Here is a 41,981-nt window from a genome sequence, read left to right as displayed (position 1 = left end):
ACTCCGCCTACTGAGCGGCGAACTCCGCACCCACCGCGCGAGCCGGGACCGGCACGGCAGCACCGACGCTGCCCGTGCCGGTCCTTCGGCATGCCCCGCAGACGACCGGACGCCCGGAGGCACGGGCCGTGTGGTCGAACCGGCCCGTCCACGTGGGGCATCCGGGACTTCGCGGGGCGGATGCGTTCAGGTGCGGGTCCGGTGTCCTGCCGCGGAGGGCCGTGCGCGATCACCACCCGGACGGGGTGCGGTGCGTCGGCCGTCGTCTCGGGGGACTATGGAAGCACCAGGGAGGCACGGGGAACCGTCCCGGCGCCGCAGCCGCAGCCTCGGGCCCGGCGCCGGTGGTGCGTCGCGCCGCCAGGTGGAAGGAGCGCCCGGGATGAGCGGAGCGGGAACCTTCGATGCCGGCAACGATGCGTCCGGCCCTCGGCTGGAGCGGCCCAGCGGTGTTCTGGACGCCCTCGGCGTCGCCGTGGTGGTGCTGGACGACGCCGGGCGGATCGTGTTGTGGGGCCCGCAGTCCGAGGAACTGTTCGGCTACGCCGCGCAAGAAGTGCTGGGCCGGAGGGCGGCGCCGCTGCTGGTCCATGAACGGTACAGGGACCTGGTGGTCGGCAAGTGCGAGCGGATGCTGGAGACCGGTCGCGGCTGGGCCGCCGTCTTCCCCGCACGGCACAAGGACGGCGGCACGCGGTTGGTGGAACTCCACGGCGCCCGGCTGGCGACCGAGCAGGGAGATCTTCACGCCCTGGGCGTCGCCACGGACGCCGCGAAGCTGCGTGAGGTGGAGCGGGACGTCGCTCTGTCCACGCAACTGATCGCCCAGTCACCGATCGGCCTGGAGGTTCTCGACACCGATCTGCGCTATGTGGCTGTCAATCCCGCGATGGAGCGGATGCACGGTATGTCCGCCGAGGACCACATCGGCCGGGGATTCCGCGAGGTCCTGCCCTCGGTCAGCGTCGACGCGTCCGAGGCGGCGGTCAGGGAAGTTCTGGAGACCGGACATCCACAGGTCGACAGATACACCATCGGCCGCACTCCGGCCGATCCCGACAACGACCGAGCCTGGTCCGTCTCCGTCTACCGGCTGGAGGGACCCGACGGTCAGGTACTGGGTGTCGCCACCTCAGTGGTGGAAGTCACCGATCGATACGGTGCGATCAAGGAGGCGGCCCAGGCCCGGCAGCGTCTGGCCCTGATCGCCGAGGGCTCGGCCCGCATCGGTACCACCTTGGACATGCGGCAGACAGCCCGCGAGCTGGCCGATGTCGTGGTGCCCGAGCTCGCCGATGTCGTGGTCGTGGACGTACTGGACTCCGCGCTGGACGATCGCCGGCCCCCGAATCCCGTCGGCGGCCCGGTGCTCCTGCGTACCCTCGCGGTGAAGGCCGCCGGCCTCAGCGAGGCGGCCCGCGCCGTCGGTACGGCCGACCAGCCGGTCAGCTACGGCGCCGACCGTCTGCCCACCCAATGCGTACGGACCGGGCACCCCGTCCTCGTGAGTCACGTGGAGGAGTGGGACCTGGCACGCATCGCCCGTGACGCCGGTGCCGCCGCCGCCCTGGCCAGTGTCGGTATCCACTCGTATCTCGCGATACCGCTGGCTGCCCAGGAGGGGGCGTTCGGTGTGCTCGGCCTGATGCGCGGTCGCAATCCGCTGCCCTTCGACGCGGAAGACGTCACCCTGGCCGGTGAACTGGCCGGCCGGACCGCGGTGTCCCTGGACAACGCGCGCCTCTACCAGAGCGTCCGCAACACGGCGGTGACGCTCCAACGCAGTCTGCTCCCGCGGCCGGTGCCGCCGCCGGGCCTGGAGATCGCCACCCGTTACCAACCTGCCGGGACATCCACCGAGGTCGGCGGTGACTGGTTCGACGTCATCCCCCTTGCCGAGGACAGGACGGCGTTCGTGGTGGGCGACGTGATGGGCAGCGGCATCGACGCGGCTGCCGCGATGGGCCGTCTGCGTACCGCCACCGCCACTCTCGCCGATCTGGGCCTCCCGCCCGATCGGGTGCTGCAACACCTCGACAGGATCACGGCGGGCCTGGAGCCTTCCATCGCCACCTGCATCTACGCCGAGTACGACCCGCACAGCGACTCGTGCCGCATCGCCGCGGCGGGGCACCTGCCCCCTGCCCTGACACCCGCCGGCGACCACTCCGAACTGCTCGACCTGCCCTCCGGCGCGCCTCTCGGGGTCGGCGGCGTCCCCTTCGAAGCGGCCACCGTGCCGCTGCGTCCCGGGGATCAACTGGTCCTCTACACCGACGGCCTGGTCGAAACGCGCCGCGACGCCATCGACGCGCGGCTCGACCTCCTGCTGCGCGTGCTCGACGGCGCCGACGGCTCCCTGGAGGAGACCTGCGACCGGCTCCTGGACGCCTTGCGTGATCCGGACGACCACGACGACGTGGCGGTACTCATCGCCCGGCCCGGCCCGTGTCCGCGACCCGCGGGGGAGGAATGACCCCCGCGCGGTTCCCCGCCACATCGGGCCGGACGGCCGCCCCTCGGCGCGACGGCCGAACGCTCGGCCCGCCGTACGCGGCGGCCGCGCGGCCCGCAGGCCGGGAGCGGGGAAGCGGATCCCGTCGTGGCTGCGGGGGATCGTGCCCGTGGCGCCGGCACTCCGTCGGCGCGACGGGCACGATTGATGGACGACTGCCTGTCGGATCGCTCCTGTGCGGGTGCACGGAGCGCGGGTGACGGTCGAGCCCGCCGGGCGGGACCGGGCCGGCCGCCCCGACCTCAGTGGAGCAGTGCCAGCAGCCGACGCTGCACGCCGGACAACAGTGCCGCCGCTCGACGCGGGGAGGGCGCGAGATCCGGCCGCGCCGGAGCGGGGTTCGGAGCGGGGCGACCGGGTCGACGTTCCGGCGTCGTGAAGGGATGTGAGCCGTCCGTCGACAACGGAGTCGGGGAAGCGGGGGCGGGACGGCGGGCCGCTTCGGCGCGTACCAGTGCGGCCACGGCCGCGAAGGCGTCTGCGGGCATGTCGGATCTCCTGAGGGGTCGCATGACGTGGGTGCTGACGACGGCAGGCCGCACCTCGCGTACCGGTCGCGGCGGAGCGCGGCAGGTACGCGAGGGGTGCGGCCGGATCCGGTCAGCAGCGCAGTACGAGACCTGTCGGAGAGCCGGTCGGGCCCGCCCGGTCGGCGGGCTCCGGCACGCATCCATGACGCCCGGGCACCGGGGGCACTTCGCCGAAACCGGAATCGGGTGCCACCGCGGTGGCCGCGGAAGCGGTGTGACGCGGTTTGCAGGGCGAAGCCATGCCCGACCGCCACCTGTGGCCCTCGCTGTGACCACCGGAGGCCGCTGTGAGGGGCAGTTTCGCCGAGGCTGATTCGACCGCCGCGGCAGCGGTGCCGACCGTCGGTGCCGCGTGGAGGACGGGAACGCCGTGAACGTGACCGGTCCGGGCGTCGGACGCCGGGACGGAGGTGAACGCTCCGTGCATCAGCATCACCAACACGATCAGCGCGGCCGTACACACGGCGCGACGTAGCGCCCGCTGTTGTGCACGGCCGCTGATGGGCGTCATGTGGAGCCTCCTGTGATGCCTGGTACAGGGGAACATCCAGGAGGAGGCTGTGGCAGTCCTGTCGCTCCGCACGAGTGACAGGTTCACCCGTGTCACCCAGTTGTCGAACGTCTGCTCGTTCCCCTGTGGCATGCGTACCGGCCCCGCGCATCATCCGGAGTCAGGGCCGCGTGTGCACCGCGGGTGCACCGCGCGGGCACCCGGGCCGCCTTCCGGTCGGCGTCGGCGCCGACGTTTTCGCCTGCGCGACGACCGCCCCTCGGCCCCGGGGCGGATGTGAGGCCCGGTCGCCGCATTCCGCTCGGACGGCACCGTTTGAATGATCAAAGTGCCAGGGGGTTACCATATGAGCGCCGCCTAGCTCGAAAGATAAATCTGTGACTGTCAACGAGGACTCGTTCACCAGCTGGAAGAACCGCGAGGAGATCGCGGAGTCGATGATCCCCATCATTGGGAAACTGCACCGGGAGCGGGATGTCACGGTCCTGCTCCACAGCCGCTCCTTGGTGAACAAGTCGGTGGTCAGCATCCTCAAGACCCACCGATTCGCCCGCCAGATCGCCGGTGAGGAGCTCTCGGTCACCGAGACGCTGCCCTTCCTGCAGGCCCTCACCACGCTGGATCTCGGTCCTTCCCAGATCGACATCGGCATGCTCGCCGCGACGTTCAAGACCGATGACCGCGGTCTCTCGGTCGAGGAGTTCACCGCCGAGGCCGTCGCCGGTGCCACGGGTGCCAACAAGATCGAGCGCCGCGAGGGACGCGATGTCGTCCTGTACGGCTTCGGCCGCATCGGCCGCCTCGTCGCCCGGCTGCTCATCGAGAAGTCCGGCTCCGGAAACGGTCTGCGGCTGCGTGCCATCGTCGTCCGCGGGGGCGGCGGCCGGGCCGTCGAGGATCTCGTCAAGCGCGCCTCGCTGCTGCGCCGCGACTCCATCCACGGCCAGTTCCAGGGCACGATCACCGTCGACGAGGCGAACAGCACGATCGTCGCGAACGGCAACGAGATCAAGGTGATCTACGCCAACGACCCCTCGGAGGTCGACTACACGGCGTACGGCATCAAGGACGCCATCCTCATCGACAACACCGGCAAGTGGCGCGACCGCGAGGGCCTGTCGAACCACCTGCGCCCCGGGATCGAGAAGGTCGTCCTGACCGCGCCGGGCAAGGGCGACGTCCCCAACATCGTGCACGGCGTCAACCACGAGACGATCAAGCCGGACGAGCAGATCCTGTCCTGTGCCTCCTGCACCACCAACGCCATCGTCCCTCCGCTGAAGGCGATGGCGGACGAGTACGGCGTGCTGCGCGGCCACGTGGAAACCGTCCACTCGTTCACCAACGACCAGAACCTGCTGGACAATTACCACAAGGCCGACCGGCGTGGCCGCTCCGCGCCGCTCAACATGGTCATCACCGAGACCGGTGCCGCCTCGGCCGTCGCCAAGGCTCTGCCCGACCTCAAGGCGCCGATCACCGGCAGCTCGATCCGCGTCCCGGTGCCGGACGTCTCGATCGCGATTCTCAGCCTGCGGCTCGGCCGTGAGGCCGATCGCGAGGAGGTCCTCGACTACCTCCGCAATGTGTCGCTGACATCGCCGCTCAAGCGGCAGATCGACTTCACCACCGCCCCGGACGCGGTGTCGAGCGACTTCATCGGCTCGCGCCACGCGTCGATCGTCGACGCGGGCGCCACCAAGGTCGAGGGCGACAACGCGATCCTCTACCTGTGGTACGACAACGAGTTCGGCTACTCCTGCCAGGTCATCCGCGTCGTCCAGCACGTCTCCGGGGTGGAGTACCCGACCTACCCGGCCCCGGCGGTCTGATCCCGGCTCCGGAGATCTGTGCGTCGGTGCGCGGCGGCGGCCGAGGACGCGCAGTGCATGCGCGACTCAGCGGCTCGGCGCGCACCGCCCACGTTCCGTCGCCGTCGGCCGCATGCCGTGCGGTCCTCGGGGAAAGGGTGCTGTCCGTACTCCGTGGCGTCCGGTGTGTGACGGTACGGAGTACGGACAGCGTCCCGACGTCCACGCACGCCGATGGCGTCGATCCGGTACCGCCTTCGCCCAGCGGCACCTTCGGAGTACCGGGCCGTCGCCCCGTGGGTTGCGGTGGAACCGAGCACCCGTCAGCGTGAACCCGAGGATCCACCGGGGTGTGCCGGGCCGATGCATCCGCGGGTGCCGGTGCAGGACGAGGATCCCGAGCGATCCGCAGGACTCCGGCGATGATGTCGGCCCGCACGTCCTCCCGTCATGACGACCGCCCGCCGAACTGCCAGTCGTGCACCTCGATGTCGGCGTACCGCTCCGGGGTCAGGACGGCGCGAGCGGTGTCCGGGTTCGGTGCCCGGGCCAACGCCGCCGTGCCCAGCCGGTCGGAACCGTTGTCGGACAGCAGCGGCCCGTAGGCGATCAGCTCGTCGCGGTCGGGCGGCGCCGCGAGGTCCGCCGCATGCCCCGTGCCGAAGCCGAGCACCAGGTACCGGTCACCACCGGTCCGGCCGCCGGGGAAGTCCCACATGGTGCGCCCCAGTGTGTTGTGCCATCGTCGCAGCAGCACGTCCCGGTACACACCGGCCTGGTAGTTCGGCTCGGCGAAGGCGAACGCGCGGGCGGCGGCGGGATCGGGCAGGTCGACGATGTGCACGCTGCCGGTGGGCGTGTCGCCGGCGAAGGTCGGGCCGCGCGCGATCATTTCCTTCGCGTACCGGTCCATAGAGGACCAGTGATCTTCCAGCAGCTCGTCGCGCAGAGGCACGGAGCCGGGACGGTCGCGGTGGTAGCAGAAGAACTCCATGCGCATAGGGTCCCTTCGAGAGGATCTTCGAGTCGAGCAGGTTTCACCGCGGTCACTGCTCGACAGCCTCACCCGACAGCACGTGTGCTCCCCGAAGGAGCGGTCACACGTCGCGGTGCCGCACGGCGAACCCAGTGCCGGGCCGCGTCCCGGGGGCGGCTTCCGGGTGGCGGCGCGGCCGTCACCGGTACCGACGCGGTTCCACTGGTCAGGGACGTCGGTCCGATGTCGACGGCCTCACCGAGCGGGAACGGGAAGCGCCGGCACCGGTCGGACGCAGCCGGTCGAACACCGAGATCGCAGAGGATCTCTTCATCACGGTGGCCACCGCCACGTCGCACGTGTCACGGCTGTTCACCACACCGGGCGCCCGGGACCGGGTCCGGCTCGTGATCACGGCCTACGAAATGGGGCTGGCCACGCTGCCTCGCTGAGCGCGTCCCCGCAGCACGCGAGTCGAGCACGATCCGAACGGCGCAGCCCTCAGGGTCCCAGGGCACGCTCGACACGGAGGCGGGCCTCGTCCAGGCAGGCGTCCAGGCTGGTTCGGGGCGTCGGTGGTTCCGGGACGTGTGAGCACATGCGCAGCGGTGCGTTGAGCCAGGCCCATTTCTCGGCAGCGGGGTCCGCGGGGTCGTTCGCCTGTTCCGCGACCGTGTCATGGAGGTGGTCCGGGTCCGCGAGCAACCGGCCGAGGCTGTCCAGCGTCACTCGGTCGGCGGGGACGGCATCACGGATCGCCAGGACATAGAGACCGACGGCCAGAATCGCGTGGATGCGCATCGCGTCCCAGGCGGTCATCACGCGTCGGTTCGTGAGCCTGGTCGCGCGGTCCGACGCGGCCGTCCACTCCGTTGCGCGCTGGTCGGCAGTCATCGCTCCGTCTCCCCCTGGCATCCGCAGGACCATTGGTCGGAGCCCGTGCCCCGGTGGCCGGGAACCCGACGCCTCAGCGTAGTCCGTCGCCGTCCACCGGGAGGCGCGCGGGCGGACACGTGCGAGCCCCGCACACTCGGGCGTCCCGGGAACACGTCGTCGGCCGTCCGTTCCACCGGGCCCTCGACACGTCTCGACGCGCGCCCGGGAAAGGAACAAGTGAGTACCTTACGGTAGTTGCCCCATGGTCATCGTGAAGGAGTGCGTACATGACGGTCTCACTCGGTCTTGGTCTCCCGCAGATGAAGCAGTACGACATCGGTCGCGATGTGGCCACCGTCGCGCGCGCGGCGGAGGAGGCCGGGTACGCGAGTCTGTGGGTCTTCGAGCGCGTCCTCTTTCCCGAGCCCGCGACCCAGGGGCTGTACGGCGTGCCGGGACTGCCGTGGCCCGACCAATATCGCAGTGTCGCCGATCCGCTGATCACCCTTGCGCTGGCCGCCGCGGCGACCGACCGGGCGCGGCTCGGGACCAGCGTCCTGGTCGCGCCGTTGCACGTGCCGTTCCAACTGGCCCGTTCCCTCGCCTCACTGGACGCGGCGAGCGGTGGGCGCGTGGTCGCGGGCCTGGGCACGGGATGGTCTTTGGACGAGTACGCGGCCGCCTCCGTCGCGCCCTTCGAGAGGCGCGGCGCGGTCCTCGACGAACTGCTGGACGTGTGCGCGGCCGTCTGGGGACCGGACCCCGTCTCCTACCAGGGCGAGCTGACCACCATCGCCCCGTCCGAGGTCGGCCCCAAGCCGGTGCGCCCCATTCCGGTCTACCTGCCCGCGAACAGCCCGCGTGCGGACCGTCGTCTGGTGGACTGGGCGGACGGCTGGATGCCCGTGGCAGCGGGAGCCGCTCAGCTGGCCGAACAGTGGCAGCGGATCCAGGACCTGGCCGCCGAGCGCGGACGGGAGCGCCCGCTCGACGTCTGCGCCCGGGCCAATGCACGGTACAGCGCCGAGCCGATCGAGGGCACGGGCCGCCAGCCCTTCCACGGGAGCGTGGCACAGATCGTCGAGGACCTGGTGGCGCATGCGGAAACGGGCGTACCGGAGTTCTTGCTGGACCTCCAGGGCACGACGCGCGACGCCGCGGAACTGATCGATGTGGCGACCGAGGTCTACGAGGCGGCGCGCGCCGCGGGCGTCTGACCGACGCGTGAGGGTGTCAGGACCCGCTGCCCGGCGGGGACGGGGCGGGCACCCTCACGCGGCCTCACACCACCGGCCCCGTCGACGAGCCCGAGCCGTGCGTCGGTACCGATCGCGAGGCGCGATCGAAGGGGGCCGGTGCGACGGGTTCGTGCCGGCACGCCCTCGGACCGTCCGCACGCGCTGAGCGGAGCCCGTTCCGTCGGGCACCCCTCGCCGGCGCTCGGAGGCTGTCCCCCTCACCACCGCTCGGCGGCTGTTCCTCCGGATGCCGCCACCGCCTTTCCGTGAGGCCGTGCGGCCGCGACGGCCGGTCTCCTTCCCGCGTACAGCGGAATCTCCCTCCTCGGGCCGCAGGACCGGAGCGTCGACGGGGCCTTCGCGGCCGAAGCGGAAGTCGCGCCACGGCGCACCCGGAGGAGGGACGGAGGCCGGTCGGGCCATGCGCGGTCCTCACCGCTGCCCGGCGCCGGGCGAGATCCGTCCGGTACGCACGTCGGAGCGGCTCTTCCAGCCGGCCTTCGTCGGTGAGATGCCCCGCTGTCCGCGGTCGCACACAGCTGTCGCCGTGCGTGACGGACCGCCGGACGCTTCGGTTGTATACCGAGAAGCAATGAAGGGGTTGCATGTAGGTGATCTATCAGGCATTTCTATCGAGTTCTGGTGCGAGATCTTGTCTCGTAACATGTCTTGGTATACAAACTGGCCCGGCCGTACATCTCATGTCGAGGAGCCCGCCATGTGTGTCGATTCCGCACCGCCCCCGCCCAGTCGTGTCACCCGGCGCGGCGTACTCGCCGGGGCCGCCGCTCTGGCGGGCACCGCCGCGGCCCTGTCCGCTGCGCCGTCCGCGGCGGCGGCACCCGGACACGCCCCGGAGAGCACGGGCGCGGCCGCACGCGTGGGTGACCTGGTCATCGAGGGCGGCACGTTGCTCGACCCGGCGACCGGTGCGGTCACCGAGGACGCCGTCGTCGTGATCCGTGCGGGCGTCGTGCGCGAGGCCGGGGCGCGGGCGCGGGTCGAGGTCCCGGACGATGCGCCCCGCCTGGACGCGCACGGCCGCTGGGTGCTGCCCGGACTCGTGGACGCGCACATCCACCTGAACACCGCCGCCGAGGCGCGAGAGGCGGTCCGTCAGGGCGCCACCAGCGCACGCAGCGGCTCCACGAACTTCTACCAGGACATCGCCGTGAGGGAGTTGGCGCGGCAGGCCCCTGATGTGGCGCCCCGGCTGCGGGCCGCAGGTGTCTTCGTCACGCCCGACCTGGGCGACACCGTCCTGGCCGACCCGGACCTCACACCGCTGGCCCGCCTGAAGGGCGGCGTTCGTTCGGCCGAGGCGTTGCGGCGCGTCGTCGAAGTCAACCTCGCCCGAGGTGCCGACGTGATCAAGACGCGGGTCAACGAGCGTGCCGGCCTGCCGGAGCAGGACCCGCTGGCGCAGGTCTACTCCTACGAGCAGCTCTCCGGGATCGTGGCGGCGGCACGGCGCGGCGGCAAGGGCGTGCTGTGCCACAGCTACAGCGCACGTGGTTGCGACGACGCGGTCCGTGCGGGCATCCGGTCCTTGGAGCACGGGGTGTTCGTGAGCGAGCGAACGCTGTACGACATGCGGCGCAGAGGCACGTACTTCACACCGACGCTCACCGCGATCGCCGGACTGGCCGACTCACCGAACCCGGTGCTCGCCGAGCGCGGACGCAGGTATCTGCCGGTCCTGAAGGAGGCGGTGAGAACAGCGCATCTGATGGGGGTGGCGCTGGTGGCGGGCACGGACTCCTCCGGCGGCAGGATCGAACCGATCGGTCGTGAAGTCGAGTTGATGCACGCTTCGGGCCTCTCGGCGCTCGACGCGATCCGGGCAGCCACGACCAGGTCCGCCCAACTCCTCGATCTTCAGCGGACGGTGGGCCGTCTCGCCCGTGGCTTCGCCGGTGACGCGATCGTGGTGGACGGCGATCCGCTCGCCGACGTGTCCGTGCTGAGGACGCCACTGCGCGTGGTGCGAGCGGGTTTGACCCTCTGGTGATCCCTGGTGGGCGCACGACGACGGCTACCGCACCTCGCCGCGTCGTCGGAACGTCCGCATGCATCCGTCATACGGGCGTCCCTCCGCCGTGCGATGCACCGCATCTGACGCCGCGTGTCGATCCACCAGGGATCGCGCGGGACAGCCCTCAGGGCCTCCCGTTTCCGCTTCCGAGACCTCGTGTCTCTGCCGTCGGGCCGTCGCCGACGACCCGACGCGGCCTCTGCCGCTGCCTGTCTCCGAACCGAAGGAATCCTCATGACGCCTCCTCCCTCCCCGATGTCCCGGCGCGGTGTCCTGGCCGGCGCCGCCTCTCTCGCGGGCACCGGTGTCGCGCTGTCCGCGGCCGCACCGTCCGCCCAGGCCGGCCCCCGCAACCGTCCCGGCAACGCGGTGATCTTCCGTGACGTACGGCCGATGGGCGCGGTGAAACCCGTGGATCTCACCGTCGTCGACGGCCGGATCACCGGCGAACCGGCCCCCCGGGGCGCCAGGGTGGTCGAGGGCGGTGGCCGCATCGCCCTGCCGTCCCTGGTGGACGCGCACATCCATCCCGACAAGACGACGTGGGGCGGCTCGTGGGTGTCGCGCGAACCAGCCGACAGCATCGCCGACTTCGCCGCCCAGGACGTGGAACTGTTCCGGAGCCAGCGCCGGACGGTGGGAGAGCGGGCCCACGGACTCATGGCACACGCCGTGACCCGCGGGACACGGGCGATGCGGGCACACGCCGACATCGCTCCGGCCTACGGACTGACCTGCGTGGAGGGACTCGCGCAGGCACGCGAGCGGCTCGACCACGCGCTCGACGTGCAGATCGTGGCCTTTCCGCAGCACGGCGTGGTCCGCGCTCCCGGCACGGCGGCACTGCTCGAACAGGCGGCTCGGAGCGGGCTCGTGGACATGATCGGCGGGATCGATCCGATCAGCTTCGACCAGGCGATGGACGAGCAGCTGGACCTCGTCTTCGGCCTCGCGGACCGGTACGGCGTCGGCGTGGACATCCACCTGCACGACCGGGGCGAGAAGGGCTTGACGGTGCTGCGCGGCATCATCGAACGGACCCGGGCCCTGTCCTTGCAGGGCAGGGTGACCGTCAGCCATGTCTTCTGCCTGCCCGGTCTCTCCGACACCGAACTGGCCGCGATGGCGGAGGACCTCGGCGACCTGGACATCTCCCTGACCACCGTGGCGCCCAGCGAGTCGCTCGTCCTGCCGGTCGCGAAGCTGCGGCAGCACGGCGTGCGGGTCGGGCTCGGGTCGGACGGGGTACGAGACTCCTGGAGCCCCTTCGGCAACGCGGACATGCTCCATCGGGCACACCTGCTCGGTTGGGTCACGGATGTGCGCCTCGACGAGGAACTGGCGGCCTGCTACGAGGTCGGCGCGCACGGTGGTGCCGATGTCATGCGGCTGCCCCGCGCCGACTTCTCCCCGGGCTCCCCGGCCGACTTCGTCCTGATGCGGGCCGAGTGCCTGCCGCAGGTGCTGGTGGACATGCCCGCACGGGACCTGGTGGTGCACGGCGGCCGTGTGGTGGCGCGTGACGGCGAACTGACGTGACCGCTCCGTCCCGCCGTCCCGTCGACCCGCAGCGGGCGGCGCCCCGTCGTCGGGCCACCCGCATAGGGTGACGTGGTGTCCGGTGTCCGCGAGGGCTCAGCGACTCGTGGGCACCGGGGCGGACGAGAGGGCACAGAAAGGACGCCGTACGTGACGGCAAGCACCGACCGGCAGGACGACGGAGGAGAGCCGTCGGCCAGTACCCCGCGCACGCCACTGAGCGAACTGGCGCGCCGGGCCATCAGGGAACGCATCATCGACGGCAGCTACGCGCAGGGCGCCCGTGTGGTGGAACGCGAGATCGCCGAGGACCTTCGGATGTCGCGGGTGCCGGTTCGCGAGGCGCTGCGGGCGCTGGTGGAGGAAGGTCTGCTGGACCTGTTGCCGCACAGCGGTGTGCGAGTGCGCCGGCTGGAGCGCTCCGATGTGGAGCATCTGTACGACGTGTGGGAACCGCTGGCCATCCAGGCCTCGCGTCTCGCGGCTCGCCGGGTGGCCCTCCCCTCGGCCGGGCAGGCCGCCGACCTGGCGGTCCTGCGGGCCGCACTGGAACAGGCCGAGGCCGCCGCGGCAGCGGGGGAACGGACCCGGGAGAACGACGCGGGCACCGCCTTCCACGACCGGATCGTGGCGCTGGCGGACAACCCGCTGCTGGCCCAGCTCATGCAGCGGCTGAACGGACAGCTGCGCCTGCTGTTCGGGCTGAACACGGAACCCGCGCCCATGCGCGCACAGCACAGCGAAATGTACGAACGCATCGCCGCCGGAGACGTCGAGGCCGCCGGGGCGATCACTCTGCTCCACGTCCGCAAGAGCCGAGAGCTCGCCCTGCGGTCCGTCACCTCCGCATCCGGCCCCTGAGGAATCCGGCACCGCTCATCGGGGAGTGCGGTCCTTCATGAGCTCGGATGCGAACGCTCCTACCCGCGCAGCATCCGTGCGATCTCGGTGTAGCCCTTCTGCCGGGCGTGCTGGAGCGGGCTCACACCGTTCCTGTCGGAGAGGGACCGGTCGGCCCCCGCGTCGAGGAGCAGTTCGACCGCTCTCTGGTGATCCCGGCCGCCGTCGCCGAGGATGACGGCCTCCAGGAGGGCTGTCCAGCCGAGGTTGTTGACGTGGTCGACATCGATGTCGATCTCCGGGTTGGTGGTGACCTCCCTGATGTAGTCGACGTGGCCGCGCTCGGACGCGGGGATGAGGGAGGTGCCGCCGTACCGGTTGACGACGGTGTAGTCGGGGTGGGCGGCGGCCAGGGTCCGCGCCATGGCAGCGCTGCCTGTCACGCCGGTCACCAACCAGGGTGTGTCGTGCTGTTGGTCCAGTGCGTCGGGGTCCGCTCCGGCCTCGACGAGGATGCCGGCCGCTGCCACGTGGTCGCCGGTGACGGCCAGCAGGAGAGGGGTGCGGCGGCGCTCGTCGCGGGTCTCCGGATCGGCACCGCGCTCGATGGCATCGCGTACGGCGTCCGCGGCACCGGAGCGCGCCGCCCTGAGCAGGTCTCGGTCGGCCGCCGGATCCGCGGGGGAGCGGGTCGGCGACTTCGAGGGTGAGGGGGTGGTGGGCCCGGCCGGAGCGGTTCGCTGCCGGGCGGTGGTGTCGCCGCCGGACCGGGCGGTGCAGGCGGCGGTGAGCGCGAGCACGCCTGCCAGCGCCGCGAGCAGACGGACGGAGTGTCGTACGGGTGTCATGGTTCCTCTCTCGGCTCGGATGCCGGCCGGTACCCGAGGCCTTCGACCGTGGGAGGCGCGGCAGATGACGGACCGGGCGGACGGGGCGGCGCCGCCGCAACCAGTCTCATGCCGCGAGCGGCCTCCCGTGGTCGGTGAGGTGAATCGGGTTATGGAGCGGTCCGGGTGACTGCTGTGTCGGCCGAACGGTTGATGCGCTGTGCCCGGCCGGTCCTGCCCGAGGGCCGGGCGCGACCGGCCGCCGCGTCGCGGATGTGGCCGGTCGCGCCGTGTCGGCGTTCGGTGCGTCGCGGAAGCGGCACCGGCCCGTGCGAGCCCGGCCTGATCCGGACGAGAGGCCCCGAGGGCTGTCACGCGATCCCTGGTGGATCGACGCGCGGCGTCGGATCCGCTGCGTCGCAAGGCGGAGGGACGTCCGCACACTGGCTGTATGCGGACGTTCCGACGACGCGGCGAGGTGCCGAAGCCGTCGTCGTGCGCCCGCCGGGGGCCATGGGACAGCTTTCAGCCGGCGGTCGGTGCGCCGGGGACGCGGCGCTCACCGCCGTTCCGCTCCTGCCACAACCGGTAGACGTCGACGGCGGCGTCCTGGGGATCGTGGCGCATCGGCAGGCGGCGCTCGGTGTAGTCCTTGGCGAACTCGTCGTAGAAGGTGGCGAGTTCGAAGTACTTGCGATCGTCCACGTAGTGCGGCTCGTAGGCGTCGCGCGTGGTGAGGAAGACGACCTCGTCGGGGGAGCAGTAGTACAACGACCCCAGACACATCGGGCAGGGATGGGCGAGCACGTAGATGGTGGCGCCGATCAGGTGCTCGGTGCCGAGCTTCCTGCAGGCCTCGCGGATGGCGAGGATCTCCGCGTGGGCGGTCGGGTCGGAGGTCTGCGCGACCTTGTTGGGGCTTTCGGCGAGGATCTCGCCGTCCTTGACGATGACGGTGGCGAAGGGGCGCCCGCCCTCTTCGACGTTCTGGCGGGCGATGTCGATGGTGCGCTGGGCGAAGTCCATGCGGGTCCTCCGGCGGAATGGGACGCCTGGCGGGCAGGCGGGATCACGAGGGAATGGAGAAGGCGGGCCGGAGACGGCCGTGGCGTGTGCGCCGGCCCGCCGTGGTGGTGTCCGTCAGAAGGGCTTGGTCGGAAGGTACTTGCCGTCGAGCGTGATGACGGCTCGCTCGCCGCCCTCGGGGTCTGCGACCTTCTTCACGTCCAGCTTGAAGTTGATCGCGCTGATGATGCCGTCCCCGAACTGCTCGTGGACGAGAGCCTTGAGAGTGGTGCCGTAGACCTGGAGCATCTCGTAGAAGCGGTAGATGGTCGGGTCGGTCGGAATGCCGCCGGGGATCGAACCGCGGGTCGGGATGGTCTGCAGCAGCATCACCGCGTCGGCATCCAGGTCCAGCAGCTTCGCGACGGCCTTGGCGGCCTTCTCCGGAAGGGCGTGCTGGCCGAGGACGGCGGCGGTGACGAACGCGACCGACAGCTCCGCGGCGTCGGCGATCTGCTGCCAGGTCAGGTCCTTGCGAGTCTTGGCCTCGACCGCTGCGGCGGCGAGGAGCTGGCGGGCGGTGGGGTCGAACTGTGCGTGTGTCATGAGAGGGATTCCTTTCTGCGGCACCGGCCCCGAAGTGCGGCCGGCGGGTTCGGGGGAGGGCGGGTCAGGCCGGGGCCATGGCGGCGTCGACCGTCTCGATGGCGCCGCTCGCGATGTCGAACACCCAGCCGCGCAAGGTGAGCTTCCGGGCGGCCAGAGCATGGGCCACCGAGGGATGGGTGGCCAGGTTCTGCAGCTGTGCGGCCACATTGGCCCGCACCAGGGCGTCCACCGTGGACGTGCCCGGTGCGGCGGGGCCGGCAGCGGCACGGGCGCGTGCGGCGTCCGCGTGTCGCAGCCAGCCCGCGACCACCGGTGCGGCGCTGAGATCGTGGTCCTCGGCCAGCGCGGTCATGGCTCCGCACGCGGAGTGGCCGCACACGACGATGTCGCTCACGCCCAGCACGGCGACCGCGTACTCGATGCTCGCCGCGACGCCGTCCGGGACGGCGGAGTGGGCCGGGACCAGGTTGCCCGCGGTACGGATGACGAACAACTCGCCCGGCTCGCTCTGCGTGATCAGTTCGGGGATCACACGGGCGTCGGAACAGCCGATGAACAGCGTCCTCGGCCGGTGGGTCGTGGCCAGGCGGGCGAACAGCCCCGCCTTGGCGGGAAAGACATCGCGGCGGAAACGGACTGGGCCGTCCGTGAGGTCGTGCATGGTCACTCCCTTCGGTGGTTGCCGGCCCGACGGGCTGACGTAATTCACCATGCATGAGCTGTACCTATAGTGTCCAAGACTCGTTATCCATTACATCTATTGATCGCATCTATGGCTCATCGTGTGCGGGGGTCCGTCGAGGCTCGGGTGCTGATCGCCCTCGGAATGCGCCGCGGTGTGCCGGGTGTCCCGTGCCGGGCGCCGCGTTCGGAGGAGCCGGTGGCCGGATGCGGACGGCCTGTACGGTGGGGCGCGCCACGCTCGGGCGAGGATGTGGACGGGGCTTTCCCCTGCGCGGTGGGGCGCGCGGTCAGGGCTGCGTCGAACCGTCCTGGTTCCCGGCGGCGCCCGAGGACAGGTAGCGCATCGCGGAGGCGCGCGTGCCCGCCACGTGTGCGCGGGCCAGTTCTTCGGCCCGCGGTGCGTCGTGGTCGCGTATGGCTTCGTAGAGCCGCTCGTGCTCGCCGCACATCGGGTCGCCGTCGTCGAGGGCGGAAGTGAGGCGGAACAGGCGCCGCAGGCGTGCGTCGAGGGGGCTCATCAGGTCCTGCAGCAGAGGGTTGCCGGACGCCTCGACGATCCGCCGGTGGAAGTCGGCGTTGTGGGTGACCGCCTCGCGCAGCCGACCGGCTTCGGAGGCCCTGCGGCTGCGGGTCAGCAGGTGCTCCATGTCGCGCAGCTGGGCGTCGGTGGCCCGGCGGGCGGCCAGGCCCGCGGCCAGCCCCTCCAGCTTTTCGCGTACGTCGAACAGATGCTCGGCGTCGTCCATCCCGAAATCGGCGACCACCGAGCCGCGCCGGGGCTGAACGGTGAGGAATCCCTCCGACTCCAGTCGCTGCATCGCCTCCCGCAGCGGGATCCGGGAGACGCCGAGCTCCTCGGCGAGTTCCCGCTCCACCAGCCGGTGCCCGGCCGGGTAGTCGCCCTCGATGATCCGCTCGCGCAGCTCGGTGTAGACCCGGTCCCGCAGGGACTGGTGGGTGTCGCCGATCGAGGCGCGGCGGTCGGGGCGACGGGTGGTCATGGGTACGGCTCCATGCGCGGCTGGGCGGACCGGGGGCGGGCCCGGATGTCTCTGATCATCGCAGACCGGGAAAACAGATCCCCGACAACCATTGCTTGGTATTCGGTATACCAGCTAGCTTGTCGATACCCGCCGCCCACCAGCATCTTCCCGGCCGCAGCCGGTGGTGAGGCATGGCGTGAGACGTACGAACAGTTGGAGGAACCGTGTCGCAGCATGCCGACACCCCGTCGTCGACCCCGTTCGCGCCGACCGTCCTCGTGGACGCCACCCTGGCCGATGGCCGCCGGGTCGACGTCTTCCTGGGCGACGGCCGCATCACGGCCGTCGAGGACCACCGGGCGGAACCGTCCAGGGACTCCCGCACGGGACGTGACGGCGGGACCGTCCGCCTCGACGGAGCGCTGTTGCTGCCCGCCCTGGTCGACGGGCACGCCCACCTGGACAAGACGCTGTTGGGCGCCCCCTGGCAGCCGCACCGGGCCACCGCCACCCTGCGCGAGCAGATCGCCAACGAGCGGGCGCTGCGCAAGGAGATCGGCGTCCCGGTCGCCGAACGCGCCACGGCGCTGGCCGAGCGCATGGTGGCGCTCGGCACCGGCCATGTCCGCTCGCACGTCGACATCGACCCGGACGTGCGACTGGAGGGCCTGCACGAACTCCTGGGCGTACGCGAGCGGTTCCGCGACCGGCTCGGCATCCAGCTGGTGGCCTTCCCGCAGAGCGGAGTGGTGACGGAGCCGGGTGTCGCGGACCTGCTCGATGCCGCGCTCGCCGACGGCGCCGACCTGATCGGCGGACTCGACCCGGCGGGATTCGACGGCGATGTGAACGGCCAGCTGGACATCGTCTTCCGGCTGGCGGAGCGCCACGGTGCGGGCATCGACATCCACCTGCACGACGGCGGCGAGACCGGTACCTTCCAACTGCGCGCCATCGCCGAGCGAACGGCCGCGCTCGGGCTGGGAGGCACCGTCGCGGTGAGCCACGCCTACGCGCTCGGCGATGTCGACGACGCCGAACTCGACCGCACCGCCGACGCGTTGGCCGCGGCCGGGGTCTCGATCATGACCAACGGGCCGCGCCACTCCATGCCTCCCGTGCTGCGCCTGCGCGACCGCGGCGTGCGGGTCTTCGCAGGCTCCGACAACATCCGCGACTCCTGGTGGCCCTACGGCACCGCCGACATGCTCGAACGCGCCACCGTCATCGGCCTGCAGGGCGGCCTGATGAGCGATGACGAACTGCGCTACGCGGCCTCGCTGGTCACCGACGCCGCCGCCGCCGCGCTGGGCCTGAGCGACTACGGCCTGGCGCCGGGCTGTCGCGCCGACCTGGTCGCGATCGCGGCGGGCGGGGTGCCCGAGGCGGTCGCGGCCCACCCGCAGCGCCTGCTGGTACTCCACGACGGCAGGATCGTCGGCCCCGCACCGCGCGCCGTCGCCCTGTCCGGTGGTGCCTCCGACCAGCGAGGAGAGCGATGAGAGCCCAACCGCCCCCGATGGTCGCCGTGAGCACGCCCGACACGGACGGGCCCGGCCCCGCCGGTCCGGGCGGGGCCACCGGCACGCGCCTCGCCGCCGGCCGGATCGGCACCTTCGACCTGGTCTTCTTCGTGGTCGCGGCGGCCGCCCCGCTGACCGTGCTGGCGGGAGTGGCTCCCTTCGCCATCGGGATCGGCGGCCCGGGGGCCCCGCTCGCCTATCTGATCTCCGGAGCGCTGCTGGTGCTCTTCGCGGCCGGATTCACCGCGATGAGCCTGTACGTACGCAACGCCGGCGCCTTCTACGCGTACGTGGCCCGGGGTCTGGGCCGCACGCTCGGTGTCGGCATCGCCTACGTGGCCGTCGTCTCCTACAACCTCATCACCCCCGGAGTCGCCGCCGCCTTCGGCTACTTCGCCGCCGGGGCGATCCGCGACGCCACGGGAACCGACGTCCCCTGGTGGACGCTCTCCGTCGCCTGCGTCCTCGCCGTCGGAGTACTGGGCTGGCTCAGGGTCACACTCGGCGCCAAGGTCCTCGGAATCGCCCTGGTGCTCGAGGTGCTCTCCCTGCTCGTCATGGACGGCGGCATTCTGGGCGAGCGCGGAACCGCCGCCCTCGACCTGGGCTCCTTCGACCCCACCACACTCGCCGGCGGCGGAATCGCGGGCATGTTCGTGCTGGTCATCGGGGCCTTCACCGGATTCGAAGCGACCGCGATCTACGCCGAGGAGGCCCGCGACCCACGACGCACCGTACCGCGGGCCACCTTCATCGCCATCGGCTTCCTCGCGCTCTTCTACGCGGCGGGTGTCTGGCTGATCATGGGCGCCTTCGGCACGGACGAGGCCGTGACGATGGCCCGTGCCGCGGCCGGACCCGATCTCACCTTCCAGGCAGGGCAGTTGTACGTGGGCGCGTGGCTGTCCGACACCATGCACGCGCTCATCGTCGTCAGCGCCTTCGCCGCCACGCTCGCCTTCCACAACGCCGCCGCCCGCTACCTCTACGCGCTCGGCCGTGAAGGACTCCTGCCCCGGTACCTCGGCCGGGTCTCCGCGCGACAGGGATCCCCGAGCGGGGCGGTGATCGCCCAGACCGTCTTCAATCTGCTGGTCGTCCTGGCAGGCGCCGCACTGGCCGCAGACCCCTACAGCGTGGTCTTCCTGTGGACCAACAGCACCGCGGTCCTGGGCATCATGCTCATGCAGGCCATGGCCGCACTCGCGGTCTGGGCCTTCTTCCGCCGGGACCGGCGTGGCATGTCCGCGGCCCGGGTGGTCTGGGCGCCGCTCGTGTCCTTCGCCGGACTCGCCCTGCTGACGGTCCTGGCCGTCTGCCACTTCGATCTGCTGACCGGTGAGACGGGAATGACGAATGTCGCGCTCCTGGCGCCGCTGCCCCTGGTCCTGGTGGCCGGTTTCTGCGTCGCGCTCCGGGTCCGTCGGAACGATCCCCACCGGTACGCGTCGCTGACCACCACCGACGTGGAGACGGACTGACACGTGGGACGTGGCGGCCGGGGCGGCGTGCTCGCGCTGCCCCGGCGCCCCGGCGACAGGGTGATCGCCCCAGGATCGCGGGACGCGCCGGGCCGTCTCTCGCGCCGCCTTCCGCCGGTGCCTCCCGATCGGTCGTGCAGGCAGCAGGCGTAGGCAGCGGCGGAGGGCGATAGCAGAGGGCAGCCGGATCGCGCCGGTGGCGGCGGATTCCATAGGTCGCACAGTGCGATTTCGGGATTGTCGATCGACCCGAACTATAATCCCGGCATGGGTCCGGAACTACGTCACCTCCGCTACCTGATCGCGGTGGCCGAGCACGGCAACTTCACCCGTGCCGCGGAAGAGCTGCGCATCTCGCAGCCGACGCTGTCGCAGCAGATCAAGCAGCTGGAGCGTGTCGTCGGCGTCCAGTTGCTCGACCGCAGCGGCCGCAGCGTCCGCCTGACCGACGCGGGCGAGGTCTACGTGCGCCACGCACGGCGCGCACTGCGGGAGCTGGCCGCGGCCGACCGTGCGGTGCTCGACGTCGCCGACCTCTCCCGCGGCCATCTGCGCCTCGCGATGACGCCGACGTTCACCGCCTATCTCATCGGCCCGCTCGCGCAGGAGATGCACACCCGCTACCCCGATATCACGCTGGAAGTAAGGGAGATGACGCAGGACCGCATCGAGGCGAGCCTGCTGGCGGACGAACTGGACCTCGGCATCGCCTTCGCGGGAACCCATCTGCCCGGCATCGTCGCGAGCGCGCTCTTCGCCGAGACGCTCAGCCTGGTCGTCGGCGCACAACGCATCGGATCGCGCGACGAGCGGCCACTGCCGGTGCGCGAACTCGCCGACCAGCAACTCGCTCTGCTCAGCAGCGACTTCGCCACCCGTGGTCATATCGACAGCTACTTCGCCGATCACCAGGTCAGCCCGCCGATCGCCGTGGAGGCCAACAGCATCCAGGCCCTCACGGAGATCGTGCGGCGTACCGGGCTGCTGGCCACCGTTCTTCCCGACGCCATCACCGACGACCACCTCCACCTCACCCCCATTCCGGTCGACCCCCCTCTGCCCACCCGCGTCGCCACCCTGCTGCGAAGGGAGAGCGGCTACGAGAGCGCCGCTGCCCGCGCCTTCACCCGGCTCGCGCACGACCTGGTGCGGGAGCGTGGCTACACGCCGGCCTGAGGGCTCGCGCCGCGTCGGCGCCTCATGGCGAAGCGCCCGGAAATACCGGTGGAGTCCGCCGATCCTGCTGGTTAGTGTCGTGGGATGAGTACTCGTACCTTCCGTGTCACCGTCCGCGGTGTCTTCGACGGCCTCAGCGCCGATCAGCGCGCCGAACTCCTGGCCCGCGCCGCAGAGCACGATGTTCTGCGCGCGGCCTTCACGCCCGAGGGGCACCTCAGTTACGACCTGACGGCGCGATCCGCCTTCACCTTCCGTTTTCTGGATTCCGGGGAGGAAGAGGAGGACATCCTGGAGGCGTCCGAACGCGCCGAGGAGGCGGCGAAGGCGTGGCTGACCGAGCGCGCCTACGGCTACAAGAACCTCAGGTCCCAGGCCGAGGACCTCTCCCAGGCGCCACTGGGTAAACGACAGCGCCGCGTCGCAGCCCAGAAGAACCTCTGAATCCTCCAGCTGCACGGTCTTCACCCGGCCGTCGAGCGTTCCTCGCCACGCAATCCTGGCCAGGCAGCGCACATCCCGGTGAGCGTCGCAGCGGGAAGACCGCGCCCAGGCCCACACCTCGGTCGCGTGCCCCCGGTATCCCGAGCTCCTGTCCGAGAACGCCATCCGGCCATCAACCAAACAAATCCTTGACTGCTCAAGCTTCTGATATGCTTGAGCAGTCAAGGAGGTGGCAATGAGTGATGCACTGGACGCGTCGCTGCGTCTCGTGAGGGCCCAGACGGCCCTGGTGAAGCGGTTCGACGCGAGTCTGGGAGGACTGCACGGGGTGAGCCTGGCCGACTTCACGATGCTGCTGCGTCTGGGGCAGGCGCCCGGCGGTCGGATGCGCCGGGTGGACCTCGCCGAGGCGCTGGGTCTGACTGCCTCCGGGGTGACCCGGGGGCTGGCGCCGCTGGAGCGGATCGGGCTGGTGACGCGTGAGACGGATGCCCGTGACGGCCGGGTGGCCTACGCGGCACTGACCGACACCGGCCGCGCAGGTCTGACGGACATGCTGGCCACGGCCGAGCAGATCGCCGCCGAGATCTTCGCCGAGCCCCCGTGGAGCAAGGAGGACATCGTTCGGATCTCCGCGCTGCTGACGCGCCTGGGCGGCACCGGTCTTCCCGGCCACACCCCCGCCCCATGACTCCCGACACACCTCCCGACGGATGCCTCGTCCGCACCTTGGAGCAACCACATGAATCCAACCCCGGCCCCCGCGCCGCCCCCTGCCCCGGCCGCCACCACTGCCCACGCCCCGGCGGCCATCCGCACGGAGGGTCTGCGCAAGGTCTATCCGCGTGCGCAGGGCGGCCTCGTCGCCGTCGACGGCCTGGACCTGACGATCCGTCAAGGCGAGTTCTTCGGCCTGCTCGGCACCAACGGTGCCGGTAAATCCACCACCATCGGCATGCTCACCACCCTGGTCGCGCCCAGCGCCGGAAGGGCGTGGGTCGCCGGGTGCGAGGTGAGTGCCGACCCGGTCGGCGTGAAGTCCCGCATCGGTGTGGTCTCCCAGGCCAACACCCTGGACCGCGCGCTCACCGTCGCGGACAACCTCGCCTTCCGCGGCCGCTACTTCGGCATGCCCGCCCCAGCCGCCCGCCGCCGTGCGCTCGAACTCCTTGAGCAGTTCGGACTCGCCGACAAGGCCGGCGCCAAAGCGCACCAACTCTCCGGCGGCCAGGCCCGTCGGGTCATGATCGGCCGGGCCCTGATGCACCTGCCGGAGGTGCTCTTCCTCGACGAACCCACCGCAGGCGTCGACCCGCAGGCGCGCGAGGACCTCTGGCGGATCATCGCAAGCCTGCACGAGACCGGCCAGACGGTGGTGCTGACCACCCACTACCTCGACGAGGCCGAGGCCCTGTGCGAGCGCCTGGCCGTCATCGACCACGGGCACCTGCTCGCCTGCGACACCCCCGGGGCGATCAAGGCGTCCAGCGGAGCGCAGACGGTCATCACCGTCCACTACGACGGCGATGCCGCCCCGGCCACCGAGGCTCTCCGCAGCATCCCCGGCGGCCCCCATGACGTGGCCGTCGACGGCCCGACCGTACGGGTTCGCACCACGCATCCCGACGGCGTCCTGGGCCACCTGCTGCGCGCCGGCGGCTCGGCCGGTCTCACCGTCCGCGACGCCGCCACCACACCCCCCAGCCTGCAGACCGCCTTCCTCACCCTGACCGGACGTGACTACGCGCCATGACCACCGCGAACCCCCTCGCCACCACCCCCCGCCCGCTGTCGTCCCGCCGGGCCGCCTGGCACGCCTACCGCGCGCTGACCAGTCGCGACCTTCACGTTCTGGGCCGCAACCTGCCCGCACTGCTCGTCCAGGTCGGCCTCCAGCCGCTGCTGTTCACCTTCGCCTTCGCCTACGTCATGCCGAGCATCGGCAGCGGATTGGGCGGCGCGACCTCGTTCTCCACGATCCTGCTGCCCGGCCTGATCGCCAGCACCCTCACCTTGCAGAGCATCATGTCCGTCACCGGGCCGCTGGCCGCCGAACTCGGTCCCGGCCGCGAGATCACCGACCGCGCCCTGGCGCCCCTGCCCGTCTGGGCCCTGGGCCTGCAGAAGATCACCTCCTCCGCGATCTTCGGCCTCGTCTCGACCCTCGTCGTCGTCCCGATCGTCCGGCTCGTCCACGCCCCCGGCAACGCGCCCCGAGTCCACGTCGACAACTGGCCCCTGCTGGTGACCACACTGGTGCTCAGCGCGCTGCTCGCCTCCACCCTCGGGCTGCTGCTCGGGACCGCCGTCGACGCCTCGGCCTTCGGGCCGCTGCTCGGGCTGCTCCTGGCCGCCGCCACCATGCTGGGCTGCGTCTACTACCCGTGGACCGCTCTGCACCCGATCCGCTGGGTCCAGGTCCTGACCCTGGCCAACCCGCTCGTCTACATGAGCGAGGGCCTCCGCGCCAACCTCACGCCCTCCACCGGCCACATGCCCACCTGGGCCTACCTCACCGCCCTCACCCTCGGCACCGCCGCTCTGGGCTGCCTCGCCCTGCGCCGCTTCGCCCGGCGAGTGCGGACCTGACTGCGCTCCTGCCGCGGTGAACACCGGATCCAGCGCGGCAGGACCGGAAGGGCAGTGCGGGCGTGACGCGGAAGACCTGTACCCGCAGGACGGGCGCGGGGAGATCACCGTCGAGGGCTGGGTATCGGCTGCCGTGGGGTCGGCACATCCGCCGAGGCGGCCGCCCTCGCCCTCGGCCGTCAGGCCGGCTTCGTCACGGGAGCGGATTTCCTGACGGACGGTGGCGTCGCCACGGCCCGGCGCGCCGGCGAGCCGACCACTCCCTGAGCGGCCGACCGCCCCGCACGTGCTCCACTCGCACTCACTCCCGCTCCACCAGCCGCGCGGTCACGGACATCGCCATGCGCAGCGCGCTGTCGTGGTCCGCCCCGCCCTGGCCGAGGACCACGCGGGTGCTCAACCCGTCGAGCAGGGCCAGGAGTTCGGACGCGCGGGTCGTCGCGTCCAGGTCCGCGGCGAAGCGGCCCTGCCGTACCCCCTTGGCGAGGAGCGATTCGAGGTCGTCCTGCCAGCCTCGGTCGATCTCGGCCTGGGCCCGGCGCAGCGGCTCGTTCGACGCCGTACGCGCCCACAGCTCGATCCACAGCGTCCAGCGCGGGTCGCGCGGTCCACGGGGAAGGTACAGCTCCAGGAAGAGTTCGAGCTTGCGCTCGACGCCGACCCGCCTGGCCAACAACGCCCGGCGTTCATCGGTGAGCGCGTTCTCGCTCCACCGCAGCGCCTCCAGGAGCAGCAGGTCCTTGCTGCCGAAGTAGTAGAGGATGTGGCCGCCGCTGGTGCCGAGGCGCCTGGCGAGCGCCGACATGGTGAGCCCGGCCAGGCCGTCCTCGGCGATGGCGGCCATCGCCTCCTCCAGCATCCGCTCCCGGGCCAGGTGTCCGTCGCGCCGTCGCGCCGTCGTTGTCACGCCGCGCCTCCTCCTCCGTGTGCTCGGTGACGACCTTAGGGCTTCTCGGTCGGATCACGCCGGGCTCGCGCGCCCCGGTCGCCGATCAGGCCCGATCCGAACGAAGGGCCTTCGCGGCCGATCTTCGCAGAGGTCTTGACGAGGTGCCGGGGGCGCATCTTGAATGCCGTTCTAACTTCTAGAACGGTATTCAAAGTGAGGTGCCCGGCTGCCGGGCCACGAGCGGACGAGGGGGCGGGCCGCATGACGCGACAGGACACGACCACGAGGGCGCCGGGAGGGACGGCGGGCGCTGCCGACCAGGTCTTCCAGGTCGAGACCCACGGCATCGACCCGATTCCCGACGAGGAGCGTCACGGCGGCGCGAAGGACCTGTTCTGGCTCTGGTTCGGGTCCAATCTCACCTTCACCTACGTCATCAACGGTGCTCTGGCCGTCTCCTTCGGACTGTCCTTCTGGCAGGCGGCCGGTGTCGTGGTTCTTGGCGGCCTGTCGTTCTTCGCCATCAGCGCGGCCGGGCTCAGCGGCGTCCGCACCGGCACCGCCACCCTGGTCGTCTCCCGAGCCCCCTTCGGCGTTCGCGGCAACTGGCCTGCCGGGATGCTCAATTGGGTGGTCAGCATCGGCTACACGATCCTCAACACCGTCGTCGGCACGCTCGCCCTCGAAGCATTCTTCGCGGACACGGGAGTGGGGTCCGGCCGCACCGCGCGGGCCTTCGCGCTGCTGATCACACTCGCGTTGACCTTCGTCGTCGCGCTGTGGGGCCATGCCACCGTCCAGTTCGCCGAGCGCTGGATCGCGTACGTCCTCGCCGTCGGCTTCGCCGCGCTCCTGGTGTTCCTGCTGCCGGGCGCCGATACGGCCGGGGCGGCCGTCTCTCCCGGGGCGTCCGGGTGGAGCCTGGCCTTCGTCGTGATGCTGGCCGGGCCGTTCAGCTACGTTCCGATGCCGGCCGACTACACGCGCTACCTCCCGAGGACGACCTCGATGCGGTCGCTCACCTGGTACGGCGCCCTCGGCGGCTTCGTGTCGTCGGTCGCCCTGGGCATCGCCGGGGTGGCCGCCGCCACGCAGACGGACATGACCGACGCCGTGGCCGGCACGGAACGACTGCTGCCGGGATGGTTCCAGACGCTCTTCCTCGCCCTCGTCCTCGGCGGCTCGGTGACCAACTCGATCGTCACCCTCTACTCGTCGAGCCTGAACCTTCAGGTGCTCGGCGTCCCCTGGAGCCGCTCCAAGGCCATCGTCATCAGTGCGGGCGTCACCGCCGCGGGCTCTCTCTGCGCGCTCTTCCTCACCGACTTCACCAGTTCGCTGCTGTCCTTCCTCTCGCTGCTGATCATTGTGTTCGCGCCCTGGGGCGGGGTGTTCCTCACGGACATGCTGATGCGCCGCTGCCACTACGACGGGCCGGCCCTGCACGCCGGACCGGACGGTGCCTACTGGTACCGGTCCGGCTTCCACCCCGCCGGGGTGGCCGCGCTCCTGGCCGGCATGGTCTTCGCCGCGCTCACCTGCGACTCCGAGCTGTGGACCGGCCCGCTGGTGGCGCCGCTGGGCGGCGCCGACCTGACCCTGCTCGGCTCGCTCGTCTCCGGGGTCGTCTACCGGGTTCTCGCCCGACGCACCGTGGCCCCGCACGCCGACCCCTCCTGAACGGCCGCCGTGCGACGCCCGCATCGGGCTCGCGCGGCACGGCCCCGTCGAAACACCCGTACCACTAGGAGTCACCTCATATGGCCATGACCGCCCACCTCGTCCTGCGCAACGCCCGTATCCACACCGTCGACCCGGCGCTTCCCGAGGCGCAGGCGATGGCGGTGATCGACGGCCGCATCGCCTGGCTCGGTCCCGACGCGGACGCGCCGGGATGGACGGGGCCGGACACCCGGGTGATCGACGCAGGCGGGAAACTGGTCCTGCCCGGGTTCATCGACGCCCACAACCACGTCCGGCTCGGCTCGGACGACGCCTGCGTCCAGCTCTCCGGCGCCCGTACGCTCGACGAGGTCCACGCCCGCATCCGGGCCTGGCGTACGGCCCACCCCGACGCCGAGTGGATCGAGGCGGAGGCCTTCGACTACTCGGCCGTCCCGGACGGCCGGATGCCGACGGCCGCCGATCTCGACCCGGCCACGGGTGACGTCCCCGCCTTCGTGCTGAGCTACGACGTGCACACCGCCTGGGTCAACACCGCGGCCCTGCGCCGTCTCGGCATCGACCGCGACCACACCGATCTGCCCTTCGGCGAGGCCGCCACCGACCCGGCCACGGGGGAGCCCACCGGCTTCATCACGGACTTCGCCGTCAAGGGCCTCTCCCGCGACGGCCACCGTGCCCTTCGGGCACTCGGCCTGCCGTGGGCCTCGGCCGACCGGCAGTACGGGCGCCTCACCAAGTCCCTGGACGACGCCATCGGCTTCGGCATCACCACCGTGGTCGAACCCCAGAACTCGCTGGACGACCTGGCCCTCTTCACACGCGCACGGGCCGAGGGCCGGCTCAGGTCCCGGATCGTCGCGGCCCTCTTCCACCCGCGCGGTACCTCGGACTCCGATCTCGACGACTTCGCCGCCGCCGCCCGCCGGTACGCCGACGACCGGATACGGGTCGGACCGCTCAAGCTCTACATCGACGACGTCGTCGAGCCGCGTACCGCGGCCCTCCTCGAACCGTACGCGGGCTGCCGTCATCACAGCGGCGACACCTTCTACCCGCCCGAGGAGTTCGCGAGCCTGCTGGCGAAGCTCGACGCCCGTGGGTTCCAGTGCTTCGTCCACGCGACCGGCGACAGGGGGATCCGTACCGTTCTCGACGCCGTCGAGCACGCTCGCGCGGTCAACGGACCGAGGGACGCCCGCCACCAGATCGTCCACGTCGAGTGCCTCGACCCCGACGACACACCGCGCTTCGCCGCGCTCGGCGTGGTCGCGTGCATGCAGCCCCGCCACAGCGCCCCGGAGGTCGCGGGACCCGGCAAGGACTGGGCGGAGAACATCGGTGCCGGACGCTGGCACAAGGCATGGCCCCTGCGGAGCCTGCACACGGCGGGGGCCGTGCTCGCGCTCTCCAGCGACTGGAACGTGGCCGAGATGGACCCGATGATCGGGATCCACACGGCCGTCACGCGGCGGCCTCTCGGCGGTGGGGAGCCCTGGATGCCGCAGGAGACGATCAGCGTGGAGACCGCGGTCCACGGCTACACCATGGGCTCGGCATACGCCAACTTCCTCGAGAACGAACGTGGTTCGCTGACGGTCGGCAAGGCCGCCGACTTCGTGGTGCTCTCCCGCGACATCCTGCGCGCGGCGCCAAAGGACATCCCCGGCACCGTGGCGGAGACCGTCGTCGTCGCGGGCCTCGTGGAGCACGGCGGCTGAGCGCCGACCACGCCGGAACAGGGCCCGACGTGATCCGCGGTGCGGGGAGCGGCGGCGTGCACCGCCGGGATCGGACGCGGGACCGGACCGGTGCCGCGACATCGACGGCCCTCCACGGAGCCGGTCCTCATACGGCTCGCATCGCGTGGACCCGTCATGCCCCGGACGGCTCTCCGCTCGGAAGGTCTGAGCTCAGCGGCTCGCCGTCGCAGCGGCAGCCGCCAGGTCGCGATGGACGAGACGGGCCGCCCCCTCGACCGTGGCGACGCCGTAGTCCATGGTGCGGTTGCCGGTCGAGAGGACGACCATGCCGTAGTCGTGACCACTGCCGGTGAAGGCGCCCACGCTGTTCACCCGCCATCCGTCGGTGGCGCGCGGAAGCCAGCCGTTCTTGACGTGCACGGTCGCCGTGGCGGGCGATCCGGCGGGCACGCCCCACCTCTGGTTCGGGACGACCTGGTTCATCAGCCCGAGCGCGTAGCTGCGCGAGGAGGGCGCGAGCACCGTGTTCTCCGTCGTCGTCAGGAGCCGCATCAGCCGGAGCTGATCGCCCGCGGTGATCTGGGTGAGGCCCCAGCTTCGCCCGGTACCGGGAACGGTCCGGTCCATGTGGGCCAGCGCGAGGAACTTCTTGAAGCCGGCGGAACCGACCTGGTGCCAGAGGGCAGAGGTCGCGTCGTTGTCCGACTTGGTGATCATGGCGGTGGTCAGTTCCACCTCATGCGCGGTCAGCTTCCGCTGCGCCTCCTCGGCCTGCCGCAGCAGTGCGCCGAGCACCGAGACCTTGACCACGCTGGCGGAGTCGAAGTGCGTGTCGGCCTTGAACCCACAGGTGGTTCCACTGGCCCGGTCGTACAGGGCCAGCGACGACGTGCCCTCCCGCCCGTCCAGCGCACCGGCTATGTCGCGGGCCAACTGGGCGGCCAGGCCGGGCTTCTTCGAGGTGCAGACGACCTGCGCACCACCCGCCGGGGCGCTGACGGTGTGGGCCGAGGCCGGGGTCGCCACGGCGCACACGGTGAGCAGCGAGGTTGCGGCGAGGACAGTCGCCAGAGCGGGCCGCGAGCGGGTCATTGTGCGTGATCCATACATGAGGGCTGTGTCCTGTCTCGCGTGTGCCATGGGTCATGTCGCCGGACCCCGCGGTCGGCTGCGAGCCGGGCCACTGACGTGTCCGGTCACCACCGCTCGGCGACGTGGGCCGCGGCGGTCGCCCGCCGGTGCCTGTTCGGGCCGCGGAGAGTCACCGATGAACGGGAGACGGGGGGCGGTCAAACCGGATCGAATCCCAATTCATAGGACACGGTGACCATACGGGGCCGGGAGGTGAGAGCCCTCGATTTTTAGGGAGAAATGCCCGATGTGTCGGGTTTGTCGAAGTGTGATGTTCGCCAAATCCGTTCTGTCGCGGACTCCGTGATCCATTGCTGTGGGTGAGAGGGGGCGGCGGGCTCGGTCGGGGCGCCGCGGCGGACCGCACTCCGGGGCGGGCCGGGAGAGGGCGAGTGCGGCGCAACCGCCGGAGCGGCCGGAGGCGCCGGGCGTCCCGTCGGCGGTCACCCGGTCGTGTCGCGGCAGCGCACGCGTGGGCCGGGGCGTGCGGAGGAACTCCGACAGCCGTCCGGCCGCCGGAGTTCCTTCGCACGCCGACCCGGCTGCGCGCCGGACCGCGGCTCCTGCTATTGCTTTTCGGTCTCCGCGAGTTGGTACAGCGAGGGCACGGAGACCTTGATCGGCTCCTGCGTGGTCCGTGCGATCACGACGACCACGGGCTCGTTCGGGTCGGGGTTCTCCTCGCGATGCGGGACGAACGGGGGGACAAGCAGGAAGTCGCCGGGATCCGCGGTGATCCGTACCTCTTCCGTGCCGTCGTGGAAGACGAACACGGGGTGACCGCTGACCACGTAGATCCCCGCTTCCGACTCGCCGTGGTGGTGGTTGTCCGTCGCGCTCAGCGGCGGGTTCTCCACCCGGCCCATCCAGAGCTTCTTCGACCCGACCGTGCCGCCGCTGATCGCGGCGTAGCCGTCCAGCTCGCCGGATCGAACGTGGTGGACGCGGTTGCTCGGCGGTGCGTCGTCGCCGCGCCGTGCCGCCCCGGCGCCTTCGTGGGTGGTCATCGTCCCGCCTCCTGATGGTCTCGATGGTCTTCGGTCCGGCACCAGACTCTGACCGGAGCACATCGAGTGACAACAATCGTTGCCGTCATGGCAACGCGCGTTTCCGTGGCGAAGGCGTACCGCACGGGCAGTCGCCGGGGGCGGCGGACAGCGGGCCCGACTGCGCCTGCGGGCCCGGGAGTTCATCGACCGGGCGGTCGCAATGCCGTCAGCGTGACGCAGACGCGTACACGTCTCTCACGTTGTCCCTGGGCTTCGGCCTGCTCCGGCCGCACGGGCCCGCGGCGAACGCGTGCAGCAGATTCTCCGTGGCGCGGGTGACGAAGGCCCCCGTGCGGGCATCCATGCCGTGGTTGCGCCCGTTCTCCCGGGTGCCCGCCATCAGGGCCTCGACCCACCTCATCGTCCCCGAGGCGAAGACGCCCGCTCCGCTCGGGACGGTGTAGTAGGCGGAGTCGGCGTGGCTGTGTGTGCCCTTGCAGACGAGAGGGGAATGGGCGATCACTTCGAGCGGCGCCGGGGTGGGCCTTCCCGGAACGACCCGGTCGTACTCCACCCCGACCAGGTGATCGAAGGAGTCTCCTCGCTTCACGCCCGTTCTCTCGAAGATCCAGTGATCGCTCCCGTGGACGACGTACGGGGCGTCCACGGGATAGCCCTCGTAGAGGACACCGGTCAGAGAGGACTCCGGGGAGGCGCCGGGAGGCAGGCGGAAGTCGTTGGTCGGCATGTCCGCGTGGTCGGCGAGGTACGGATCGTCGCGGTAGTCGGTCTTGTAGCAGACGACGGTGCGGTCGGCTCCGGTGGCGTCCGGCTCCAGCCTGATCCGGCGGAAGCAGGCGTTGGCGCCGAGGAAGGCCACGTTGGTGCCCGCGTCTCGGGCGCGGGTGACATGGGCCCGCTGCTGGGGCGTCCAGTACTCGTCGTGCCCCAGCGAGAGAGCAGCGGCGGCGCCCTGCAGAATCCCGGGGTCACGGTGGACGTCCGTTCCCGTGGTGTAGGCGAGCGGGATGCCCAGCCTCTCCGCCAGGACCACCACCGCCCGTTCGTAGACCATGAACTTCTCCGCGCCGTTGCCGTCGTAGGGGCGGTCGAAATCCACGGCGAGCGACCGTGTGCCGTAGGCACCGTTCTCGCCCTGGTAAAGGCTGTAGCCGCCCCACACGTTGTACGCCTGCCATGTCGCCACGGCGTGCATCAGCACGGTTCTGCCCACCGCGCTCGCGGAGCGGACGATCAGTGGTACATAGCGCTGGTGGCCGTTGTCCGCGTCCAGCCGGAGCAGGTACGCACCCGCCGGCCAGCCGTCGGCGCGGACCCGGAGCGAACGCGGCCAGTCCGCGCGCACGGTCCGGGTGGCCGGGAGGATGCGGGGGCGGGGCTGGACGGACCCGGAGACCCGGTGCGAACGCCAGACCAGTCGTGCCTGGGCCCCGTCGTACCAGCCGACGCGGTAGGCCGAGACCCGGAACGCCGAGGCGGTGGTGGAGACATGCAGGCCGAACTCCTCACCCGGCAGCACGCTCACCGTGTCCGTATAGCCCTCGACCGCCTCGGGCGGACCCACCGAACGGACACGCCAGTCGGAATTCCCCGCCCGGGTCCGCTCCTCGTTCTCGGCGGTACGGGTCGCGCCCGGCGGGGCGGACCCGGTGTCGGTCCCCCCGCTCGCAGAGGAGTGGCAGCCGCCCGCCGCCATGCCGCCCGCCGCCGCGGCGGCGAGGAAGTGCCTGCGGTCCAGGCGGCCGGGGAGCCCGGGGCTCTGCGCCTCGTCATGCTTCATATCGCCCGCCCACCCGTCCCGCAGTGCCGTCACGGGTCATCGTCGCCCGCCACCTTCCCGGCGACGACCCGGGGCGGGCCGAATCGGGGACGGGCCGCGCCGTTCGAGTTCGTCCGGGGTTCACGTCGGCATGCCGACCGGACCCGTGCCGTGGGCCTGCGGCTTCCACGCTTCCCGGATGTTCCGGGCCCCGCCGGTCAGTGCCGGGGGCCGTTCCTGTCGCCTCGACGGATCCAATGCGCCCGGCGCTGGTAGCGGGCGACCGGAGGGGCAACCGGGGGAGCGGGCAGTGGTACGGACGTGTCGAGGGGTGCGGCCTCGCCGGCCGGGGCGGGGGTGTCGCTCGGTGGACGGAGCCCCTCCGCCGAATACCGTGTCGTCGCGATGCTCTCCACGAGCTGTGCCTCGGTGAAGTTCTCCGAGCCGGGCACATGGGGCACAAAGCCGATGAGCACTCCGTCGCCGACGATCTCCGCGTCGAGCCCCGAGGCCCCGTCGACGTCCCACAGGGCCTCGATTCCCTCGTCGAGGACGACACGGATCCCGAACTCGTAGACACCCGCCTCCACGAGATGGGCCATCACATTGCGGGCACGGAGCGCCGACACCAGACGGCCGGCACGTTCCGCATCCATACCGGGCGCACCTCCTTCGTGCTCGGAGACCGGTGGTCGGCCGCCGATCGCGTATCGACACCGCTCACACGCGGCAGGAGGCGGCGTCGATCGCCGTCGGTCGGAGCGCAACGCCCCTCCTGGGACGCTGCGCGGGGGAGCCGAACAGAGGACGTACGCCCCTGCCCGGCGAACCCGTGGCGGGCCGCCGGGATGCCGCTTCCGTCAGATGTCGTTGTCCTCCGCACGGCGCTCGCCCTCCGCCTGGGACGGCTGGGTGCGCATCGTGGCGGGGTGCCGCTCCTCGGCCGGATCCATGTCCTCTTCAAGCCTCTCGCCCTCGGCCTGGGACGGAGTCGGGTACATGTCGATCTCGCTCATGACCGCCTCCATGGGTCGGAACGTCTGCCCACAAAACGAGCCTAACGCGTCGTTCGGTGGACGGCCCGGGCTGTGCGCACCGTTCACACCGTGAGTGTGCGGATGCGTGTGGTGACACGCTCCCGGCGTGCGGTCCCCGGTGCCGGCAGTCCGCATGACCGGGGCGTCCCTGACGCCCGTCCTGGCAACAGGTCCAGGGGGCCTCGCCGGGAACGCCCGTGCACGGGGTGATGCCACGCCGAAGAGTGCCGCGGCGGCCCGGACCGTCATCGGCCGAGTCGTGCCCCGTCCTGGGGCGGTGCACTGTGGAGACGTGGGCCTCACTGAACGGTTTACGGATCTGCGAGAACCGTGGCGGCCGAGCCATGCGCTGCTGGCGATTCCCGTCGCGCTCATCGTCGTGATCACCCTGGTGGACATCTTCGCGCCGCAGGACATCCATCTGGGCCCCCTGCTGGTCATCGCACCGGCGCTCACCGCCTCGTTCGCCGGCCCGCTGGCGACCGGGTGCATCGGCGTCCTCGCGGTGGCGGCCCAGGCGTACATCGGGCAGCACATCGGCACGCTGTCCTCCCGGAACATACTGGTGCAGATCGCCGCCATCGCCCTGCTCTCGGTGCTGACCGTGCTTTTCGCGCTGATACGCGAGCGGCGCGGACGGCAGCTGGCGCGCGTGCGGTCGGTGGCCGAAGCCGCACAGCACGTCCTGCTGTGGCCGCTCCCGGACCGGATCGGCCCCTTGCGGGTCGCCTCGCTGTACCTGGCCGCGGAGGACGAGACCCTGATCGGCGGAGACCTGTACGCGGCCACCCGCGTCGAAGGCGGAACACGGGTCATGATCGGGGACGTGAGGGGCAAGGGCCTGGCCGCCATCGGAGAAGCCGCCCTCCTGCTCGGCGCCTTCCGCGAGGCCGCCCACCAGCACACCGGCCTGCCCGAACTCGCCGCCGCCCTGGAGCAGAGCGTCACTCGCTACCAGGCCGACTTCGACTCGGAGGACGAGCCGGGAGAGCCCTTCGTCACCGCCCTGTTGCTGGAGATCCCCGACGAGGACCACATCAGCCGCATGACGAGCTGCGGACACCCCGCGCCCCTGGTGCTCGGCCCGGGGCACTCCGTCACCGTGCCGCGTCTTCATCCCGCGCCCCCGCTGGGGGTCGGCAGCATGGTCCCGACGTCCTACACCCTCGACGCGTTCCCCTTCGAGGCGGGCGACACCCTCCTGCTCTACACCGACGGGGTCGTCGAAGCGCGTGACCGGGGCGGGGACTTCTACCCGTTCGAGGAGCGGGCCGCCCGATGGACGGAGAGTTCCCCGGAGGCGCTCCTGAACCATCTGCGACACGACCTCCTCGCCCACGTCGGCGGGCGTCTGGGCGACGACGCCGCTGTCATCGCGATCCACCGCGCAGCCGTCCCCGACATGGTTCACCGTCGTGGAAGGGTCGACCACTCCTTCTGAGGACTCGTGGTGGCGATGTGCGGTACGGGGTCACCCGCGTCGGCCTCCCCGGACGCCGGTCGCCCACGCTTCCTGTCCGTCCCGACCGTGCATCGTGTCCCTCGGGTCCGAGCGCAGCGATGCCGGGCGCGGCCGAGCCCCCGCCGCTCGGACGGGGGCTCGGGGCTGGGGTTGCTCGACCCTAGTCAGGGGGCTCCAGGGGCGCCGTGCGATCACGGACATCGCCCGTCTGCTTCTTGATCTCACCCTTCGCCTGGTCAAGTTTGCCTTCGGCCTGCTTGCGGCGGTCGCCGGTCATCTTGCCCATGGTTTCCTTGGCTTTGCCCTTGATCTTGTCCTTGCCGCTTCCATGAGCCATGAGGACTCCTCGGGTGGACGGCTCTTCCGTCTCTCCAAACTAGGACACCTCGGGCAAGGTCGCCTCGTGCGAGAGGTGGCGAGAGAGAGGATGCGCCTGCCGCATCGTCGAGTGCGAGGGCCGTGACGAGCGGGCGCGGACGGACACGGGTGCGCCGCCGCCCGCTCAGGGGCCGTACCTGCGCCGGTCGGTGCGGCGACGGGGTGAACCCCGCCGGGCCCGTCCGCAGGCGTAGTCTGGCCGTACGCCTGTGCACCGCGAGTGAGCGACGGAGGCGGCCCATGACCGACCCCTACGGCTTCCTCAAGACCCCGCGCCGTCCCGTTCCGGCACGCCCCGTCCAGGAACGGCTGAGCGACTGGAACGAGGTCTACGCGGGGCAGGCACGGCTGCCGCTCGTTTCCGCGCAGGCGGGGCGGTGCATGGACTGCGGCATCCCGTTCTGCCACAGCGGCTGCCCACTGGGAAACCTCATCCCCGAGTGGAACGCGTATGCGCGCAAGGGCGATTGGTGGGCTGCGGCCGAGCGGCTGCACGCGACGAACAACTTCCCGGAATTCACCGGGCGGCTGTGCCCGGCGCCGTGCGAGGACGCCTGTGTACTGACCATCAATGCCGACCCGGTGACGATCAAGAACGTCGAACAGGCGATCGCCGACCAGATCTGGGAACGCGGATACGCGGCGCCGCAGCCGCCCGAGCGGCTCAGCGGGAAGACCGTCGCGGTCATCGGTTCAGGACCCGCGGGGCTGGCGGCGGCCCAGCAACTCACCCGCGTCGGCCACGCCGTCGTCGTCTACGAGCGTGCCGACCGCATCGGCGGACTGCTGCGCTACGGCATTCCCGCGTTCAAGATGGAGAAGCGCCACCTGGACCGCCGAATCGAGCAGATGCGGGCGGAGGGTACCGAGTTCCGCACGGGTGTGGACGTCGGCGGCGATGTCGACGCCGCGGAACTCGCCGGGCGACACGACGCGGTCGTGATCGCCGTCGGAGCCACCGGGCAGCGGGAGCTGGCCGTCCCGGGGCGCGAGCTGCGCGGTATCCATCAGGCCATGGACTACCTGACCCTGGCCAACCGGGTAACGGAGGGCGACCGTGACGTGCCGACCGTCACCGCCGAGGGCCGGCACGTGGTGATCATCGGCGGCGGCGACACCGGTTCGGACTGTCTGGGCACCGTGCTGCGGCAGGGCGCGGCCTCCGCCGTGCAACTGGACATCAATCCTGAGCCCGGTGAAACCCGACGGAACACCGAGCCCTGGCCCGTGTATCCGAAGGTCTATCGGATATCCCATGCTCATGAGGAAGCCCGTGGGGGAGGAGGCACGGATCCGAGAGTCTTCTCGTCCGCCACCCTCAGTTTCGAAGGGGATCGTTCCGGTCATGTGCGCGCGCTGCGCCTGGCGGAGGTGGAGCCCGAGGACAGAAGGCCCCGGTTGGAGACGGAGCGGGTCATTCCGGCTGATCTGGTCCTGCTCGCCCTGGGCTTCTTCGGCCCCGAACGGGGCACCGGTCTGATGCGGCAGCTCGGGCTCGTGCTGGACGATCGGGGGAACTTCGCCCGCGACAGTGCCTTCGCGGCCGAGACGGCTGGTGCGGCAGGGTCGGCCGAGCGGACGGCCCGACCCGGGACGGGCGGGGTGTTCATCGCCGGTGACGCGGGCCGAGGGCAGTCCCTGGTGGTGTGGGCCATCGCGGAGGGGCGGTCCGTCGCGGCGGCGACGGACCGCTGTCTGAGCGGCTCCACGGTGCTCCCGGCGCCGATCGCCCCGTACGACCGGCCCATGATCGCCTGAGTGGCCGTTCCGCATGCGCCGCGCAGGCCGCTGCCCGCCGCCCCGATGCCGGTCGGCCACCAGTACCTCTCGTCCGGATCACGACCTGCGAAAGCTCAAGCGCCCTTGCGGCAGCGGGAGGTGACGGCGGCGCCGAGTTCCGCAGTGAGCGGGGTTTCGGTGGCAGTCAGGCCGAGGGCCGTGCAGAGACTGCCGCCGTACAGGTCGACGGTGGACTCGATCAGGTCCGCGAAGGTCGCCGCAGCGAGCCGGGCCCGATACCAGCCGGTGGCGTAGACGGCCACGGCGACGAGCGAGGCGGGCCACCACACGACACCCGCACACGCGTAGAGAACCGCCCAGCCCGCCAGCACCGCGGCGGCGTCGAGCGCCCCGGACGCGATGCGCAGTTCCGCGCGGACCTCGTCGGGCAGCACCAGCCAGAGCCGGGGCCAGCACACCGCGAGGTCCAACCGGTATTCGGCGAAGACCCTGACATCGGCGCCGGCGAGGCGGTCGCCCATCCAGGTCGGCCGTACCGGTGGGGCGAGGCTGATCCGGTTGCGGCTCCGGGCGAAGCCGGACGGGTCGCGGCCGGCTGCGACCGCCTCCTCCAGCCTCGCCTGGTGGTTGTGCCACTGCCGCGACCGCCTTTCCGACAGACGGCTCCTGGCCGCGGCGGCCCACCGGGGCCAGTCTCCCAGCCAGACGGCCCGGACCAGTCGGCCCAGCCCCTGCGCGGCCAGCCCGGCGGCACCCGCGCAGAGGAGGGCCGCCAGCCCGGTCAGCAGGACCGTGGCGGAGCCGTCGGCCTGGAGGCGGCGCGCCATGTCGGTTGCGGAATCGCTCAGTTGACCCGCCGAGAGGGCATCTCCCTGACCCAGGAGGAGTCCTGTCGACAGCGCCGCGACCAACAGCAGACCGGGGAGCACCAGGACGGAGAGCCAGCGCTCCGCCAGTCGTCGGCCGACCTCGACGAGGAGTCCCGTCACGCGGTCGGCCGCAGGCGCAGTGCGGTGCCGCGCACCGCGCAGACCTCGATCGGTGTCCCCGGCGGCCGGATCCAACTCCGGTCGCAGGCCTCGCCGGGGCATCCGTACACGTCGACGCCGAAGCGGAACTCGGTGGCCGCCGGGTGGACGATGCCCTCGGGGCCGCGTACCTCGGCCGACTCCGGAGCGTCCACACTCCGCATGAAGGCGGTGATGCCCTCGGTCCGGCCGACCGCAGCTGCGGCCACGATCGCGTCCAACCGCGCACCGAGACCGCGTTTCTCCGCTTCCTGGCGCAAGAAGGTCAAGTTCGCGCAGAGCCTGGCGACTTCGTGCCGATCTTCGCTCATGTCCGTGGATCCTAGTGGCTGACGCGAACTACAGTGAGCGGTATGCCATTGCCGTACGCCCGGTCCATTCCCGAAGCGCACCTGTACATGGAACTGCACCCGTGCGAGTGCGGCGAGAGCAGGAGCACCGGCTACACGCATACGTCGATCCAGACCGCTCAGGGGCTCGCGTCGGAGCACTCGTTCGGCTGCGCGGGATGCGGCAGGCAACGCCGGTTCGTGTTCCGGATGCCCGGACTGGCGCCCCGGCACGCAGACCGGTACGGCGGGCCGGATCCGTCGCAGATCATCGACGCCGGCGAATGGCGCATGATCTCCCTCGCGTACATGGGCGAACTGGGCCGCGTCCGCGCCCGGCCGGACCGGCTGCGCGAGGTGCTCGAGGAGGCACTGGCCGCATACCAGGAGCTGCTGAAGTTCATCCCGGCCGGCCAGGAGAGGGTGCCCGACTCGGCGTTCTTCACCGAACGCGGGCGGCGGATCAGGGAGGGCGAGCCGCCGATCTCCTTCTCCCGGCACTTCCTGGAAGCCATGGTCGACGGCGCCCGGCAGGACCTGGCGGCCGTCCGATGACGGACCCGGTGCTGGCGGGCCTTCGGGAACGGCTGGAGCGCTACCGCGGCACCGGGGACCAGGATGCCGTCCTCGCGTTCGACGTGGGCCTGGAGCTGGATGCCCTTCTCGGCCCGAACGAGGGCTTCGACATCGAGGCGGCACACGTGGGCGGGACCGTGCACTGGGCGCGCTACCGCGCCGGCAGCAGGTCCGACCGGGACCTCGCCGAGGCACTCAGACTGCTGGCACTGGTCGACGACCGTGCCGAGGGGTACGAGATCCCCGGTCCGGTCCGGCTGATCCTGGCCTGCCGCGATGGCCACTGACCGGACACGTGCCGCCTTCGACGCGGCGGTCGACGAACTGAGCCGCTCGTCCCTGCGGCTCGTCGACCCGACCCCGGCCCAGTGGCGGCGCGTCCTGCGCGAGAACACCGAAACCGAGGTCTTCCGGCAGCGGATCGCTCCCGTCTCGGGTCGATTCGATGCCTCCCGTGCGCCGTCCGGTGCTTGGGACCAGGACGACGTCGCCGTGCGGCTGCGCGAACTGGGCGGCGCCGTGCTGGGGCAGTGGGAGCGGACACGCGACCGGCGCGCCCTGCGCATCGCGGTCGCGCTCTGGCGTGATGTGGTCGCGCGGGCGTGGCTGACCGACATCGCGACGCCGATCTGCGACCTCGCGGCCAGGTTCCTGGACCGCTACCAGGAGACTGCGGCACTGCCCCTGCTGGACACGGCCGTCCGGCTCGGGCAGGACGCGGTGTTCGACCCGCTCGCGTTCCGGCAGTCCCAGCCGCGCCGGTTGCTCGTGCTGGCCGACGCGTTGCGCTGCCGGTACGAGTACACGGGCGACCGGGCCGCACTGGTCGAGTCCCTGGCGCGCTACCGCGAGGCGTCCTCCTCCGGCGGTACGACGCGGCCGGACGCGCTGGCCGGGATCGGTGCGATGGAGGCGCACCGGGACGTGCTGACGGGCCGCCCGGGCACCCCGCGTCCGGTCGAACTCCAAACGGTCGACGGGCCGTTGGCCCGTGCCGCCGCTCTCACCGAGCAGAGCGCGGCACAGCTCGACGGATTCCGGCGCACCGGCGACTCGCCGCGGCTCGACGAGGCGATCGACGCCCTGCGGTCCGCGCTGGAACTCACCCCGGCGGACCACCGGGACCGCCCGCTGCGACTGGCCCGGCTCGGCGCCGCGTTGCGGCAGGCGTTCCTGCGCCGCCCCCATGTGTCCACGCTGGACGAGGCGGTGGCACTCTGCCGGGCGGCGCTTGCCCTGCCGATCGACCGGCCCGGTGTGCGGGCCGAGGCGATGACCGGGCTGGCGCTCGCTCTGCGGGACCGGCACGGCGTCGAGGGCGGCACGCCCGAACATCTCGCCGAGGCAAGCCTGTTGGCAGCGGAACTGGACCACGCGTACCCGCCCGGACACCCCGATCGGGCCGCCGCGCTCGACGAACTGGCCGGTCCGTCAACCGATCCGGCAGGGCTCGCTCCGTCGCACGAAGGGCCCGGCCGAGCGGGTCGGCTGCTGGACCTGGCTGCTTCGCTTCCCCCTTCGGACGCACACCGGGCGGTGGCGGCGTACGCGGAGGCGGCCCGGATGCCCGGCGCGCCGCTGAGGGTTCGCGGACTGGCAAGCCAGCGCTGGGGCCGATCGGCGGCGGAACAAGGCGACTTCGCCGGAGCCGAGCAGGCGTTCCGGTTGACCGTCGACCTGTTGCCGGACCTGGTGTCGCGACTGGAGCAGCGGGACGACCAGGAGTATCAGCTGATGCCGTTCGGGGGCCTGGCCTCGGACGCGGCGGCCTGCCTGCTGAACCGCGGCGCGGATCCCGCCGAAGCCCTGGACCTGCTGGAACGCGGACGCTGCGTCCTCTTCTCGCACGCGCTGGGGGAGGCGCCCGAGCGGGTCGACGAGGTCGTGCGGTCCCAGGTCGCGGCCGCGGGCCCCGTCGTGGTGGTCAACGTCAGCCGGCTCGGCAGCCACGCCATCGCGCTCACGACCGCCGGAACAGAGGTGATTCCCCTGCCGGGCCTCACCCCGGAGGCGGTCGAGGACCGCCGTATCGCTCTGGACCTGGCCCAGGATCTGATTCGTTCCCCGACCGTCGAGCCGGATCTGCGGTGGGCCGCGAGTCGGTCCGTGACGCGTCTGCTGGGCTGGCTGTGGGACACGGTGACGGGTCCCGTGCTGGAGACGCTCGGCCTCGAACCGGGGCCCGATCCGCTGCCCAGGCTCTGGTGGCTGCCGACCGGGCAGTTGTCGCTGCTGCCGGTGCACGCGGCCGGACACCACACGGCGCGGGACGGGCGCACGGTGTTCGACCGGGTGGTCGGCTCCTGCACCCCCACGCTGCACCAGCTGCTGCGCGCCCGGCTCCGCGCCGCGCACCGGCCACCGGACCGGTCGCTCGTCGTCGCCATCGGGGACCTGCCCGACTACCGGCTGCCCGCCGCGGCAAGGGAGGCCGAGGTCGCCGGTGCGCGGCTGCCGGGGGCCCGGATGCTGCTGGACGGGGCGGCCGACCCCGACAGCGTGCGTGAGGAACTGGCCACGGCGGCCTGGGTCCACATCGCCTGCCACGCCACCACGGACATAGGCGAACCCTCGGCGAGCCGACTGGCGCTGGCCGGGGGAGCGCTGTCCGTCGTGGACATCGGACGGTTGCGCATTCCGGACGCCCACTTCGCCTATCTGTCCGCCTGCGGTACGGCGCGCGGCGGCGACGTGTTGTCCGACGAGGTCATCCACGTCTCGTCGGCGTTCCAGCTGGCCGGCTACTCGCATGTGATCGGCACCCTGTGGCCCATCGTCGACGACGTGGCCGCCCGGATCGCGGACGACGTCTACGCGGAACTGTCCGGCGGCGCGGATCCGGCGCGCCGGTTGCACGCGGCCGTCAGGGGCGTTCGTGACGAGTACGCCGGCAACAGTCCCTTGCTGTGGGCGTCGCACCAGCACATCGGCCCCTGACCGGACGGGGCCCTTCGCGCCGTGGGGGGGGGGGCGCCCCCCCCCCCCCCGGCCCCCCCCCCCGCCCCACGGCCCCCCCCCCCCCCGGGCCCCCCGCGGCAGAGGGTGGCCCCCCCCCCCGGGGGGC

At 71.5% G+C, this 41,981-nt stretch carries 38 protein-coding genes; 21 read left to right on the top strand and 17 right to left on the bottom strand.

Features of this window, described 5'->3' with window-relative positions; translation table 11 throughout:
• The first annotated feature begins 382 nt into the window (after nucleotides 1–382).
• On the top strand, nucleotides 383–2,476 hold the full coding sequence (locus ACIRP2_RS35430) for a SpoIIE family protein phosphatase (RefSeq protein ID WP_404257671.1): 2,094 nt from the start codon (nucleotides 383–385) through the stop codon (nucleotides 2,474–2,476).
• Between the two features lie 281 nt (nucleotides 2,477–2,757).
• Here ACIRP2_RS35430 and ACIRP2_RS35425 read toward each other — a convergent pair whose 3' ends face one another.
• Nucleotides 2,758–3,003, bottom strand: a complete 246-nt coding sequence (locus ACIRP2_RS35425; RefSeq protein ID WP_404257669.1) for a hypothetical protein — start codon at nucleotides 3,001–3,003, stop codon at nucleotides 2,758–2,760.
• Nucleotides 3,004–3,933: 930 nt separating this feature from the next.
• On the opposite strand from ACIRP2_RS35425, the gene ACIRP2_RS35420 reads away from it, so the two are divergent.
• On the top strand, nucleotides 3,934–5,388 hold the full coding sequence (locus ACIRP2_RS35420) for a glyceraldehyde-3-phosphate dehydrogenase (protein ID WP_376280037.1): 1,455 nt from the start codon (nucleotides 3,934–3,936) through the stop codon (nucleotides 5,386–5,388).
• 427 nt (nucleotides 5,389–5,815) lie between these two features.
• Here ACIRP2_RS35420 and ACIRP2_RS35415 read toward each other — a convergent pair whose 3' ends face one another.
• Nucleotides 5,816–6,361, bottom strand: coding sequence for a YciI family protein (locus ACIRP2_RS35415; RefSeq protein WP_404257666.1), 546 nt, complete (start codon nucleotides 6,359–6,361; stop codon nucleotides 5,816–5,818).
• A 134-nt stretch (nucleotides 6,362–6,495) separates the two neighbouring features.
• On the opposite strand from ACIRP2_RS35415, the gene ACIRP2_RS35410 reads away from it, so the two are divergent.
• Nucleotides 6,496–6,795 (top strand): response regulator transcription factor, encoded by a 300-nt coding sequence (locus ACIRP2_RS35410; RefSeq protein ID WP_404257664.1) that lies wholly within the window; start codon nucleotides 6,496–6,498, stop codon nucleotides 6,793–6,795.
• A gap of 49 nt (nucleotides 6,796–6,844) precedes the next feature.
• Here the strand turns inward: ACIRP2_RS35410 and ACIRP2_RS35405 are convergent, their stop codons facing one another.
• Nucleotides 6,845–7,237 carry a hypothetical protein gene (locus ACIRP2_RS35405; protein WP_404257662.1) on the bottom strand — a complete coding sequence of 131 codons (393 nt, stop codon included), beginning with the start codon at nucleotides 7,235–7,237 and terminating at the stop codon, nucleotides 6,845–6,847.
• 269 nt (nucleotides 7,238–7,506) lie between these two features.
• Between ACIRP2_RS35405 and ACIRP2_RS35400 the strand changes: the two genes are divergently transcribed.
• From ACIRP2_RS35400 to ACIRP2_RS35385, 4 genes are all read left to right on the top strand, one after another.
• Nucleotides 7,507–8,436, top strand: a complete 930-nt coding sequence (locus ACIRP2_RS35400) for a TIGR03619 family F420-dependent LLM class oxidoreductase (protein WP_404257660.1) — start codon at nucleotides 7,507–7,509, stop codon at nucleotides 8,434–8,436.
• A gap of 739 nt (nucleotides 8,437–9,175) precedes the next feature.
• Nucleotides 9,176–10,468: an amidohydrolase family protein gene (locus ACIRP2_RS35395; protein WP_404257658.1), complete on the top strand. Its 1,293-nt coding sequence runs from the start codon at nucleotides 9,176–9,178 to the stop codon at nucleotides 10,466–10,468.
• 258 nt (nucleotides 10,469–10,726) lie between these two features.
• On the top strand, nucleotides 10,727–12,031 hold the full coding sequence (locus ACIRP2_RS35390) for an amidohydrolase (RefSeq protein ID WP_404257656.1): 1,305 nt from the start codon (nucleotides 10,727–10,729) through the stop codon (nucleotides 12,029–12,031).
• Nucleotides 12,032–12,181: 150 nt separating this feature from the next.
• Nucleotides 12,182–12,892 (top strand): GntR family transcriptional regulator, encoded by a 711-nt coding sequence (locus ACIRP2_RS35385; protein ID WP_404257654.1) that lies wholly within the window; start codon nucleotides 12,182–12,184, stop codon nucleotides 12,890–12,892.
• Between the two features lie 59 nt (nucleotides 12,893–12,951).
• On the opposite strand, the gene ACIRP2_RS35380 is transcribed toward ACIRP2_RS35385, so the two are convergent.
• The 5 genes from ACIRP2_RS35380 to ACIRP2_RS35360 form a co-directional block, all read right to left on the bottom strand.
• Nucleotides 12,952–13,680 (bottom strand): ankyrin repeat domain-containing protein, encoded by a 729-nt coding sequence (locus ACIRP2_RS35380; protein WP_404257687.1) that lies wholly within the window; start codon nucleotides 13,678–13,680, stop codon nucleotides 12,952–12,954.
• Nucleotides 13,681–14,223: 543 nt separating this feature from the next.
• Nucleotides 14,224–14,724: a nucleoside deaminase gene (locus tag ACIRP2_RS35375; protein WP_404257652.1), complete on the bottom strand. Its 501-nt coding sequence runs from the start codon at nucleotides 14,722–14,724 to the stop codon at nucleotides 14,224–14,226.
• Nucleotides 14,725–14,838: 114 nt separating this feature from the next.
• Nucleotides 14,839–15,309 carry a cyanase gene (cynS, locus tag ACIRP2_RS35370; RefSeq protein WP_404257650.1) on the bottom strand — a complete coding sequence of 157 codons (471 nt, stop codon included), beginning with the start codon at nucleotides 15,307–15,309 and terminating at the stop codon, nucleotides 14,839–14,841.
• Nucleotides 15,310–15,373: 64 nt separating this feature from the next.
• Nucleotides 15,374–15,973, bottom strand: a complete 600-nt coding sequence (locus tag ACIRP2_RS35365) for a carbonic anhydrase (protein WP_404257648.1) — start codon at nucleotides 15,971–15,973, stop codon at nucleotides 15,374–15,376.
• Nucleotides 15,974–16,283: 310 nt separating this feature from the next.
• Entirely contained in the window at nucleotides 16,284–16,997 is a 714-nt protein-coding gene (locus ACIRP2_RS35360) for a GntR family transcriptional regulator (protein WP_404257646.1), read from the bottom strand.
• 206 nt (nucleotides 16,998–17,203) lie between these two features.
• On the opposite strand from ACIRP2_RS35360, the gene ACIRP2_RS35355 reads away from it, so the two are divergent.
• The 7 genes from ACIRP2_RS35355 (at nucleotide 17,204) to ACIRP2_RS35325 (ending at nucleotide 24,192) form a co-directional block, all read left to right on the top strand.
• Nucleotides 17,204–18,481: an amidohydrolase family protein gene (locus ACIRP2_RS35355; RefSeq protein ID WP_404257644.1), complete on the top strand. Its 1,278-nt coding sequence runs from the start codon at nucleotides 17,204–17,206 to the stop codon at nucleotides 18,479–18,481.
• A 26-nt stretch (nucleotides 18,482–18,507) separates the two neighbouring features.
• Nucleotides 18,508–19,983, top strand: coding sequence for an APC family permease (locus ACIRP2_RS35350; protein ID WP_404257642.1), 1,476 nt, complete (start codon nucleotides 18,508–18,510; stop codon nucleotides 19,981–19,983).
• A gap of 267 nt (nucleotides 19,984–20,250) precedes the next feature.
• Nucleotides 20,251–21,159 (top strand): transcriptional regulator CynR, encoded by a 909-nt coding sequence (gene cynR / locus ACIRP2_RS35345; RefSeq protein ID WP_404257640.1) that lies wholly within the window; start codon nucleotides 20,251–20,253, stop codon nucleotides 21,157–21,159.
• Between the two features lie 84 nt (nucleotides 21,160–21,243).
• Nucleotides 21,244–21,603, top strand: coding sequence for a DUF6204 family protein (locus tag ACIRP2_RS35340; RefSeq protein ID WP_404257638.1), 360 nt, complete (start codon nucleotides 21,244–21,246; stop codon nucleotides 21,601–21,603).
• A 235-nt stretch (nucleotides 21,604–21,838) separates the two neighbouring features.
• A complete protein-coding gene (locus tag ACIRP2_RS35335; protein ID WP_404257636.1) occupies nucleotides 21,839–22,294 on the top strand; it encodes a MarR family winged helix-turn-helix transcriptional regulator in 456 nt (151 codons plus the stop codon).
• 51 nt (nucleotides 22,295–22,345) lie between these two features.
• Nucleotides 22,346–23,356, top strand: coding sequence for an ABC transporter ATP-binding protein (locus ACIRP2_RS35330; RefSeq protein ID WP_404257634.1), 1,011 nt, complete (start codon nucleotides 22,346–22,348; stop codon nucleotides 23,354–23,356).
• The gene (locus ACIRP2_RS35325) at nucleotides 23,353–24,192 is read left to right on the top strand and encodes an ABC transporter permease (protein ID WP_404257632.1); all 840 of its coding nucleotides are present in this window, start codon (nucleotides 23,353–23,355) and stop codon (nucleotides 24,190–24,192) included. The genes ACIRP2_RS35330 and ACIRP2_RS35325 overlap by 4 nt, the downstream gene beginning before the upstream one ends.
• A gap of 301 nt (nucleotides 24,193–24,493) precedes the next feature.
• On the opposite strand, the gene ACIRP2_RS35320 is transcribed toward ACIRP2_RS35325, so the two are convergent.
• On the bottom strand, nucleotides 24,494–25,099 hold the full coding sequence (locus ACIRP2_RS35320; protein WP_404257630.1) for a TetR/AcrR family transcriptional regulator: 606 nt from the start codon (nucleotides 25,097–25,099) through the stop codon (nucleotides 24,494–24,496).
• Between the two features lie 243 nt (nucleotides 25,100–25,342).
• Between ACIRP2_RS35320 and ACIRP2_RS35315 the strand changes: the two genes are divergently transcribed.
• Nucleotides 25,343–26,761, top strand: a complete 1,419-nt coding sequence (locus tag ACIRP2_RS35315; RefSeq protein WP_404257628.1) for a purine-cytosine permease family protein — start codon at nucleotides 25,343–25,345, stop codon at nucleotides 26,759–26,761.
• Between the two features lie 80 nt (nucleotides 26,762–26,841).
• Nucleotides 26,842–28,485: an amidohydrolase gene (locus ACIRP2_RS35310; protein WP_404257626.1), complete on the top strand. Its 1,644-nt coding sequence runs from the start codon at nucleotides 26,842–26,844 to the stop codon at nucleotides 28,483–28,485.
• A gap of 192 nt (nucleotides 28,486–28,677) precedes the next feature.
• On the opposite strand, the gene ACIRP2_RS35305 is transcribed toward ACIRP2_RS35310, so the two are convergent.
• The 5 genes from ACIRP2_RS35305 to ACIRP2_RS35285 all read right to left on the bottom strand — a co-directional run bounded on the left by ACIRP2_RS35305 (nucleotide 28,678) and on the right by ACIRP2_RS35285 (nucleotide 33,383).
• The gene (locus ACIRP2_RS35305; protein WP_404257624.1) at nucleotides 28,678–29,559 is read right to left on the bottom strand and encodes a serine hydrolase; all 882 of its coding nucleotides are present in this window, start codon (nucleotides 29,557–29,559) and stop codon (nucleotides 28,678–28,680) included.
• A gap of 605 nt (nucleotides 29,560–30,164) precedes the next feature.
• Nucleotides 30,165–30,605 (bottom strand): cupin domain-containing protein, encoded by a 441-nt coding sequence (locus ACIRP2_RS35300; RefSeq protein ID WP_404257622.1) that lies wholly within the window; start codon nucleotides 30,603–30,605, stop codon nucleotides 30,165–30,167.
• Between the two features lie 208 nt (nucleotides 30,606–30,813).
• The gene (locus ACIRP2_RS35295) at nucleotides 30,814–32,388 is read right to left on the bottom strand and encodes a N,N-dimethylformamidase beta subunit family domain-containing protein (RefSeq protein ID WP_404257620.1); all 1,575 of its coding nucleotides are present in this window, start codon (nucleotides 32,386–32,388) and stop codon (nucleotides 30,814–30,816) included.
• A gap of 197 nt (nucleotides 32,389–32,585) precedes the next feature.
• A complete protein-coding gene (locus ACIRP2_RS35290; RefSeq protein ID WP_404257618.1) occupies nucleotides 32,586–33,023 on the bottom strand; it encodes a hypothetical protein in 438 nt (145 codons plus the stop codon).
• Nucleotides 33,024–33,227: 204 nt separating this feature from the next.
• Nucleotides 33,228–33,383 (bottom strand): hypothetical protein, encoded by a 156-nt coding sequence (locus ACIRP2_RS35285; protein WP_404257616.1) that lies wholly within the window; start codon nucleotides 33,381–33,383, stop codon nucleotides 33,228–33,230.
• Nucleotides 33,384–33,696: 313 nt separating this feature from the next.
• On the opposite strand from ACIRP2_RS35285, the gene ACIRP2_RS35280 reads away from it, so the two are divergent.
• Nucleotides 33,697–34,845, top strand: a complete 1,149-nt coding sequence (locus ACIRP2_RS35280; RefSeq protein WP_404257614.1) for a PP2C family protein-serine/threonine phosphatase — start codon at nucleotides 33,697–33,699, stop codon at nucleotides 34,843–34,845.
• Between the two features lie 181 nt (nucleotides 34,846–35,026).
• Here the strand turns inward: ACIRP2_RS35280 and ACIRP2_RS35275 are convergent, their stop codons facing one another.
• Nucleotides 35,027–35,203 (bottom strand): CsbD family protein, encoded by a 177-nt coding sequence (locus ACIRP2_RS35275; RefSeq protein ID WP_404257612.1) that lies wholly within the window; start codon nucleotides 35,201–35,203, stop codon nucleotides 35,027–35,029.
• Nucleotides 35,204–35,484: 281 nt separating this feature from the next.
• Here ACIRP2_RS35275 and ACIRP2_RS35270 point away from each other — a divergent pair, with 281 nt between their 5' ends.
• Nucleotides 35,485–37,002: a glutamate synthase subunit beta gene (locus ACIRP2_RS35270; protein ID WP_404257610.1), complete on the top strand. Its 1,518-nt coding sequence runs from the start codon at nucleotides 35,485–35,487 to the stop codon at nucleotides 37,000–37,002.
• A gap of 95 nt (nucleotides 37,003–37,097) precedes the next feature.
• Here the strand turns inward: ACIRP2_RS35270 and ACIRP2_RS35265 are convergent, their stop codons facing one another.
• Both ACIRP2_RS35265 and ACIRP2_RS35260 read right to left on the bottom strand, forming a co-directional pair.
• Nucleotides 37,098–37,973 carry a hypothetical protein gene (locus ACIRP2_RS35265; protein ID WP_404257608.1) on the bottom strand — a complete coding sequence of 292 codons (876 nt, stop codon included), beginning with the start codon at nucleotides 37,971–37,973 and terminating at the stop codon, nucleotides 37,098–37,100.
• Nucleotides 37,970–38,323, bottom strand: coding sequence for a hypothetical protein (locus ACIRP2_RS35260; protein ID WP_404257606.1), 354 nt, complete (start codon nucleotides 38,321–38,323; stop codon nucleotides 37,970–37,972). The genes ACIRP2_RS35265 and ACIRP2_RS35260 overlap by 4 nt, the downstream gene beginning before the upstream one ends.
• Before the next feature lie 42 nt (nucleotides 38,324–38,365).
• On the opposite strand from ACIRP2_RS35260, the gene ACIRP2_RS35255 reads away from it, so the two are divergent.
• From ACIRP2_RS35255 to ACIRP2_RS35245, 3 genes are read left to right on the top strand one after another with little or no spacing between them, the layout of a single operon-like run.
• The gene (locus ACIRP2_RS35255; protein ID WP_404257604.1) at nucleotides 38,366–38,896 is read left to right on the top strand and encodes a hypothetical protein; all 531 of its coding nucleotides are present in this window, start codon (nucleotides 38,366–38,368) and stop codon (nucleotides 38,894–38,896) included.
• Nucleotides 38,893–39,204, top strand: a complete 312-nt coding sequence (locus tag ACIRP2_RS35250) for a hypothetical protein (RefSeq protein ID WP_404257602.1) — start codon at nucleotides 38,893–38,895, stop codon at nucleotides 39,202–39,204. Before ACIRP2_RS35255 ends, ACIRP2_RS35250 begins: the two co-directional genes overlap by 4 nt.
• Nucleotides 39,194–41,854 (top strand): CHAT domain-containing protein, encoded by a 2,661-nt coding sequence (locus ACIRP2_RS35245; RefSeq protein ID WP_404257600.1) that lies wholly within the window; start codon nucleotides 39,194–39,196, stop codon nucleotides 41,852–41,854. Before ACIRP2_RS35250 ends, ACIRP2_RS35245 begins: the two co-directional genes overlap by 11 nt.
• The last annotated feature ends 127 nt before the right edge of the window (nucleotides 41,855–41,981 follow it).

Origin of the sequence: Streptomyces sp. NPDC101194 (assembly GCF_044767885.1) — a bacterium.
Taxonomy (GTDB): domain Bacteria; phylum Actinomycetota; class Actinomycetes; order Streptomycetales; family Streptomycetaceae; genus Streptomyces.
Note: the sequence above shows the minus strand (reverse complement) of the source record. Positions and strands in the feature narration are given on the sequence as shown.

Excerpts from the sequence above, each read along its gene's own strand:
- ACIRP2_RS35400 (WP_404257660.1), top strand. The coding sequence starts at position 7,507 with ATGACGGTCTCACTCGGTCTTGGTCTCCCGCAGATGAAGCAGTACGAC.
- ACIRP2_RS35325 (WP_404257632.1), top strand. The coding sequence starts at position 23,353 with ATGACCACCGCGAACCCCCTCGCCACCACCCCCCGCCCGCTGTCGTCC.
- ACIRP2_RS35330 (WP_404257634.1), top strand. The coding sequence starts at position 22,346 with ATGAATCCAACCCCGGCCCCCGCGCCGCCCCCTGCCCCGGCCGCCACC.
- ACIRP2_RS35295 (WP_404257620.1), bottom strand. The coding sequence starts at position 32,388 with ATGAAGCATGACGAGGCGCAGAGCCCCGGGCTCCCCGGCCGCCTGGAC.
- ACIRP2_RS35340 (WP_404257638.1), top strand. The coding sequence starts at position 21,244 with ATGAGTACTCGTACCTTCCGTGTCACCGTCCGCGGTGTCTTCGACGGC.
- ACIRP2_RS35250 (WP_404257602.1), top strand. The coding sequence starts at position 38,893 with ATGACGGACCCGGTGCTGGCGGGCCTTCGGGAACGGCTGGAGCGCTAC.
- cynR (WP_404257640.1), top strand. The coding sequence starts at position 20,251 with ATGGGTCCGGAACTACGTCACCTCCGCTACCTGATCGCGGTGGCCGAG.
- ACIRP2_RS35255 (WP_404257604.1), top strand. The coding sequence starts at position 38,366 with ATGCCATTGCCGTACGCCCGGTCCATTCCCGAAGCGCACCTGTACATG.
- ACIRP2_RS35260 (WP_404257606.1), bottom strand. The coding sequence starts at position 38,323 with ATGAGCGAAGATCGGCACGAAGTCGCCAGGCTCTGCGCGAACTTGACC.
- ACIRP2_RS35285 (WP_404257616.1), bottom strand. The coding sequence starts at position 33,383 with ATGAGCGAGATCGACATGTACCCGACTCCGTCCCAGGCCGAGGGCGAG.
- ACIRP2_RS35360 (WP_404257646.1), bottom strand. The coding sequence starts at position 16,997 with ATGACCACCCGTCGCCCCGACCGCCGCGCCTCGATCGGCGACACCCAC.
- ACIRP2_RS35290 (WP_404257618.1), bottom strand. The coding sequence starts at position 33,023 with ATGGATGCGGAACGTGCCGGCCGTCTGGTGTCGGCGCTCCGTGCCCGC.
- ACIRP2_RS35300 (WP_404257622.1), bottom strand. The coding sequence starts at position 30,605 with ATGACCACCCACGAAGGCGCCGGGGCGGCACGGCGCGGCGACGACGCA.
- ACIRP2_RS35375 (WP_404257652.1), bottom strand. The coding sequence starts at position 14,724 with ATGGACTTCGCCCAGCGCACCATCGACATCGCCCGCCAGAACGTCGAA.
- ACIRP2_RS35395 (WP_404257658.1), top strand. The coding sequence starts at position 9,176 with ATGTGTGTCGATTCCGCACCGCCCCCGCCCAGTCGTGTCACCCGGCGC.
- ACIRP2_RS35310 (WP_404257626.1), top strand. The coding sequence starts at position 26,842 with ATGGCCATGACCGCCCACCTCGTCCTGCGCAACGCCCGTATCCACACC.
- ACIRP2_RS35390 (WP_404257656.1), top strand. The coding sequence starts at position 10,727 with ATGACGCCTCCTCCCTCCCCGATGTCCCGGCGCGGTGTCCTGGCCGGC.
- cynS (WP_404257650.1), bottom strand. The coding sequence starts at position 15,309 with ATGACACACGCACAGTTCGACCCCACCGCCCGCCAGCTCCTCGCCGCC.
- ACIRP2_RS35315 (WP_404257628.1), top strand. The coding sequence starts at position 25,343 with ATGACGCGACAGGACACGACCACGAGGGCGCCGGGAGGGACGGCGGGC.
- ACIRP2_RS35245 (WP_404257600.1), top strand. The coding sequence starts at position 39,194 with ATGGCCACTGACCGGACACGTGCCGCCTTCGACGCGGCGGTCGACGAA.
- ACIRP2_RS35270 (WP_404257610.1), top strand. The coding sequence starts at position 35,485 with ATGACCGACCCCTACGGCTTCCTCAAGACCCCGCGCCGTCCCGTTCCG.
- ACIRP2_RS35335 (WP_404257636.1), top strand. The coding sequence starts at position 21,839 with ATGAGTGATGCACTGGACGCGTCGCTGCGTCTCGTGAGGGCCCAGACG.
- ACIRP2_RS35275 (WP_404257612.1), bottom strand. The coding sequence starts at position 35,203 with ATGGCTCATGGAAGCGGCAAGGACAAGATCAAGGGCAAAGCCAAGGAA.
- ACIRP2_RS35415 (WP_404257666.1), bottom strand. The coding sequence starts at position 6,361 with ATGGAGTTCTTCTGCTACCACCGCGACCGTCCCGGCTCCGTGCCTCTG.
- ACIRP2_RS35365 (WP_404257648.1), bottom strand. The coding sequence starts at position 15,973 with ATGCACGACCTCACGGACGGCCCAGTCCGTTTCCGCCGCGATGTCTTT.
- ACIRP2_RS35305 (WP_404257624.1), bottom strand. The coding sequence starts at position 29,559 with ATGACCCGCTCGCGGCCCGCTCTGGCGACTGTCCTCGCCGCAACCTCG.
- ACIRP2_RS35405 (WP_404257662.1), bottom strand. The coding sequence starts at position 7,237 with ATGACTGCCGACCAGCGCGCAACGGAGTGGACGGCCGCGTCGGACCGC.
- ACIRP2_RS35425 (WP_404257669.1), bottom strand. The coding sequence starts at position 3,003 with ATGCCCGCAGACGCCTTCGCGGCCGTGGCCGCACTGGTACGCGCCGAA.
- ACIRP2_RS35430 (WP_404257671.1), top strand. The coding sequence starts at position 383 with ATGAGCGGAGCGGGAACCTTCGATGCCGGCAACGATGCGTCCGGCCCT.